This is a genomic window from Azospirillum soli (assembly GCF_017876165.1).
Classification (GTDB): domain Bacteria; phylum Pseudomonadota; class Alphaproteobacteria; order Azospirillales; family Azospirillaceae; genus Azospirillum; species Azospirillum soli.
Map to the genome: position 1 here is coordinate 1 of NZ_JAGINQ010000029.1, position 57671 is coordinate 57671.

Genomic DNA, 57671 nt, shown 5'->3' on the forward strand with positions numbered 1-57671 from the left:
GCTGGTGCCGTTGCGCCACAGGATGTCGGCCTTGCCGTCGCCGGTGAAGTCGGCCGCGCCCTCCACCTTCCAGGCTTGCGCCGGCGCCACGGCCGCCCCGTTCAGCTGCACCGTGTTGGCCGACGTCACCGTGGAACCGTTCATCGTCCACAGCAGCACCTGGTTGCTGGTGCTGTTGCGCCACAGGATGTCGGCCTTGCCGTCGCCGGTGAAGTCGGCCACGCTTTCGACCTTCCAAGCCAGCCCAGGCACCACGTTGGCGCCGTTGAGTTGAGGGCTGGCACTTCCAAGGACCATGTTTCCGTTCATTGCCCAGATGGACAGGGCACCGTTCGTGCTGTTCCGCCAGAGAATGTCCGTCTTGCCATCGCCGTCGAAATCGCCGAGCCCCCCGGAGTACCAGTTGCTGCTGACGGTGGCGCTGTCTTTCAATTCCACCTTGATGGCGGCATCGGAAATGCTGTTCCCTCCGTCCGTCGTCCAGAGCCTTACAGCACCAGTGCTGGCATTGCGCCACAAAATGTCCGCCTTGCCGTCACCGTTGACGTCGCCTTTGACCGACGTTTGCGACACGACCACGGCGCGGGTGGAGTTGTCTCCAGAGAATTGGAGCTGCTCCACATTGCTCAATTGCTTGGTCCCGTCCGCGCCGGTAACCGTGGTCAGCGCGCCGGATTGCGTTATGGTGTAGCTGCCCTGCGCACCCGCGAACTGGACGACGTCCGTACCGGCACCGCCATCGATGGTATCGTTGCCCGCGCCACCGATGAGCGTATCGTCTCCGTTACCGCCATACAGGAAGTCGCCGCCGCCGCCGCCATCAAGCGTATTGCCGGTGTCGTTGCCCCACAGCACATCGTCACCGGAGCCACTGAGGGCGTTTTCGATCGTGCAGTTATAGGCAATGGCCAAATTGCTGTTGGCGTCGGTGTTGATTCCCTGCCGTCCGACGCTGCTGAACGATCCCGGTGTGAGATTGATGATCGAACGGCGTGCCTGATTGGAGGCGTCGATCGTGTCAGTGCCGCCACCGTCCCAAATGGTGTTCACAAATTCCTGATTGGTCGTCCAGGAATAGGTGGTGTTGCCACCGCGCGTGCTGGTGTTGGCGCCATAAAGATATTGGATTGCGGCGATGTCGTAGAGCTGCAGTGTTTGCGGCCGGAGGTTCTGCGTCTGGTCGATGTAGTACGACATCACAGTATAACGCAGATTATCCGTCGATGACGGCAGATAGGGGCCGGAGGTCCCCCCTCCCCCCGCGTTGTAATTACCGGGGTGCTTCAAGCCCAATCCATGCCCGATTTCGTGCATGGCGGTTTGAAAGCCATAGCTTCCCTTGCTCATGTCGGAAAAACCGGCAAGCCGGTTGAACCAGACGTCACCACTGACATTGCCTTGGTTCGGGTAGTAGGCCCACGCTCCGACGGAACTCGGCAGATTGGCCAGACCGAATCGCATTTGCCCGCCGCCCCCGGCGTCGGACACCTCTGTGAAGGTCAGGTTGGCAACTTCCGAGTAGTATGACAGTGCATCGCGCACGGCCTGCTTCTGAGTCGTGCCCAACGCCAGGAAACCCTGCCGCTCCCAAGCACCGCTGCTGTAATAGGAGGGTGTTGTCGCACAAAAGCTGTAGGTAATCGAAGCCGCCGTTCCCATGGCGCTGCCGTAGTTCCAGCGGTATTCGGAGCCGGCCAACAGCGCGTCGATGTTGCTTGAGCCCGAGTTGACGGCGGTGGAAGCCGGAACGACGACCGCCTCCGTCCCGGCCGGATCGGTGCTGGCGCTTGCCTGGCACATCGGGCAACCACAGGCGATCATGAACGACATCGCTTACCCTCCTCTCCCCAACCGACTCCAAGGCGATTCTTCATCCGCGAACCAAACCCTGGGAGGATCGGATACGGTCACCACCTCAAGAGGGCCTACGCCCCTTTCGCGTTGCTCGCGAAGCGATTCTTCGCATTTTTTGCAAAGACCATCGCCAGCCGGCAACCTGAAAGCTGCTTCAATTCAACCATACCGGCACCAGTCACGCAGTGATTGCGATCACACTGAATAGCCGTCTGCGATTTTCCGCCATCGTTCACATCGATGCAAGCCAGGAAGGCCCAGGAAGGATGATTCCAGGTAGCATCGCCACCCCTACCCCTCCACAGCGTCGAAGGCAGCCAGGGTCCGCTCACGCGCAAAGGGATGCGCTTGCGCTTCCCACTCGCTTTTCAATATTTCAAAAACAAAAACGTCGTGGTAGCGACCATATTTAAACACATGCTCCTTGAGCACACCCACTTCACGGCACTTGAGAATGCGTTGGATTTTGATGACGTTGTCATTCCCTTCCATGAAATAATTAACCATTTTATTCATCCCCAATGCATAAAAACAGTAATCCATGATGAAACTGTGCAGGAAGCCCGCCACGGTTCGTCGAGCATCGGCATCGACGATGTAGGACCCGGATGAGCAGCGCCGGTGAACCCAGTTAATATCTGAATAAGACAGGTACCCGATCGGACATCCCTGAGTTTCGATGACGAAGTGTCGGAAATCTTGGCGCTTCTCCATGGCTTGTATCCATGCGCGCTGGCGCGATGCGTCGGGATTGTCGATGTCGGTGAACATGAACCGGGTGATCGCCGGTTCGGTCCGCCAAGCAAGCAACATCTCGGCGTCATCGACGGTCGGGCTACGGAAGCGAAACGGCATGGAATAACTCCGGAATTCTAAAGCGGATTTCGATCTGCCCAAAACCGCGACGGCCGTCCCGGACGCGTGTGCATCCAAACCCCGGCCTATCGCGGGAACGAAGTTCCCGCTGGCGGCAGGCGGATGCCGAAGGCATCCGCTGAGAGCCGGCATGTGAGGCCATTTAAATCCAAAGCGGACAGAAATTCTTATTCAGCGACTGTTGATGGGTGCGGTCATTGTGCCAAGTAGCCTCCATCCACCGGCAGCGACACACCATTGATCCAGCGGCTTGCGTCGGACAGCAGAAAGGCGATGGCCGAGGCCACGTCCTCGGGTCGACCGAAGCCCATGGGATGAGCGGCACGAATTGCCTCGAACTGGTCCGTCGTCGTCGTCTGGCGGAATCGCTCCATCATATCCGTTTCGACCATGGCGGGGGCAACGCAGTTCACACGAATGCCGTCGCGCAAGAACTCCATGGCGAGACCGCGCGATGCCGACACCAAACCACCCTTGCTGGCCGCGTAAACGACATTGCCGGGCTGGCCGATTTCGGCGGCCACCGATGACACCAACACCAACGCCCCCCGCCCGGTGTTGCACCCCTTCTGCCGAAAGCCGCGAGCAAGCGCCAGCGCGCTGAGAAGATTGGCGTGCAGGATATGGTCGAAGAACGCCCGGTCCACGCTGCGCACCGGCTTTCCAACCTGCACTCCGGCGCAGTGGGCAAGCCCATCGAACGGCCCTGCCGTTTCGGCCTGCGCCTTCATCCAACGGGGGATCGCGTCGGTGTCGGCAAGGTCGAAAGGAGCCGCCCGGTGTCCGTCCCCCTGAAGCAGGCCAAGGGTTTCCTCCAGCCGGGCGACGCTTCGGCCATTGACGGTGACGCGCGCGCCGAGTTGGGCCAGCAGGACAGCCGTCGCCCGCCCAATCCCCGTGGATGCGCCGGTCACCAGCGCATGGCGCCCATTGAGGTCGAAGGGGGAAGATGCCTCACCCGTCATCGTTCTGCCCCCATGCGCTTTAGATAGGCCCCGTGAAAGGCGAACAGGCGGTCCTCCGCCAAGCCGGGGACGGCTGGCTTTCCCCCAACCTGTTTGCTGCCCCGGTGCGTGCTCTCCGACACCCGACGGTCCTCGCTCAGCACCTGTGCGTTGAAAGCCTGTACGGTCCCGGACAGCATCGTCCAAGCGGCGCCGTCGCGCAGTGCGGTTTTTCGGCCCGGTACCGTCAACAGCCGAAAACGCAAGCGGAGCACCTCCGCATCCACGGGGTCGTAAGTCTGAACACTGAGAAGCGCGCCGTGGGTCACCGCGATGGACAGATTCGGGAAGATGAAATAGTGGTCATAGTCGCAATACCGCTCATCCCGTTGCAGGCCGAGAGCACGCGCCACACCGTTCCACCATTTTGTGCTGTGGTCGGACATGCGGGTCAGGCAGCGGGAATGTTCACGTTCCGTCGAGTTTTCCCACTGCTTGCGAATGAAGGTCTTGAAGGTCTCGGGGTGCGTGGCGTCAACGTGATAGGGCTCCAGGACGCTTTCGACACCAATCTTCCAATTGGCTTGCCAAACCTGGGTCTCATCGGACATCAGGTTCGTAAAGGCGGAAAGATCATCGAGCAGGGGCCCATACGCTCCCAGAAAATCGTCGAGGCTTTCTCCGCCCGCCTCCAGCCGCACAAAGACGAAACGCCCGCGCACCGCCACCTCGAACCGGGGAAGCGCCAGCTTTTCCTTGGCGGCGCGGTCGAAGCCAAAGAACTTTTCGTTGCCCGGAATGCCGACAGGCACGCCCTCGCGGTTGAAGAGCCAACCATGGTAGGGGCATTCCAGCCGCCGGTTGCCGCAGGGTTCCTGCTGAATCACCGAATACCGATGGGTACAGACATTGTGAAAGGCCGCGAGCGCGCCGTCAAAGTTCTGGACGACCACAGAAGTACCGGCGATGTCGGCCGTGACGAAGTCGTTAGGCTGAGCCAACTGCTCAGCGAAGCCGATGAAAATCCAAGAACGGCGGAAAATCCGCTTCCTCTCTTCCTCGAAGACCGTCGGATCGGAATAGCGCGCGGTGGAAATGACGGTGGCCGAAGGCGGCTCCACTCTCCGCTTCGGGGAGGCGTCAGACATGACGGTATCCTTTTATACCTTCCTTAATCGTTTTGAAATTAGCGTCGGCCAGTTAAAGTTTCCCGAATTGCCATCCAGTTGGGCTTCGGCCCCGATGAATCCAGCCAACGAGAGCGGAAGCGGAACGCCATGGTCAAGGCCGTCATCGAGGATGTTCGGATCGCCGGCATGAGGGCGGTGGTGCCCCGTCAGCGCCACTCCTTCATGGAGGACCACAGCCTTTTTTCGGCGGAAGAGGCCGAGAAGCTTTACGCCACGACCGGTGTGCGGGAGCGCCGCATCGCCCCGCCGCACATCTGCGCCTCCGACCTGTGCGTCGCGGCGGGAGAAGGGCTGCTGCGCCAGCTTGACTGGGACCCGCAGACCGTCGATGTGCTGATCTTCGTCTCACAAGATGCCGACTACAACGTGCCGGCCACCGCCTGCATCATGCAAAAGCGGTTGGGGCTGGGCAACGGAGCGGCCTGCTTCGACGTGAATCTGGGCTGCTCGGGCTTCGTGTACGGTCTGTGGTTGGCGGGGCGCCTGCTCGGCGGATCGACCGGACGGCGCGCTCTGGTGCTGTGCGGCGACATATCGTCCCGCCACCTCGTGCCGGGTGATCGCTCCACGCGTCCGTTGTTCGGCGATGCCGGCGGTGCAGCGGCACTGGAAGTCGTGCCGGGTGCGGCACCCATGCATGTTGTGGTCGGAACCGACGGAGCGGGAGCCAAGAACATCTGGGTCAAGGCCGGGGGCCGGCGCAACGCGCTGACTCCGGGACTCGTGGAGCGTACACCCGAAGAGCAGGCACAGTTGTTCAACGACTCACGCCTATCCTTAAACGGAGCGGAGGTCTTCGCCTTCACATTGCGCGCCGTGCCTCCCTTGGTCCGCGAAGTGTTGGAGTTCGCTCAAACAACGGTGGACGCTCTGGACCATTGCGTGATGCACCAAGCCAACGCCTTCATGCTGGAACACCTGCGCAAGAAGGTGAAAATCCCGGACGAAAAATTCCTCACGGACATGCACGATTTCGGGAACACCAGTTCGGCCTCCATTCCATTGGCGATCAGCCACCGGCTGGGCGAATCACTGGCGACCGGCACGCGCCGGATGCTGCTCGCCGGTTTCGGAGTGGGCTGGTCCTGGGGTGCCCTGATCGGAGATGTCGGCCCCATTCCGCCTCCGGAAGTCGCCGAGTTGCCGGACGATTTTTCAGTGCTGACGCCGTAATCCGGTCATGCGCAATCCACTCGACCTCACGGGGCGGCGCGTCCTCGTGACCGGCGCGTCCGCTGACAGCGACATCGGCCTGGAGGTGTGCCGCACACTGGCCGAACTTGGCGCTCGCCTTGTGCTGGTGGGCCGCCGGACCGAAGCCCTGGAAGCGACGCGGGCTCTGCTGACCGAACCGACGCGGCACGAATGCGCCTCGTTCGACCTGACCGATATGGACGCAATTCCCGCTTGGATGAAGAAGCAGGCGGAGTCCAGCGGGCCGTTCCACGGGCTGGTCCACTCCGCATCCGAGCAGGGATATACGGTGCTGAGGCAGGTCAACCGGGTTCAGTTCGAGCGCTACTTCACCCTGAATGTCGGGGCGGCGTTGATGCTGGCACGCGGATTTCAGCAGAAGGGTGTCTTCGCCGACGGTGGCGCGATTGTATACGTCGGTTCGGTCGCCGGGCTTAAAGGGCAAAAGGGGCGCGCGCTCTACGCCGCATCCAAAGCGGCGCTGGTGTCGGTCGCCCAATCCCTGGCCTTGGAACTGGCCGACCGACGCATCCGCGTCAATGTCGTGGCGCCGGCCGTGGTTCTCGGCGCCAAGGCTAGGAAGCAGTTCGCCATGCTGCCGGCCGAGCAGAACGCTGCGCTGGCGGCGTCCCACCCGCTGGGGTATGGCATGCCCCAGGATGTGGCCGAGGCGGTGGCCTATCTGCTGGCGGACAGCGGGCGATGGATCACCGGCACGACGCTGACCATCGATGGAGGCTTTACCGCGCAGTGATCGCCGCGCAGAGCGCGTCCGCGATCCGCACCGCCCCCATGCCATCGACCACCGTGCCCAAACGCTCCGCCATGGCGGTCCGCCGGTCGGCGTCCGCCCACAGGCGCAAGGCGGTTTCAACGATGTGATCGGCGGCGTCCGGCTCCCGGCCGTCGATGACCGTGCACAAGCCGACTTGCGCCGACTGACGAGCGCCTTCCTCCTGATTGTCGGCGACGACGACAAGAATGGCCGGTGTTCCCATGGCGGCCAATTCCCCGGTCGTGGTTCCCGCCGCGGCGACCGCCAGCCCCGCCTCCGCCATCCGGGCTGCCATCGCCCGGCAATTGACATGAAGTTCGACACGACCGCCGAACCGCTCCGCAGCCAGACGAATTCCGTCAAGCTTCGGGTCGCTTCCACCCACCGCCACGGAGAGGGACACGCCTTCGGGAAGGCGTGGCGCGAGCGTCTCCATGACCGGCGTAGTCAGGCCCAGCGGGTCCGCTCCTCCGAACGTCACGAACAGCCGGCTGCGTGCGGGCAGAGGCTCTTTGACGTCCTGCGCCACGACCCGGAATTCGCGCCGCAACGGTGCAAAGGCAGGCCCCAGCAGGTGGACCGCATCGGAGGCGATTCGCCGATAAGGTAAGGCGGACGCCTGAAGCGCCGCGTTGACGACAATGTTCGCGTGCAGTTGCGGCGCGGTTGCCAAATCGTCGAAAACCAGGACGGGCACCCGCCCGTGGCGGCAGATTTCGGCCAGTCCGGCCCACCATCCCTCATCGAAATGATAGCCATCGACGACAACCCCGGCGGCGTCCAGAGCGTCGATGATTCCCGCGGTGGCCCCGAGGTCTTCGGCTCCGCCGGGCGGGACCGCCAGCGCGTGCAGCGCAATTCCCGCCTCCCGAATGCGATCCGCCAAGGTTGACGGCAGGTTCACCGACGCCAGATGGACATGCACCCCCCGATCCTGGAGCGCTTCGGCAACCGCAAAGCAGCGCATGACATGACCGGCCCCCATGACCGGCCCGGCGTCGGCGCGCATCAGGATGCAGGACATTGAAGGGGTGCTCCATGGCGAACGGGCGCGGTGCCGCCCCGTGGAGATTGACCCAACAATGCCACCCTGTACAGTCTCGCCAAAGGGGACGGTTCCCCGAGACGCGGCGTCAGCCGCACAACGGAAAGAGACTTATGCGCATTCTTGTTTCCGGAGCGGGCAGCGGATTAGGACGGCATGTCGCCGCCGCCCTTGGCGGCGTGCCGTTCCTCCGCGGCGATGCGGTCGAAGCGTTCGCGCGGGAGTCCATGGAGCCATTCGACGCCATCGTTCACTGCGCGTTTAACGCGATGCGCTCCGTCCCCTGGGACAGGCTGGTCGATTACATGAGCGACAACGCGTTGCTCACCGCGCGGCTCCAGCAGATTCCGCATCGCATGTTCATCTATGTTTCCACGGTCGATCTTTATCCCCGAGACGGCAAAATCCACGACGAAGCGAGCGACATCCGGGCCGAAAACCTGCACGGCGCATACGCTGTAACGAAATTTTACGGGGAAGCGCTGGTCCGCGCCGGGGCCGCGCCTTGGGTTATCCTCCGTCCGACCAGCCTGCTTGGACCGTACGCACGGCGGAGCACGCTGGCCCGCGTTCTGGAATCACCGGAATCGGTCGTCGGGCTGTCCGGCGATTCCCGATACAACGCCGTGCTGCACGAGGACGTCGCGCAATTCATCCAGTTGGCAATCGAACATAGGCTGAGCGGCGTCTACAACATCGCGTCGTCCGACGACATATCCCTTGACGAGATCGCCAAGGCCTTCGACCGCCGCGTAACCTTTGGCGACCACCACTACAGCGCGCCGCGCCTGGACAACAGCCGTGCCACCGCCGTGCTGCCGGCCTTCGGGCGGTCCACGCTGGACACATTGCGCCTCTACGCCCGCCGGTGCGGGCTTGAGAACAGTTAACAAAATTGCTTAAAGCGGATTTCGATCCGCTTTGGACCGCGACGGCGGGCCCGGACGCCCATGCGTCCGAAGCCCGGCTGGCGAATGAAGCCATGTGAATCTAAAGCGAACGGAAGTTCGCTTTAGGGCTGTTGAGGGGCGCCGCCGCCCCCTCTTCTTCCCGACCGCCTGTGGTCGCTCATCGAACCGCTGCTCCCCCGGTGGAGCCTGAGGGAAGCCGCGGGCGTCCGCGTTTTTGTGAATCGCCCTTATCTGAAGGCGACCGGCTGCGGGCCGGGGACGAACGCCTCAAAGTTCCGGTAAGCCGCGATCACGGCTTCGAGACTGTCGGCCGACAGCGCCCCCAGATCGCTGGCCATGGCGTTCTGGCGCGATTCCGCCGGTGTGGCGATTCCCGGGATCACCGTCGCGACTTCCGGCCAGGACAGGCAGAACCGGAGCGCCGCTTGAACCGCTTCCGGACCGGGAGCGGCGCCGGCTGCGTTCAGGGCCCGCTTCGCCCCCTCCTTCCAACGCTCCACCTGCTCCGCCGGCCAGCGGGATCGATGGTCGTCCGCCGCGAAAGCGGACACGTTCTCCAGCATGCCCGACAGGAATCCAGCGCACAACGGGGTACGTGCCACGATTCCCACATCGGCCTCCATCGCCGCCTTCAACAGGCCGAGATCGACGGCCCACATGTCGAGCATATTGAGATTGACCTCCAGCACATCCACGACGTCAACATCAAGCATGGCCAGCGCATCCTGCGGAGACCGGGCGGAGGCGCCGACGGCGCGGACGATGCCCTCGCTGACGAGATCCTTCAGGCATTGGGCCAACCTGCCGCCCGACGCCAGCAATTCCGGCGGTGGATTGTGCAGAAGCAGCAGATCGACGCAACCGCCACCCAACCGTTCGAGGCTTCCGGCCAGGGACTGGCGAATGGCTTCGGGGGAAAAGTCCGCAGGCTCGTCGTAGCGATGCATGCCGGCCTTGGTCGCAACGACGGTTCGGTCGCGCCGATGCCGGAGGGCTTCCCCGATCAGGCGCTCGCTCCGGCCATACCCATAGACCGGCGCGGTGTCGAAGAAGGTAATCCCGCTCTCCAATGCCGCATTCAGGGCTTCCAGGGAGACTGCGTCATCCGTTGCTCCATAAGATGTCGCGCCGGGCGTCTGTCCGCCGATCGACCACCCGCCGAAGCCGATCTCCGAAACCTCCAACCCCGTGCGTCCGAGTCTGCGGTAACGCATCCTGACTTCTCTTGAATGGTGCATCCGGTTGCAACGGCCAATGCCAAGCTACCCTTGGGAAAAGGCTTATGCTATAGCGTTACCGTTGATGGTTAACCCATTCCATATTGACGCGACGGAAAGCCAACCCATGCCGCTCGGGAGTTTTGCTTGTTTCCGTCAACCGATGCGGCGCTCCACTCATCCTGCCGATTTCGTGAACGGGTCGGGGACAGCCGCTCTTCCGCCTGACCTCACTCGCGGCCATCCGGCATAACTTTTGCTTTATCATTTTGGCCGTATTGTCTCCCGCGCCCCGGCAGCGAAGGCGGCACTGGTCCGCGGCTTTCCACGACCAACCTCGCAAGGTTTTCATGATGGATGCGCAAGACGACTTGGTTAATCTTTATCGGTCGCTATTCCTGATTCGTCGGGTTGAGGAACGGATTGCAGAGATTTACCACACAGACAAGATCAAGAGCCCAGTTCACCTTTCAATTGGGCAAGAATCTGTGTCGGTGGGGGTCTGTGCGGCGATGCGGCCGGACGACATTGCCTTCGGTACCTATCGCGGCCATGCGCTTTACTTGGCCAAAGGCGGCGATCTGAACGCCATGATTTCCGAGCTGTACGGGAAAGCCGCGGGATGCGCGCGAGGCAAGGCCGGCTCGATGCATCTGGTGGATATGGCGGTCGGCATGATGCCAACCTCCGCGATCGTCGCCACAACAATTCCTCAGGCTGTCGGGTACGCCATGGCCTTGAAGATGCGCGGCAGCAACCAGATGGTCGCCGTTTTCTTCGGTGACGGGTCGACGGAGGAAGGGGTTTTTTCCGAGAGCCTCAATTTCGCCGCGTTGAAGAAACTGCCGATCCTGTTCGTCTGCGAAAACAATCTATACGCAATCTATTCGAGCATGAAAGCCCGATGGCCCGCCGACAACTTGTGTGATCGCGTGGCCAGCTATGGCATCCCGGCGGCAAGAATCGCCGATGGCGACCTCGATGCCATTCGCACGGCGGCATCCGCTGCGGTCACGGCAATCCGCCGAGGGAATGGTCCGCAGTTCCTGGAATGCATGACATACCGATGGCACGACCATGTCGGCCCCGGCGAGGACCTGCACATCGGCTATCGGACTGCCGAGGAACTGGCCGCATGGAAGGCGAAGGATCAGGTCGCGCTCACCGGCGCGCGGCTTGCACCGGACGTGCGCGCCCGCGTGGAGCAGGCGGTGGAGGACGCCATTGATGCGGCGTTTGCCTTTGCCGAGCAGGACCTTTTCCCCGATGTCGCGGAGTTGCACGACCATGTCTTCCATCAGTGAAAATCGTGAAATCACTTACGCGGAGGCCCTGCACGAGGCCACCGTGCAGGAGATGGAGCGGGATTCGGGCGTCTTCGTTTTCGGCCTCGGGGTGGACGATCCCAAGGGGATGTACGGGTCTACCCGCGATCTGCACACCATGTTTTCGCCCGACCGCAACTTCGACACACCGCTGTCGGAGGACGCGATGACGGGTGTCGCCATCGGCGCCGCCATGGCCGGGATGCGGCCGATCCATGTGCACCAGCGCATGGATTTCCTGCTTCTTTGCATGAACCAGTTGGTCAACTGCGCCGCGAAGGCCAGCTATGTGACCGCCGGCGCCGTCGCCATGCCCATCGTCGTGCGCGGCATCATTGGCCGCAGCTGGGGACAGGGCGCCCAACACAGTCAAGCCGTGCATTCAATGTTCATGCATGTCCCAGGCCTGAAGGTTGTCGCCCCGACGACGCCCCATGATGCCAAAGGCTGCATGATCGCCGCCATCCGCGACAATAACCCGGTGATCTTCATGGAACACCGGATGCTGTACCAGTTGCGCGGCTTCGTTCCGACCGAAGCGTACGAGGTCCCATTCGGCAAGGCGCGAGTGCTGCGCAAGGGGCGGGACGTCACCATCGTCGGCATCAGCCATCCGATCCTGGATTGCCTGCGGGCAGCCAATAGCCTGGACGCCGTCGGGATCAGCGCAGAGGTCATCGACCCCGTATCGCTGGCACCGCTGGACATCGACACCATCGCGGATTCGGTAAGCAAAACCGGATCGTTGCTGGTCGTTGACACGAGCTGGACCAACTGTGGCGCTTCCGCCGAAATCGTCGCCCAGATCGCCGAGCGTTTTGCCGGCGACCGCGCTGTCCGCCTGCGTCGTCTCGGCTATGCACCGACCTCCTGCCCGACGACGAAGCCTTTGGAAAACGCCTTCTATCCCGATGCCGCCAGCATCGCGCAGGCGGCTTTTGGTCTGCTGCACAAGGGTGAGGAATGGCGCCCGCTGGCCACGGAGGCAAAGGAAATCACGGAATTCCGCGGACCGTTCTAAGTCGATCAAGACAACGGGATAGAGAGAACGCAACAATGACCGAGAACAAGCTCCAGGCCGTCCACGATGCGGTACGCGCCTACTGCGCCAAAGCTTTTGACTTTTCCTTCGATCCGGCGAATCCCATCGTACGCCTGCATGAGCCGACGTTCGAGGCCGAGGAAATCATTGCCGCGCTCGACTGCCTGCTGACAACGCGGGTCACCATGGGCCCCAAGGTCCTGGAATTCGAGAATGCCTTTGCCGCGGCCCACGGTTACCGCAACGCGGTGATGGTCAATTCGGGGTCCTCCGCTAATCTGCTGGCGATCGCCGCGCTGGTTAATCCCGCCCTGCCCGATGCTCTGAAGCCGGGGGACGAGGTCATCGTTCCCGCCCTGTCTTGGTCCACCACGGTCTGGCCACTGGTTCAGTTCGGTCTCGTTCCCGTGTTCGTCGATATGGACCCCGACACTCTCAACATGGATATGGCCGAGGTGGAGCGCGCCATTGGTCCACGCACCCGCGCGATCATGCCGGTCCATGTGTACGGCAATCCGTGCGACATGGACGCGCTTACCGATATCGTGAAACGGCACAATCTGGTGCTCGTCGAAGATTGCTGCGAGGCGCTAGGCGCGCGGTTCCGGGACCGTCCCGTCGGCACCTTCGGCCGAGTCGGAACCTTCAGCTTCTACTACTCCCACCACATCACCACCGTGGAAGGCGGGATGTGCGTGACGGACGACGATGAACTGGCCGAGCTGATGCGCATCCTGCGCGCCCACGGCTGGATTCGGGAGGTGAAGGACCGCGAACGCTGGCTGCGGCAGTACCCGGACATCGACCCGCGCTTCCTGTTCGTGAACGCCGGCTTCAACCTGCGCGCGTCGGAGCTTCAAGGCGCAATGGGTCTGATCCAGCTTCCCAAGCTGCCGGCCTTCGTTCAGGGGCGCCGCACGACGCACGCCTTCTTCACGGAAGCCCTGACCGGGTTCAGCGACAAGATCCGGGTTCAGAAGCAGACGCCGAACAGCTTCAGCAGCTGCTTCGGGTTCGCGGTCACGCTACGGGACAGTTCCGGGCTCAGCCGGCAAAAGATCACCGCTGCCCTCAACGCCGCTAACATCGAGACGCGCCCGATCATCTGCGGCAACATCGCCCGGCAGCCGGGCATGCAACTGTTCCAACACCGCACGGTGGGCGACCTGCCGCACGCGACCCATTCCATGCACCACAGCTTCTCCTTCGGCAACCACCAGTTCGTTGACGAGACCGCCTGCACTTACATCGTGAAGGTCCTGAGCGAGGCACTGCGATCCGGCGCGGCAATATGATCCGGCACAAACGCCGTCGTTGACGCATGAAGCCTGGACGCCCTTCACGGCACCGTCCGGACCGGCGCCTGCCCGCACCGTGCGCGGGTCGATGGCAAGCGGCTGGTCGGCGGGTCAGGACTCTTCCCCTCAATGAGATCGAGGAAACGGGATGACATCGAACTTCTACCGGGATCTGAACGTACTGGTCACCGGAGGCACCGGCCTGATCGGCCGGCCGCTCACCGAAATGCTCCTGGCCGCCGGTGCGCGGGTACGGATCGCGTCGCTCGACGACCCGACGCGAGCACCGGCGGGGGTCGAATTCCGTCGCGTCGATCTGCGCGATTTCAAGGAATGCCTTTCCGTCTGCGACGGCATGGACGTGGTCTTCAACCTCGTCGGCGTGAAAGGCTCGCCGGCCATGACCGCAAAGCGCCCGGCCAGCTTCTTCGTGCCGACCATCACCTTCTCCGTGAACATGATGGAGGCCGCGCGCCGCGCCGGTGTCGGACGCTACCTCTTCACCAGCAGCGTCGGAGTCTACGCGCCGGCCGAAGTGTTCCACGAGGATGACGTCTGGAGCACCTTTCCCTCGCCCAATGACCGGTTCGCCGGGTGGGCCAAGCGCATGGGCGAATTGCAGGCCGAAGCCTACAGGATCGAATACGGCTGGGATAAGATTTCCGTGGTGCGGCCAGCCAACGTCTACGGGGCGTTCGACAACTTCGATCCCGAGAACGCCATGGTCATACCGTCCCTCATCCGGCGGGCGATGGGCGGCGAACGCCCGCTGACCGTGTGGGGCGACGGGTCGCCGGTCCGCGACTTCATCCATGCGCGGGATGTCGCGCGGGGCATGATGCTGGTCGTTGAAAAAGGCTATAACCAGCCCGTCAATCTGGGCAGCGGCTCCGGCGTCACCATCCGCGAGGTTGCCGAAACCGTGGCCCGCCTGGTGCCCGGCGGCACGGAGATTGCCTGGGATCCGACCAAGCCTTCGGGCGACCGGGTGCGCATTCTCGACATGGCGCGCGCCAAATCGCTGGGGTTCGAGCCGGTGGTTTCCCTGGAGGAAGGCATTCGGGAAACCATCGAGTGGTATGCGGCCAATGGAATGAATGTGGCCAACCGCTACAATGCCTTTACCGATCAGGCCTATCTGCCGGCGCAATGAGGAGCCACAGCACCATGCGGAAGACCAAGGTACTCGTCTGCGGCGCGACCGGCTTCATCGGCCGCAACATCGCCGAAGCGCTTGCGCTACGCGACGATCTCGATGTTCACGCCGTCCGCTTCACCCGACCGGAATACGAATGCCCGGGGTTGACTTGGCATCAGGCCGACCTGCGTGACGCGTCGCAAGTCGGTGAACTGATCGCGGGTGTGGATGTCGTGGTCCAAGCCGCCGCCACGACATCGGGTTCGAAGGACATCGTCACCCGCCCCTACATCCACGTCACCGACAACGCGGTGATGAACTCGCTGATTCTGCGGGCTTGCTACGACCACAAGGTCAAGCACTTCGTGTTCTTCAGCTGTTCGGTTATGTATCAGTCGTCGGAAACCCCTTGGCGTGAAGACGACTGGTCCATCGCCGATGAGCTCAATTCCCGTTATTTCGGGGTCGGTTGGACCAAGATCTACATCGAGAAGATGTGTCAGTTCTTCTCGAACCTGGGGGTCACCAAGCATACGGTAATCCGCCACAGCAACATCTACGGCCCACACGACAAGTTCGACCTTGAACGCAGCCACGTCTTCGGCGCGACGGTCACCAAGGTGATGACCAACACCTCCGGCACGGTCACCGTCTGGGGAACCGGGGAGGAGGCCCGCGACCTCCTCTATGTGGATGATCTCGTGAGGTTTATCGATCTGGCAATCACCCGGCAGGAATCCCCATACGAGCTTTTCCACGTGGGCTATGGCAGCGCCGTCACCATTAAGGAACTCGTCTCCCGCATCATCGCCGCATCGGGCCGGAATCTCCGGGTCGAGCATGATCTTTCGCAGCCAACCATCAAAACATCCCTGGCACTCGACTCCAGCCGAGCGACAGAGCTTTTGGGGTGGGAGCGTCAGGTGTCGCTCGACGAGGGCATTCGCCGCACTATCGCGTGGTGGAATGCCGCCCATGGCGGGCGCTTGGCCGAACCGAAGACGCCCTGATGAGCGACGACGGCTCGGTCCTGGGGAGGGGCGCGTTCCGCGGGAGATCCAACCGCCTTCGCGGTGTGCCCTTCCGCCGGATCCACGGAACCGGACCCGCTGTTGACCGCCGGGCCGGTGTTGGCTAAGAAGGCCGCTTTGGCTGGCGGGAAAACGATGAAGGAACCTGCCGTTACGGCGATCCCATCACCGAGGTTCATCGTGCGGGCAACCCCCAACTCCGTGGAGGCGCCACCTCTCCCGGATGCCTCCGCACTGCACGGTCTCATCGAGGCCAGGCGGTTCGAGGAATGCCTGTCCGTTGTCCGCGCGCTCATGCCCCGGTCGCCCGGGGCCGGAGCGGAGGCTGCCCGATTGCTGGGAGTCGAACGGCTTTGCCTCGCCCGGCAGGGGCGTTGGGCCGAGGCGGCGGAGGCCGGCGCCCGTCTTCTCGCGACCGGCAGGGGAACCGCCGACGACCGCTTTCGTCAGGCACAGATCCTCATGCGCCTGCACCGGCATGACGACGCGCTGCCCCTTGCCATCGCGGCGGTACAGGAGATCCCCGATGCCCCGCGCTTCATCGGGGCCGCCGTGGAAGCCGCTCTGGTGGTCGCGAACGGCCCGGCGCGGCTGTGCCGTGCGCTTGCGGGCATGGGCGACAATGGCGTTCCGGACCCGCCTTCTTCCAAGGGCGCGGTCCTGTTTCCGCAAGAACTGACCTTCGGCAACGGCCGTTTCGACCACCCCTCCATTGCCGGCATGTTCGCCGCCGTTCCCAACTTGGCAGTCCACAAGCCGACCCCGGCGCTGCACTGTATGCTGCGTCATCTCCCGGCGATCCTCGACAGGGCAGTTCGCTACCTCGCGGCATTGCTCGATGTGCATCCGTGCGTGGACCGTGCCACGGCGGCCTGCTTCGTGGCCACCCGCCTGCACGCCTGGACGGAACCTGACGACGGATGGCTTTTCGATTTCCTATCGCCGTTTCCGGCCAGCCTTGGCCAGCGCCCTTGGGTCTACTGCCACGATTTCATGCCAGCGCTGTTCATCCCGGTCCTTCCGGTCGATGAAGTTCAGGTCACGCCGGACACGGCGCTCTATTGGATACTGAAAGGGCATTTGGAGGCCAATTACTGCATCCAGATCCTGACCCACTGCCCACGAACCCTCGGCCATCTCGGGGATTTCTTCGACAGCCCGGCCATTGCCGGGAAGGTCGCGCACGTCAACACCTGGCACCGGCCGAACAAGCCCGTTCGCAAGAGCCCGCAAATGGCCCGGACTTGGCTGTTCACATCCAGCTTCTTCGAATCCGATGCATTCTTCTACATGCGCGGAGGCGTTGAAACGCTGAATGCCTTCCTTGTGCTGGCCGAGGAGTTTCCAGACATCCGGCTGATTCTGCGCGCCCGATTGCCGGAAGGGCTTTCTCCCCGCCTTCGGGAGGCGGTCGCCCACCATCCTCGGATCGACCATTACGATTCCCCTGTCGATGAGGCGGTGCTGGACGAGTTGTTCGCCGCAGCGGACCTGTACCTGATGCCTTGCCCCACGATTTTCCGAAATGGGCTCGCCGAAGCGCTTCAAGCCGGCCTTGTGCCCGTCGTGGCAGATACCATCGGGATTGGAGATTTCGTGCGAGACGACGAGAACGGAATTGTCGTCGGCGGTCTGGAAGCGATTTCGAAAATCAACCTCGACCCACCGGAGCTCACCTTCCGCACCGCCCACATGTGGTCGGACGATCGACCGGCCTGTCCGGATTTCTTTGAAGAATTGCTCGGTCGTCTCCGGCACCTCCACCGGACACCCGCCGAGTTCGCTCGCCTCGCGGCGCACAACCAAACCACCATGTCCGACGCGGTTTTCGGCGCCATGGACCAGACACGCTTCGCCGACGCCATGCGCGAGTCCGCGACGCGGGCATCGGACATTCGCCAACGCGGAGAACCGTTGCGTTTGCCTTCCTACCGGAGAGCGCCACGATGAAGCCGCAGATTGGCCGCCCGGATCGAGGCCCGCGCATCGCCGTCCTGATGGACCCGGAACGGTTCGACGATCTTGAAGCCCTGGCTCGGTTGCAAGCGGTGGCGGCGAAGGCCGGCGCAACTGTGGTCGCCACGTCCACCGGCGAGCCCCCGCCCCTTTGCCGGTTCGATGCGGCCCTGGCCCTGTCGATACGCGGCCCCAAACCTGCCGGCATCCCCACCTATGCCATCGTCGCGGCGGGAGCCGACTCCTTCACCGAACCCGCCCGATTTCGGGATCTGCTGACCTACGATGGCTACCTGACGCTTTCGGACACCGTGGCGTCTTGGTTGCGCAACGTCATGTTTGGAGCGCGCAAGCTCGACGCGCCCGTCGCAAGGTTCGGCGTCACCCCGCTCCTGAGCACCGAGGCCGGACCGAAGGGAACGGGAGGCCTTGCCTTCGTCGGTTCCCCCGACGTCGGCACGGAACGGGATGCGGTGCTCGGCAGTCTCGCGGATCGCCCGTACCTCCGTCTGCATGGGGAGGGATGGGATCGAATCGCTCCCTCGCAGGCGGCTAGGAAACTGGCGCCCGACGGCCATGCTGTCATCGACGCCTACCGGGCGGCGGGAGCCGGTCTTTGCCTGGACCCTGCCCCGTTGCGCGCCGAGCAGGGCATTACGCCCCGCCTCTTTGACATTACCGCCGCAGGAGTTCCCTGCCTCTGCGCGTGGGCACCGGACGTTGAAGAGCTGTTCGGCGATTGCCTGCTTTACATTGACCTGGATGCTCCGGCGGAGGCAATTGCCTGGCAGATCGATGACCACATGGACTGGCTAGCCCGCCACCCGGATGCCGCCGCCGCCAAGGCACGGAAGGCTCACACCCTATTTTTGGAACAATTCACGCTCGACGCGCTGTTCGACAACCTGCTGGCGTTCCTAGGCGAGGCGGCTCAACGTCAAAAGGACTGGCAGGCTGCGGCTGATGCGGAACTGATAAGCGTCGCCATTCTGGGCAAGGCCGGGCAGGAATCCGCAAAGCGCTTCGCCACGACCATCGCCTCTGTGGCGCGCCAGCAAGGGGGGCGCCCGGACATCTTCGCGGTGGCTTGGGGCGATGAAGCGGACGAGGCGCTCTCCGACGCACCGCCACCTGACGCCGGGGTGTCGGTGACATGGCGGTCGCTGCCCGACGGCAATCGTTGCGATGCGCTCTGGGCGGCGCTCGACTGGTTGCGCTCCCGTCCGGGCCATTTCTGCATTCTGGAGGCCGGGGATCAGCTTTATCCGGAACACCTGTCGTCCCTGCTCGCCGCCATGCGGAAAATCGATGGACGCTACTGGTACGGTCCCGTGCGATTGGCTTACAGCGGCGCGCGGTTGGAAGACGCCGTCGCCGATCAGCAATCGGTTCATTTCCAGTTTTTCTCGCCCAATCAGTTTGAAGATCCGCTGTCATGCGAGGCGGCACCAGGATTTTTGGCGCGGACGGACCTGATCGACGACGAGATTCTGCAAAACCCCAAACTGCCGGACGGAGAAGAACTGTATCTTTGGCTGCTCCTGGCCGAGCGGACGTTTTTCGCTTTTTCAGCCCGGATCACACTGACGGCACAGCCTCGCCCCGGTGTGGCGCGGACGGCTTCTCCGGATTCCGCTGAACGCTTCCTCATGCGCTTTCTCGGTCGCTCCACATTCGGCGCCACGCCCTATTCCCTGACGGCTCGCCAATCCGATGGGACGGCTTTCGAAGCCTTCATCGATCCAGCCCTCAAGATTCCGGCTTTCCGGCTGCAACGTGGCGGCCGGGCTGAAGCATCCGCCAACCTGCTGAGCGACGCCGACTTGACGGCATGGCCCATAAGCGTCGAGCGGCGGGAAGGACTGCCGCTGGGCATATTCCGCCTATCGGCATATTTTGCCCAGCACTGGGCAAATATTTCCCTGCTCGTCCAGTTTACGCCGCTGGACGGCGGTGCGGCGCGCAGCATTGCCGTTCCCGTCCGGCAACGCCTCTTCGGCAGCGGCATCCGCCTTGATGGAAACATCGAACTGCGGCAGGCAGAGGGGCCGGTTCGCGTGACCGTCCTCACCGAGGCACAGGATGCACCGCCGCCGCTGGGCATCGGACTGTGGAAACTTGACCGTCCGCTGACCTATCGCCTTGCCGATCTCGCCAGTTACGAGGCCGTCTGGCTCTTTGGCGCCGGCGGCGGCGGTCGCATCGTGCTGCGCCGGATGGCCGCCGCGGGATTGCCCAAACCAGCCGGCATTCTCGACAGCTTCCTGACTGGACAGTTGGAAGACATACCGATCCACAAGCTGGACGAGGTTCAAATGGCGCTGACCGACCGTACGGCGGTGGTTATCGCCAGCCAATATTGGGTCAACATCCATGCGTCGTTGAAGGCGGCGGGTGTCCGCAACGTATTCAGCGCCTTTCCGTTCAACCGCGACATCATCTACCGCTTGGACGACGCGCCATGACGCGGCAATCCGGGATGCATTCCGTGCGCGCGGCTCTGATTGCCCCGCCGGGGCTGAGCGACGAAGCCCTGGCCGAAGACCTGCATCGGCGCCTTGCCACCGCCGGGGTGGATGTTGCCCGCCGCGCCACATGCGATGACCTGGACGGTATCAATCCGTCCTTCGTGATGCTGATGTCACCGCAGCACGCTCGCCTTACGCGCTTCCCGACTTATGGTGTGCTGCGCGGCGAGCCGGAAGACTATCTATGGTCCACCCGTCTCGTCCGCAACGTACTGACCTGGGACAGTTGTCTGACCGAAACGCCCCGGCTCGGGCAATGGGTTGGCGATCTGTGTTTCGGCATCCGAAAGGCCGGTGTGGTTCCACTCGACCTCGGAGCGGACGGAGACACCATTCTGCGATGGCATGCAGATAACCTTGTGCGCAAAGGCTACCTGCCAGACCCGGACGAGCGGCCCGACGACGTGCCGTCGGTCGGAATCGTCGTGCGCACCGGGGGCGCGCGCCCCATGCACCTGCTTCGCCGGGCGTTGCGCAGCCTGGAAGCGCAGCATTGGCCCAATCTGGAAGTCGTTTTCGTCTGCTTCCGACCTTTTCCCGAACTGCCCGCCATTGCGGCGGAATTCCCCAGCCTGCGCTGGCAAATCGTCGATGATTTCGGCCGCAGGCGGTCCAGCGCCCTGCGCGCGGGCGTCGCCGCCATGCGGACCGACCTGTTCGGGATGCTGGACGACGACGACGAAATGTTTCCGCACCATATTCGCACGCTGGTGAACGCCCTGCGTCGGCGCAACAGGCTCAGTCTGCCGGCCGAGGTCGGCATGGTCCACACCGGAACGGTGATGGTGTCCGAGACGGAACCGCTGACGGAAAGCGAAATCTGGGAGGACGACGCCAGCCCGGACCTGCGGGAACGGCGGGTGATCGAACACTTCCAATGGTTCCGGCCAGAGCGTATGGCGCGGCATTGCAACATCTTCATGTCCAACAGCTTCCTGGCGCGCACCGACCTCGTGGATGCGGAGATGCTGTCGGACCCCGCCATCCATACGGGCGAGGACATGGATTTCCAGTTCCTGCTGGTGCAGAAAACGGGCGTGGCCTTCACGGCCGAAGTGACGGCAATCCATCATTTCCACGGGCACGGGCACTCGAACTACCAGGACGTCGACGGCACCTTTTCCGACACCCTGCGTATCGGGGATCGCATGTGCGCCCGCTTGCTTCCCGACCAACGGCCGTTCTTCGCGCGCAGGTTTATTTTCCCCAGGCGTCGCGATCCATTCCGGATCAGCTGATGCCGATCCAGGCCGCTTTGAACGAGACAATAGGCATGTCGGCACAGCGCCGCGAAGGAGCTTACATGGTCAAGCGCATCGCCATGCTTTTCCCGGTCGACAACGTCGCCGAGACCGAGACGATGATGCGGATCTCCATTGCCGCAGAGCGATTGGGGATCGAGGCGAAGCCATTCCGCACCAGCGAAGAGATCCTGCCCTTCGAGCCGGACTTCGTGCTCTCGCTGACCCACCAGGACCCGAAGCTGACCCCCTTTCCCACCTATGGGGTGGTCACCGCCCCATCGCGCTTTTACATGCAGACGGCTAGGTTCGTCCGCAACATCCTGTCCTATGATGCCTATTTTACCGTGTCCGACACGGTCGTGCGCTGGTTGAAGGATGTGCAGGCCGGCAGCGGAAAGACCAAGGCGCCGATCGGCTATTACGCCAACACCGTCCACGAGACCGGCTTCGTCGCACCGGACTTGACGAACCCACAACTCGCCTACTTCGGCACCAACTGGGACGGGCAGCGCCACGCCGATCTGTTCGACCATTTGTCGCGCCTTCCATTCATGCAGTTTTACGGTCCGGCGGAGGGTTGGCGCCACGTCGGCCCGGCCTACCGGGGACGGGTGCCGTTCGACGGCGTTTCCACCCTGGACGTCTACCGCCGCTGCGGCGTCGGTCTCTGCCTGTCGATGCGCGACTTCGAAGTGGAGGCCCTGCCGACCAACCGCATCTTCGAGGTGACCGCCGCCGGAGCCCTGCCGATTGCTTCGCGCAACCCGTTTATCGAACGGCATTTCGGCGACTCCGTTCTTTACATCGACCCGCTGGCCTCCGCGACCGAGATCGCCCGGCAGATCGAGACCCATATGACGTGGGTCGCCGACCATCCGGAAGAGGCGTTGGCCAAGGCCAAAAGCTGCTGGTCGATCTTCAACGGCTCCTTGAACCAGGAACGCATGCTCGAAACCGTGCTGACGGTGCATGAGGAGGTTCTGCGGACCCGTGGCTATCGGCCGATGCCGCAGACCACGGGGCTGACCGTTTCCTACATCGTCCGCACCGGCGGATGCGGTCCCGACGACCTGCGGCCAGCGTTGCGGTCGCTCGCCGACCAGAGCCACGCCGGCATCACAATCATCCTGGTGCTCGGTCAGTCGATGGACGTCGGAGCTCTTACCGAATCCTTCCCAGAACTGCGCTTCGTCACGGTGGAAGCCTTCGGCGCAGCGGCTTCGACCGCGCTCTCGGCCGGTTTGCGCCATGTGGAAACGGACCTTTTCGGAGTGCTGGACCCGAGTGCGCGGTTGCACCGCAACCATGTCCGGAGCCTCGTGACCGCGTTGGAGCGCGCCGAAACCGTGCAGCGCCGCGCGCCCGTCCTGCTGGCCTATGGCGCCAACGCCGAGGCGTCGGACTCGGAAATGCTGCACGAGCGGGAGGAATGGCGCGACGTCTGCATAATTCCCCGGCAGGAAAAGATACGGCTTGGCATCTTCCATCCGTTCGACCCTTCGTCGCTTGCGGCGAGCCGGTTGACGGTTCATCCCAACGCTTGGCTGGCCCGCCGCGCTCTGCTCGACCCCGAAACGCTCGATGATCCGGAGTTGGAAGCGGAGGATATCCGCTACCTTCTGCTGCAATTCGCCCAGCGCGCGGATTTCGTCTTTTCCTGCGAGGTGACGCTGACACACCGGCTCGACGGGCCGGAGAACTTTGCGCCTCCCGGCCAGCCGGCCCTGGAAGCGATCATGCGCCGCATCCACCTGCGCCATTGGTTCCGCTGCTTCCCCAGCACGCACCCATTCTCGGTTCCGGGTTACGATCCCCACAGCTTTCCGGGGTATGGAGTGTCAGCGCCCCCGAGGCAGGAACTGATGGATCTTTTGCCGTCCATGCTCCTGGATCGTGGCGCGACACGGTCTGGCGGCATTGTCACCGTCCCGGAAGGCGTGACGGGTGTGGTGCTCACGGGCACGAGCCGAAAACTGGATGCAAGACCGCACCGCCTTAGCCTCTACATGGCGACCGAAAACATTGAAGCCGCCGCCGGGAACCCGCTTGCCGAGGTCAATGTGCTGAGCGAAAGCGGCGCGGTCGTGGCGGCACCCTTCGCTGTTCATGCTGGAACCTTGCGCTCCGACGGGCTATCGACACGGCTTGACTGGCTATTCGATGTGCCGGGACCGCTGGCCGGGCAGCCCTGCCAAATCCGGATTTCAAGCGTGGGCGCGGCGCCTTTGACCGTATACAAGGTGACGCTCCGGCCAGTCTGACGGACACGCGGATGTTGTCCCTCATGGGCTTGCAAAGCCTTCCTCGATGGGCATTATAGTCCTTTCGAGGGAGGCCGCCGGACTTGGCGCATTTCTTGAATAAAAATCACCGCGTCACTTGGCGCGGCACCCCATTGGAGCACGATGTGCATGCGTGATGACGCCAACGACGCCCCCCAAACCGTCACTGGGTCACCGATGTACGAATTCGACCCGAACGAGACCTATAAGGAAATCGTTTACCGCGACACCTGGAAGACGCATCGCCCCCCGGCCTATTTCGAATACCGGCAATTGTGGGATGAAGTTCCGCGTCTCAGGAAGGAGTTGGACTTTCCAATTCACCTGGACATCGAAACCACCAACATTTGCAACCTGAAATGCCCGATGTGCCCAAGGACGATGCTGATTGAGCGGGACGAGTTCTCGCCTCTTGGCATGATGACGCGCGACGAGTTCGCGTCGATCATTGACCAGGGCGTCGCCCATGGCGTCAAAAGCGTCAAGCTGAACTATCTGGGTGAACCCCTGGCCCACCAGGATGCGGTCTGGCAGGTGGCCTACGCCAAGCAAAAGGGCGTGTTGGATGTGATGATGAACACCAACGCCTCTCTGCTCCGCCCGGCCAAGGCGATTGAGCTTCTTGAGGCGGGACTGGACAATCTCTTCGTCTCCTTCGACGCAATTTCACCGGACTTGTTCGAGGATCGCCGCGTCGGGACGTCGATCGGCCGCGTCATCGACAATGTCTATGCCTTCGTCAAGGTTCGCAACGAACGCTTCCCCCATGTTCAGGTTCGCCTGTCCATGGTCATGTACGACGACCCGAAGTGGCGCGAGCAGTTCGAAGGCATGAAGATCATGTGGAAGCATCTGGTCGATGCCATCGGCTATGGCTTTTACACCGAGCGCGACCCAGACGCCCAAGGCGATTTCCCGGAGGTGCCCGGCTTCTGGTGTGCACAGCCGTTCCAACGCATGTTCCTGAAGTACAACGGCAATGTGACGATCTGCTGTGTCGATGACAAGGACGAGACCGTCGTCGGAAATTGGCGGGAACATCCCTTGGCGACGATCTGGAACGGTGACGCTTACCGCTCGATCCGGCGCCTGCACGCCGAAGGCCACTATTACGACATGCCCATGTGCCGCAAATGCTACCTGCCCGCCAACGGCTGACCTGATACCCGATCCCCAATCCGCAAGCCCTGCAACCGGTGACCGACACGATGAAAAAGACTTATGTAATCGCCGAGATGGCTTGGTCGCACGACGGCCAAGTCGGGCTCGCGTGCGATATCGTCCGCGGTGCGGCGGCGGCCGGCGCGAACGCCATCAGCATCCACATCACCCACCTGCCCGATTACATGGTGCGCCATTACCGCACCGGCCCTGGGCGCGTCTCTGCCGGGCACGATCAGAAGCCCATCTACACCTACCTTGAGGACATCAACCTCTCCTTCGACGATTGGCGGCAGGTTGCGGCGACCGCGCGCGAGGTGGGCATCGACCTTCTGGTGATGCCGAACGATGCCGCCAGCCTGGCGTTCGCCCGAGGCTTGGAACCGCAGGCCTACGTCCTGTCGGCTGCCGCCTTCGAGGAGCACGGCTTCATTCAGGAGATCGCCCGCGCCGGCAAGCCGATGTACCTGCGCATCGGCGGAGCCACCCTGGGGGAGATCGAGACTGTTGTCGGCCTCGTGCGCGGCGTTGTCGGGGACGAGGCCGCCATCACCCTGCTGTACGGGCATCAAGATTATCCGACGCGGGTCGAGGACAACAACGTGCGGGTCGTCGCCGCGTTGCGCGACACCTTTGGGCTTCCAGTCGGGCTTGCCGATCACCTCGATGCCGACGACCCCTTCGCGTTGGTCATGCCGCTTCTCGCCCTGCCGCTTGGCGCGACCTGCATCGAGAAACACATCACCCATGACCGCTCGCGGCGTGGCGAAGATTTCGAATCCGCCCTGTCCCCGGACGAATTCACCCGGTTCGTCGATCTGATCCGCAAGGCGGAACAGGCCCTGGGACAGGGAAGCCTGCTTGGCCTCGCCCAGCGCTCGGTCGCGTACCGCCAGAATTCCCGCAAGCGCCTCGTCGCCGCCCGCGACCTGCGTGCGGGCGAGTTGATCGACGAGACTGCGGTAATCGCCAAACGCTCGGACGAGGGCGCCTCCCCCGCGCATCAATCCTATTTCATCGGAGCCCACGCCCGTACCGACATCCGGTGCGACGAAGGGCTGACCTTCGATCTGGTCACGCGGAGCGCGCAATGAGGATCGGCACGATCCTCTCGGCCCGCAACAAGGCAAATCGCCTGCCCGGCAAGGCGCTGCTGCCCTACGCGGGGCAGCCACTGACCGGCTTCATGTTGCGGCGCCTGAGCTCGGTGCCGGGGACCGAAGGAGTGCTGCTGGCAACCTCCACGGACCCCCGTGATACGACCCTTTGCGATGTGGCCACCGAACTGGGGTTTCAGAGCTTTCGCGGCAGCCCCGACGACAAGCTGCTGCGCTACCGCGACGCCGCTCGCGCCCAGGGTTGGGACTATCTGATCGTCGTCGATGGCGACGACCCCTTTGTTTCGGTCCGGCATCTGGGCGAGCTTGCCGCCTTTGCCCGATCGGAGTGTCCCGACTTGGCGGTGGTCGAAGGCCTGCCGCTCGGCGCGACCGGATTTCTGGTGGCCCTGACCGCGCTGGAGGCTATCTGTCGGGATCGGCCCGAGGCCGACACCGAGGTCTGGGGCCATCTGTTCCGCCGTGATCCGGCATACCGCTGCATCGACCTGAACGAGTCGGACCCGCGCTGGCACCATCCGGATTGGCGGCTGACGCTCGACTATCCGGAGGATTACCAGCTGCATCAGAAGATCATGCACGGGCTTGAGGCGCGCGGGCTTTCCGCGGATTTCGAGAACGTCATGGCCTTCCTCGCCGACAACATGGCGCTTCTCGACATCAACCGGCATGTACAGGCCGCCTACGAAGCCGGCCTGGCGCGCGCGCGCGCGGCAGCGCTTTCTCCCGCCGCTGGAGGGCAATCGTGAAAATTCTCATCGTCGGCCTTGGCTCGATGGGCAAGCGGCGCATCCGGTGCCTGCACCGGCTGGGCATAACCACCGTGATCGGCTACGACCCCCGTCCCGACCGGAGGGCGGAGGTGGAAGCAACCTACAAAATCGAATGCCTGGACGATTGGGAGAAGGCGTCCGCGGTCGACGTCGGCGCCTGGATCATCTCCACGCCGCCGGACACCCACGTCGACTATGCCCTTCAGGCGGTGGATCGGGGGATTCCGTTTTTCACCGAAGCCAACGTCACCGATCCTCGGATGCCGGAACTGATCCGGCGGCTGGACGAAACCGGGTTGGTCGGCGTGCCTTCCTGCACCATGGTGCACTTCGCCGGCGTGAGGGAACTGCGCCGCTTGATTGGCGAGGGCGCCATCGGCCGGCCGTTGGCGTTCACCTATCAGAGCGGCCAATATCTTCCCGACTGGCACCCGTGGGAAAGCTACAAGGATTTCTACGTCTCCAAACGCGAGACGGGAGCGTGTCGCGAGATCGTTCCGTTCGAGCTGATCTGGTTGGTCGATCTGTTCGGCCCAGTTAATGCGGTGTCGTGCATGAAGGGGAAGTTGGGCGACCTGGACTGCGATATCGACGACGTCTATCAGCTGCTGCTGCGGTTCGGGACGGGGATGATCGGACACCTCATGATCGATGTGGTTGCCCGCCCGGCGGTGCGCCTGATCCGGATCAACGGCACCGAAGGCACCCTGGAATGGGACCACACCGCGAATACGGTGCGCCTCTTCCGGGCCGAGGCAGGCGCGTGGTCCGTCATCGACCTGGGGGCTGGCACGGTGGAGGACGGCTACATCCACCCGGAAGAGCCCTACATCCGGGAGATGGACGATTTCCTCGCCGCCATTCGCAGGGAGCGGCCGTGGCCCCATGGCTTCCGCGATGACGAAGCGGTGCTGGACCTTCTGGTCCGGGCGGAGGACAGCGACCGAAAGGGGCTGCCATGCTAGACGACGACGTCCACCCCACGCCCCACCTGCCCCAGGATGTCATTCCCGGCGGCGGCCACACCTACAGCAAGGGCGACGACCAGTTTCCCGCGAACGCCCCCAGGTTTTTGGAGCGGGGCGAAGGGGCGATCGTCTGGGACGACCAGGGCCGAAGCTATCTCGACTGGACCATGGGGCTCAGGACGATGTCGCTGGGCTATGGCAACGCGGATGTGATCGAGGCTGCCATCGAACAGATCCGTCTGGGATCGAATTTCGGCCGCCCGTCTCGCGTGGAATCCGACGCGGCAGCCGATCTGCTGAACCTTCTACCCCACGCCGAGATGGTGAAGTTCGCGAAGAACGGGTCCACCGCAACGACCGCCGCGGTGAAACTGGCCCGCGCCTACACCGGACGCGATCTGGTGGCCCTGTGCAGCGATCACCCGTTCTTTTCGTACGATGACTGGTTCATCGGCACGACCGCCTGCGATGCCGGCGTTCCAGAAGCGATCAAGCGCCTGTCGCTGACATTCCGCTACAACGACCTGGACAGTGTCCGTCGCCTTTTCGACGCCCATCCGGGACAGATCGCGGCGCTGATCATGGAGGCGGCGACCAGCGAGCCGCCGCGGGATGGGTTCCTGCAAGGAGTCCAGGATCTGTGCCGCCGCAACGGAACCGTGTTCATCCTGGATGAGATGATCACCGGCTTCCGCTGGCACTTGAACGGGGCGCAGGCTTATTACGGCCTCGCGCCGGACCTCAGCACCTTTGGAAAGGGAATTGCCAACGGCTTTTCGGTTTCGGCCCTCGTCGGCCGCCGGGACATCATGGAATTGGGTGGTCTGCGCAGCAGCCAGCCGCGCGTTTTTCTCGTCTCGACCACGCATGGCGCGGAAAATCACGCGCTGGCCGCCATGCGAGCCACACTCCGCGTGTTCAGCCGTGAGCCCGTCATCGAGCATCTCTGGAACATCGGTGGCGCGCTGATCGAAGGGTTGAACGCGGCTGCGGCGGATGTCGGCATCGCCGCACACTTCCAGGCGGCCGGTTACCCATGCAGTCCGGTGTATGCCTGCCGCGACAGCGAGGGTGCTGTTTCCCTGCCGTTGCGCACCTTGTTTTTGCAGGAGATGGCCCGTCGAGGAATTCTGTGCAATTACTTGGCGCCCAGTTACGCCCACACGGCAGCCGATGTCGTCCGGACCGTGGACGCCGCACGGGATGCTTTCATCATTCTCTCGCGCGCGCTCGACGCCGGTTGGCAAAGTCTGCTCGAAGGGGTACCCATCAAGCCCGTCTTCCGCCAATTCAACTGATCTCTGACTGGAGTTCCGCCATGTCGACCCAACCGCAGGACACGTCCGGAACCGATACGGCCGCCGTTATCGATTACGACGCGTGGCGGAAGCGCATCCGGGAGTCCACCTTTTCCAACTACCACAAGGAAATGGGACGGGCGATCCAGCGCGAGGGCAACCTGGAGGCGGCGGCGGCGGCGTACCGGCGGGCGCTGGAAATCAGCCCCGACTGCGCCGGCGCCGCCCACGGATTGATCAAGACGCTGAATGGGTTGGGAAAGGCGGCAGAAGCGGCTGCGGTGGATGCCGAGATGCGCGCCCGCAATCCCGCATACACCGCCGAGGCGCTGCTGGAAGAGGGCGAATCCCTGCTGGAGCGTCGTGAGATCGGTGCGGCCATCGAACTGTTCAATCAGGCATTGTCCGGCGATCCGCGCTTGGCCCACCGCGTCGCGGACGCCCTGCGAAGCGCGGCAAAGCTGGTGGTTGGAACACATGGCCAGCCGGAAGGGCTAAGCTTTATCCAGCGCGCGCTCGCGCTGTTGCCCACGTCCGGCGACTTGCAGGGGAGCCAGGCGGACCTTCTGATCGCGATGAAGCGTCTGCCCGAAGCCGAGGCGGCATGCAGCCGGACCGACCGTCTGGGTGTCGAGGACATCGCGAGCCAGGGCGGCAGATCGCTCAACTTCGCGGATCTGCTGATGAGGAACAACCGACTGACGGATGCGATCGGAGTTCTGGAGAAGGCTTGCGCGTTTCTGCCGAAAGACGCACCGCTTCACAATCGGCTCGGCTTCGCATACATGCTGCGGGGAGAATACGGAAAGGCCGAGGAGGCCCTTGCGAAGGCAATCGCCAGCAATCCGCAATTCTTCATCGCCAAAGCCAACCTTGCCACTTTGCACCTTGTCGCCGGCCGCGCGGTCGAGGCAATCGGAATCCAGCAGGATGTCTGCCGGAACAGCCCGAACGACGCCGCGCAGCTCTCCGTTCTGGGGCTCATGCAGCTTTCCGCCGGACAGCATGACCTCGCCCTCGACACGTTGCGCCGCGCGCTGGCGCTGGCGCCGCAGGATCAGTGGTGCATGACCAACGTCGGCCTTGCCCTTCAGGTGACCGGCGATGCGCTGGAGTCTGTCAGACTTCACAGCAGTGCGCTGGCAAAGGCCGAGGACAGCTGGACGGCCACGAATCTCGGCCTCGCTCTGGAGGCCCTGGGGCGGGAACAGGAAGCGGTCGAGGCTTTCCAGAGGGCTTCGCGGAACACGCCGACGCTGCTGCACTATCAGGCCAAGCTGCGCCCTTGGGCATACGAGCGCCTCGTCGCGCGCTTCACCGCCATCGGCGTCGATTTTTCACGATGATGGTGCGCGAGACCGAAGCCGCCGAGCGGAACGCCCGGACCATCGGGGACAGAATCGCGCGGCTTTACGCGGCTGATGCCGGCGGACCTTGGCTGACGCTTCTGTTCGGCAATCGGGCGACGGTTTCGCTGACCTATAGGGACTTCATCGACGGCGCGCAAGGCGTGGCCGGGCTGTTGTCGGGCCTCGGGGTCGGACGGGCCGACCGCGTGGTCGTCATCCTCGACCACACGGAAGAACTCTACACCGCCTATGCGGGCGCTTTGCTCATCGGGGCAGTCCCTTCCTTCTACGCTCCGCCCTCTCCCAAATTCTCCACGGCCAGGTTCCTTGAAACGGTCGGGGCTCTTATAGACATCGCGGCGCCGCGCGCCATCGTCACCACTCCGGAGATCGCGGAGCTTCTCAAGCCCCTATGCCGCGAAGACGTCCTGATCGTTTCCGCCCCGTCGCTCGTCGACGCGGGGGCGGTCCCCTTTAAAGGCGGGCCTGCGGGCATCGACCCGGACACCGCTTCATTTCTTCAGTTTTCGTCCGGCACCACGGGCCTGCGCAAGGGAATCGCGATTTCCCATCGGCAACTGCTTTGGCAGGTCGATGCTTACGCGGCGGAGATTGGCCTTGGGCCGGACGACCGCATCGCCAGCTGGTTGCCGCTCTATCACGACATGGGGCTGCTCACCGCATTCTTCATGCCGCTGCTGACCGGCTGTCCCGTCGTGGCGATGTCCCCTTTTGAATGGGTCCGCCACCCCTTCAGGCTGTTGCAGGCCATCGACGCCTGCCGATGCTCGCTCTGCTGGCTGCCAAACTTCGCCTATCATGTGCTGGCACGGGCCGCACAGGACGATCTTGTTTCGCAACTCGATCTGTCCTGTGTCCGGGGCCTCGTGAATTGCTCCGAGCCTGTGACCCAGAGCGCCCACGAGGCCCTCCTCGAGCGCTTGCGTCCGGCCGCCCTTGATGGCGGTGTCTTCGCAACCAGCTACGCGATGGCGGAAAACACCTTTGCGGTCACGTCCGGTGGGTTCGCCGGCGGCCTGTGCATCGAGCGGGTTGACCGCCAAGTCATCGCCACCCGTGGCCAAGCTCTGCCCGTCGATGAAACCGCCCCCAACGCGCGAGTCATCGTCGGATCGGGGCGCTCCCTGGCGAACACCGAAATCCGTATCCTCGACGAGACCGGGGGGACTCTTCCGGACCGCGTTGTCGGCGAGATCGCCTTGCGGTCCCCCTGCCTGTTCTCCGGCTATCTCGGCAAAGCAGAGGCTCCCGCCGCCCGCTTTGTGGATGGGTTTTACCGCACGGGCGACCAGGGCTACATGGTCGATGGGCAACTCTTCGTGATCGGCCGGATCAGCGACACGATCATTCTCAGGGGCAAAAACCTCTTTCCAGAAGACATTGAGGCAGCGGCCGGCAGCGTCCCGGAGGTCATTCCCGGACGTTGCGCCGCCTTCGGAGTCTTCGACGAGGCGACCGGCACTGACCGGCTGGTCGTCGTCGTGGAAAGCAACAGCCCGACACCTCAGCCGGTGATGCGTAAGGTGCATGCCGTGATCGGCGAGGTGCTCGACCTGACCCCCGACGAGGTGTGTGTGGTTCCGCCTGGATGGCTGCAAAAATCCACATCCGGCAAGCTCTCGCGCTCCGCAAACCGCCGGAAGTATCTGTCGGCCAGGACTCTTGACGCGCCCGCTCCCGCCGATGACGGGAAAAGCCCGACTTCCCACCCGAATGACACAAGTGGTGATCTGTTGTCGGTCACCCGCGCGTGCGTGCACAAGGTGGTTCGACAGCGGTCATGCTTCGCCGATGCGGTGATTGGCGACGACGAGCCGCTGATCGCGTCCGGCCTCCTTGATTCCTTCCAGCTTGCGATGCTGGTTGTTGAACTGGAAAAGCAATTCGGCATCCGAATTCCAACCGCCGCTTTGGCCGACCTGGAAAGCTTTTCCACCATCCGCGCGACGGCGGACCTGTGCCGGTTCCTTCCACATGCGGAAGCGAACGACAAGAGCGACGTCCGGCTGACGGACATTCACAGTTCAATCGCCCGCAATCTCGTGGCGAAGCTGAATACGCGCCGTTACGATCTCCTGCCGCAGATGCGGGATTATGACCGCGTCGGCATCGTCAACGGCCCAACGGGCCGGAGAGTTCAGGCGAACCTGCGCATGGACTGCGTTTCGACCGACGGGTCCGGATTCCGCACCGCCTTTTGGGGCGGAGCACGAAGGGGATTTCAGGACTTCCTCGGACACAATGGCGCGCGGGCGCTCATCGCCGGGAACAGCACCCCGTTCGGCGTTGGGGCCTCGTCGGACGAAGCGGCGGTGCACAACGTGTTGAACCGCGCCATCCCGGACGAGGGGCCGCGCTGGTACAACGTCAGCGTCCGGGCATCGCTGTTCCCGGATGAACAGGTTGTGGTCATGGAGGTGGCGCCGCGCGATCTGGACATCGTCGTGTTCGTCAGCGGGCTGAACGACGCATCCTATCTGGCGGCGGACGTGATCCGTGAAACCGGCCGCACGGGGGCTTTCCCTTATGAGGAATACGCCCCGCGGCATCAGGCGCGGGTGGACGGCATCCGACAGCAGATGCTCGACCTCCTCGCGCATTTCGGCGACCATCGGCCGCGAATCCTTTACGCCCTGCAGCCGAACGCCTTTTGGATCGACAAGCCATACGCGCCTGAGGAAAAGGAAATTCTCTCCCTCTACGCAGCGGATACCGATCTGCTCGCCAAGGTTCTTCGCTCAACCTTCTTCCGGAAGGTCCAGAACGACCATGCGCGCGCGCTGCGGGATGCCTGCCTTTCCATTGGCGTCGATTTCATCGACACGAACACCGAAGAGGAGTTCGCATCGCCGGATTGGCTGTTCGCCGACGCGGCTCATCTAACGGACAAAGGCCAGCAAGCCCTCGCCCGTGTGATCCTTCGTTGGCTGAACGGAGCCGCCGCAAACCACAGCGGCGTGCCGCAGCGCAGACGGGTTGCCGTCGCGTGAGCGGGAGTGGAAGCGGATTGATGCGGATCGTGATCTTCGGGGCCGGCGGCCACGCCAAAGTCGTTTGCGATGTCATCGAGGCGTTCGGCGGCTTTACCGTGGCCGGCTTCGTGACACCCGACCCCGAAGCGGCGACCTATCTGGGCTATCCTCTCCATCGCGAGGAGACCTTCCTGCGGACTGGGCCAGCCATCGACGCTGCGGCAATTGCCATCGGGGACAACGCGGTGCGTTGGCGCGTCGCCGCCCAGATCCGCACAGCCCTGCCGAAGATTGCATTCCCCGCCTTGGTTCATCCAACGGCGGTCATTTCCTCCCGTGCCATTCTCAGTGAGGGTTCGATCGTCATGGCCCGCGCCGTGGTGAACGCCGCAGCCTTGGTGGGCCGCTTTGCCATCGTCAACACCGGAGCGATTCTGGAGCATGACAGTCGATTGGGCGATGGCGCCCACCTGGCACCCGGTTCGGTCGTCGGGGGCGCGGGCCAGATCGGCGATGGCTGCCTCGTCGGCATCGGCGCCACTGTCCGTCCGGGTGTCCGCATGGCAGCCGGCAGCGTTCTTGGCGCGGGAGCGGTCGCGGTTTCGCATCTGGAAGAAATGGCTGTGTTTGTCGGTGTCCCCGCGGTTCGCATGAAACAACGGAACCAAACGCGCACGATTGCGCCCGAAGATTGACAGTTCAGAGCCTTCATCCGCCGCCAATGACAACCTCAAACAGACGGCTTGCACGCAATATGGCAACGCTCTCCGACAAAGCCGCCGCAACCGAAGACTCTCCCGGCGGCATGCCGCAAAGGTCACTGGAAACACCGGACTTCCTTCTCGCACCGTTTCAGGATGGAGACATCTCCGACGAATACGTGGCTTGGATGAACGACCCTGAAGTCGTCCAGTACACCGATTCCCGCTATGTTCAACAGACACGCGAAACCATTGGAGCTTTCCTGCGCTCCTTCGACGGCCGGAATGCCATGATTTGGCGCATCATCCACAAGCCGGACGGGGTGTACATCGGCAATTGCCTGCTGCGGGTGAACTGGCTGCACAAAGTGGCGGAACTCGGCGGTATGGTGGGAGACCGGCGGTATTGGGGAAAGCCGGTGATCGCCCAGACCTTCGAACGCCTGATCCGCCACGCCTTCCAGGACCTGGGAATGGAAAAGGTGACGGGAGGCACGCGCTCTTGCAACTACCCGGCTGTCTACAACCTGCATCGGATCGGCATGACTCTGGAAGCGGAATTGCGGCGCCATGCCGTTCAGGATGGACGTCGCGTGGACATTGCCCTGTTCGCGCTGTTCCGCGAGGATTGGGAAGCCCGCCAATCGGCGTAGCCGAACGCCCCGACGGTGCCGAACGTCACGCCTTGAAAGGACAAACAACGAAATGAAGACGAGAGTTATCGCGGTCGTCGCCAAAGTCATGGATGTTCCGCTGGACCAGTTGGACGAAACCTCGTCTCCCGACAGCGTGGAGAACTGGGATTCCGTAAAACACATGGCCCTGATCATGGCCATGGAGGAGGAGTTCGGGATTCAGATGACGGACTCGCAGATCATCAAGCTCTGGAACGTCGCCAGCATCTGTGAAGCCGTCGGCCAATCCCTCCCCCAGATGACGGATTGACGCGAAGCAACGGTATCAAGCGGTTGCCTCGACGATATCTACGCCATTCGGGAGCGTGCTCGATGTCCTTCAATCACACAGACGCATTCCTTTCGCACATCAAAAAGGAAGCGCCTGCCTTCGCCAAGCAGATCAGTGATACCGCGGATCGCAATCCGGGCCTGTTCGGGGAACTGGCGGAACCGATGCTGGCGTGGGCATGCAAGGCAATCGGTCCACAATGGCTTGAGACATTGACCCGAGGCTACACCACCTTCGTCGTCGGCGTTAACCGCAGCCAAGCCGAGTACGAACGCGACCGCCGCTACAAGCACTCGTCCTATGCCGAGGTGCATTCGCAAACCTACGCCGACCCCCGGTTCATGAACGACTATCACTGGGGCGTCTACGTCACGACCTTTGCGTGGGAACACCATCTTCACATCTACGAATTTTATCGCGACCAATTCCTCGGACGACTGCGCCGTTCCGCCTCGGCGGGAAAGATCATCGACCTTGGATGCGGTTCCGGCATTTGGTCCATGCTGGCGCTCGCACGATTGGAAAGCTGGAAATCAACCCTGGTCGATATCAGCCCGACAACGTTGGCCCTGACACGGCGCACCGTGCAATGCACCGGCCTCGCGGATCGGGTGGATGCGCATCAGGCCGACGCGATGAGCTTTCGGGACGGGGCACCATACGACGCCGGTATTTCATGCTTCCTGTTGGAGCACCTGGAATCTCCCGGCCAACTTCTCGCGAGCCTCGCCAAATCTTTGGGCGAACGTCGTTTTGCCTTCGTTACGGCGGCGCTCACCGCGGCGGAAATCGATCATATCTTCGAGTTCCGCCGGGAGAGCGAGGTCGTGGCTTTGGCCGAGCAGGCCGGTTTCCGGGTCGTGGCTATGTTCTCCAGCGCCCCCCGGTCCGTCGCACCATCGGCCACCTTCCTTCCGCGATCAATTGCGCTGGTGTTGGAGAAGCGCGTCGGAGAGTTCTGGTAGGCGATCAGGCCGCCGGCTGTGTCTCGATAACATGCACCGCGATGTGATCGGCCTTGGCGCCGGCCATTGGACCGAGGCGGTGGCGGTACCGGCGTTCGGTGCCGTCGCCGGCGGCCTCGGGCGTCATTCCCAGCCGGTCGAAGAAGTCTTGGACTTGGACGTTCTTCGCGGTTGGCCGGTAAACGGCCGTCAGGTCAAGACAGCCCCTGGCTTTCGCCTCGTCGATGACAACCGGCCAAAGCGCGAACTCAATGCCGCGCCCGATCACGCGGCAACTCATGAAGAAGCTCTCGACGTCCGCGACAGCATCCGTGTAACGGATGACCGCAACGCCGGTCAGACCATAGTCGCCATGCCGGTCGGTCACCCGGAACACATACACGTCGCTATCGCCCGCTTCCATGAGCGCTGCGATCTCTCCATGTGTGTAGCGGCGCGTCGTCACGTTGAACTGGTTGGATTTCTGAGACAGGTCGGCAGCCCGGAGCGCGGTGGCCGGATCGTTGCGGCTGACGGTCACGGCGATGCCAAGCGACGCCAGATAGTCGTCGTGGCTGGCAAACCGCTGCCGTTCCACTTCGGATTTGGCAAGTAGCCTGTACTGGGCGGTCTTATCCGCGCTCTCGTCCCCGACGCCGCCCGCAATGAAAAGGTTTTTCAGCTGTGCGGCGACCATTGGATACTGATAGGTCTCGGCCGGGACCTGGATTGTCTTTACCATGGGCAGTCGAGCCGCGACTTCCTCACACTCGACCGCCGAATCGTCCAGAAAGACAAAACTGTCGAGCCCGAGGTTCAGTGCCTCCGCGAGATCCCGCAAATTATCGACTTTCGAACTCCAGTTCACGGCCTTGCGGATGATATGTTCATCGCGCAGCACCTGGTTTGGGTGATGGCTTAGAACGGCGTCCACGTCAGCGGGATTGTTCTTGGAGCACAGGCACAAAAGCACACCGGAACGCCCAAGCGCCAGAAAGGCATGCTGCATCGCCCAGAACACGTTTCCAGGATAGTCATGCGGGTCCAGTTTTATGCCGTCGATACCATCCTCGCCGACAATCCCGCCCCAAAGCGTGTTGTCGCAGTCCAGAACGAGGACTTTCCGGTAATAACTCCCGCCCCCACGGCTGCACAGCAGCACCTGCTCCGCCAGACGATCCAGAAAAGCGGCTTTGTACGGCGCTTTGGAACGATAATAGAAGCGCGGATCGAAAGCGTTTTTCCAACCGAATTCCTCGACGATGGCGCCGGGAGACAGCAGCGTCACGTTGGCAAACCGCGCGGCTATCTCGGACAGCCCGTCGTTGAACCGCGCCAGCACGCGATCGAGCGACCGGTTCACATGCGCAATTCCAGGCGGGCCAAGCCGGTGCAGGGTCGGTAGAAAGACCCTCCTCATCGGGCGGGCGGCGTCCAGCACCAGGCACAATTCATCAAGGAAACGCTGACGCACCTCCTCCAGAGCATCAGGCTCCAGCGTGGGAACCCGCGCCTCCAGCGACGGCATCAGGTTGTCGAACAGGAAAAGCGCCAGCAGATGTTCGACGCCGGCGTCCAAAAACCGCCGCACGTCGGCCACGGGCGTTGCATAGTCGCCCATGACAACGCGTGGCACCAGACCATGCAGATAAACATGCTTTTTCAGCATCGGCGCCAGCAGATCGACCGACGCGTTTGCCGAAACGCCGATGGAGAACACGTCGCCCACCGCCTTGGCGCCGCCACCGAACTGGCGATCCAGCCGGTTGACCAGTTGGATCAGTTCGGCCAATCCCAGATCAGCCGTGCGCAGACGGGCCAGGGTGTCAGCCTGGAGGTCGTCGCTGGTGGCGGCATCGCTCATGGTCATGCGTCCAAACGTCCTCAATGGGTCACGGCGCCCTTCTACACCGGGGCGGTCAGGGGATGCGGAAGCTTTCTTCGGTCACCGGATTGATGGCCCGGTTGCGCAACGTGTCAGGGTGAATGGCGACCACCAGATTGCGCCGCATCCCGTTGCGCACGACCGTGCCACGGTGAACCGTCAGAGTGTCGAAGAACACGACGTCACCTGGCTTGCCGACACCGGAAAAAGCCCGATCGCCATAGCGCTCCATCACCGCCTGAGTGGCGTAGGTCTCGGGCTCCCCACCCTTGAGCCAAGCGTGGAAGGTGTCCGTGAGAAGGTCTTCCATCATGTGGCTGCCGGGGACGATACCGATCGGGCCGGATTCCGGAGTGACGTCGTTCAACAGCACCATCACCTTGAACTGGTCCCGGATCGCGTCGACGTGCCACTGCTGGTCCGCCTCGCCCGGCTCCAACCCTTCGGCCAGCGTGTAGAGCGACCGCACATTGGAACGGTAATAACGGGCTGCGACTTCTAGAAACAGGGGGTTGGTCATCACCGAATCGATTTCCTCGATCCCTGTCGAGCGCCCCTCGTAGTCGAAATAGATCCGCCGACGCCCATTGTAATTCACCGATCCGCCCCGGAACTCGGAACCGGAAACAGGCCCAGGCAACCGCAAGGTGCCGGCCGGCGCGCCGGCAAAGGCATCCTGGTGCGCGACCACCAGATCATCGACCAGAGCCTGGGCACGGGACAGAAAAGGCTGACCGGCCATCAGGCCCGGCCACACGGCGAAACCATCCCTTCGCAGGTCGTTCACCGTGCGGTCGATCAGAAGCGTCGGTGCCATTGACGGGTCCAGATAGGTCTGCTCCCGCTTCGTCCGCTCGCGGCTGACCACGCTGGACACCATGAAATAGGCCTCGAACAAGGCCACGTCCTCGCAAAGAAGCCGGCGAACCTCCCGTCGCAGATCCACCGGCAGCCCTTGCAGCACCGCCCACAACAGGAACTTGGCTCCGAGAACGCGGTCGCCCGCCAGCGCAAGGTGGCGACCGTAGGCAAAGCAGGCATCGGCCGCTCCACCGGTGGCTGCCAAGCGCTCGTACAGGGCAGCCCCCTCCGCGTCGCGGGGGCGAAGGGCGGCATCATCGAGCGAGCCATCGAGGGGGGGCAAGCGCATGGGGCTGCCCGGCCGCAGCAGGAACTGCCGCATGTCGCCGGCCCGCATTTCCGCCAGTTCGCGGCGCAGAAGATCGGCCTCATCAGCCCTAGCCTCAGCCGCCCGGCATCGGTGGACCAGCCGCTCGAAGGAGAGGTTTTCCAGCGTGTCGGAGCGGTATTTTGGCACGTCCGTATCGGCGGTGGCGATGATCCGGTCGAACAGCCGCTCCGCATCGTCAAGCGGGCGGAAGAAATCTGGACCGACGCCCTGCTCGCGGAATCGGTGCAGCGCCTCTGTCAACCAAGGCACCAGGAAGGTGCCATCGTAAAGGCGGTCCGCTGGAATGTAGTAGTGAGTCAGAAGCCAGTGCAGAAGCGCATCCTTGCGCTCGTCCCACGGTTGCCGCGCGACGGCATCGAGGTCATCCACCGACTGAGTGTCCGCGATCGCAGTCAGGTGGCTGTCACCGATGGCGCAGACTTTCTTCCGCCAGAGCAGCGCCAGAAGCGCCGCGCCGGTGTTGGCCGCGATGATCCCATCGGCAATGTCAAACAGGAAATGGGTCGAACAGGAAACGTTCCAAGCGGACGGGATATGGATGAAGTTTGGATAGTGCTGCTGAAAATACTCAACCAACTCGTCGGTCATGATCGGCGAAGCACGCGGATGCTCCGTGACGATGATGCCGATCTTGGAATCAACCCGATCCAGAATACGGACCAAGTGATCGAAGAAGGCGCGATAGCGCAACTTACTGTCGAAGCTGTAGGCGTGTTCGGAGTGGGTCGGCACAATCCAGACGCTGTCGAAGCGGGACCGAATGTCCGACTTCAACGACGCGAAGGGGGACTTCGGGATCAGAATCTCGTCCAGGAAGAACCGGCGCAGCTTGGCGATTCCGGCCGATGCGGCTTCGGTCAACGGGCGGTCCAGCAACGTCGCGACGAACCGGCGCGGAAAGGAGTGCCGCATCACCCCGCAAGGGTCGAGGTAAAGATTGCAGGGGAAGGGAGCCTGGGCGAACATCCCGACTTCCTTGTGCAGCACCAATGCACCGGGAAAAGCCCTGGCAAGGAACGGAGCGGGAGAAAAGGTGAAGATCACCTCCGGCTCGAAACCGTCGAGGCTGGACCGGACGGCATTCGCCATGGTCTCAAGTTCCGCTTCGGTGTAGGCACCGTCGTACCACCGGGCGCTGGTGGTGCGGGCGTCCGCATCGAATGGCGTGCGCAACGTATCGCGATCAATCACGCGGAGCATGTCCGTCGGCAGCCGCACCGGCGCGGTGCCGAATTCCGGCAACTCCACCACCAGCAACTCCACCACCAAGCCGGCCTGGGCCTTTGCCGCGAGATGGTCGTTCGTCAACAGGCGGAATCGGTTCGGCCAAGCCGAGCGGTCCGGCTCGAGCGCCTGCATCAACGCGATGGAGGACATAACCCACCAGTGCCGCAGATTCGGCATTCCCCATTCGATCAGAGGCTCGACATACATCAGCGCCCGCATCTTACGCGATCCTTCCATCGTGAACTCGCAGCCAGTTCCGCCGGCCCGTCACCAAACCTCACGCATCAAGGAGAAAGCCTCCGCATACCCCACCCCTGCCTGGGCTCCACGGTACCGGGCAAGGGCTCGAATGGCGCTCTCCTCACGAGGGAAGGGGAACGGCTGCATTTCGCCTGTGTAGATCGACATCAATTCCACCTTGCGGTCGATCTCCGCCGAGATATCGACAAAGGTGGTCGGCTGAAACGGCAAAGAGACACCTAAGGCAGGTGCCTGTTCGGTCTCGGAAAGAGTTTCATAAGTCAGGACGCGGTGGACGGGCCGGCGCAGCCGAAACGTCTTCAACGCCGCCATGCAGGCCTGGAAAGCGACCCGATGATCGGAATGGGCGTCGCCGCCGTGGTTCATGTAGATCACATCCGGAGACAGGTCGGCAACGGCACCGGCGACGCCGCGAATCAGGTCGCCTTCGGGCACCCGGTCGAGAGCCGCGGCGGGAAACCCCAGCCGCACCACGCGGGCAAAGCCGAACGCCTCCTCGATCCGCTTCATCTGCGCGGCCCGGATCGCTGACATTTCGGCGGTGACCAGCGGTTCCCCGGCCTGGGTCACGATCAACCAAAACAATGTGTCCCCATTCTTCCGGTGGCGCAGCAGGGTTCCACCGCAACCCAAGCTCTCATCGTCGGGGTGAGTGGCGATGCAAAGGACGTTCATCGCAGGCTCCGGCCAAGGCAGGCGCCCGCTTCCGGCGCGGACGACTGGTCCCAATCCTGGTCCCAATCCCAATCGAGGATCCCCAAGGCACCATCCCCCGTGCGCACGAGCAGCCGCCCCCCATCGACGGACAGAATGGTTCCCGGCGCTTCGCTTCCAACCGCCAGACAAGAGGCCGGCGCCGCCTTCCACACACGCAGCAGGCGGTCGTCCAGCCATGTGTGCGCACCGACATAAGGGCGCGTCAGGGCACGAATAAGGTTGTGGCAGGTCCGGCTTGGTGCATCCCACCGGATTTCGCCGTCCTCCTTCGTCCGGCGGCGCCAGACGGTTGCGCGCGTGTGGTCCTGCGGCCGGTAGCGCACGGTTCCATCGGCGAAGCGGGGCACCAGTTCGGTGATGGCTTTGGCCGCCAGCGCCTCGATCCGTGCATAAAGAACGGCCGCGTCGTCGTCATCACCCACAGGAAACGCCTGCTGCCAGACGATGTCGCCGGTGTCCGTTCCTTCGTCGATCCGGAAGAAGGTCAGCCCCCCTTCCTTCAGCCCTTCCACCAGCGTCCAAATCAGTGGGTGCCGCCCACGACCGTGCGGCAGAAGGGACGGATGCGTTCCAATAACCCCAAGCGGCGGAATGGCCAACAACTCCGCCGGCAGCAGTTGTGACAGGCCGCAGACGAACACGACATCCGGTTTCAGCGCCGCGACGGCGTCCAACGTTTCGGGAGCGCGAACGCTGTCGAAAGGAATGCCATGGAGCCCCCGTATCCGTGCCTCCGCCGGCATGTCGACATAGTCGCTGTTGATCGTCGCGGCCGAGGGGCGAGGCCCAGCCACACCGACCACATTGGCCCCCACCGCCAGCATGCTGTCCAAGCAGTGGCGGGTAAAGGCGACCGCGCCGATCAGGACGATTCTCATCCGCATGCCTCCAGGTCATGGAACCGTTTCATCACCAGTTCCTGGCCCAGGGACACGGAACGCAAAACCTCGACGATGCGCGGGGCGGCCGTCCCCCTCCCATATGGGTTGACCTGATCCGCCAGAGATTCGCGGAACTCAGGCGACAATGCCTTTCGGATCGCTTCGCGGATGGTCTCGGCGTCCGCCGGGACGTGGATCACGTTGCCGCCCGCCACGCGGCCCCGCTGCCGATCGCCGATGTTCACCACCGGCAGGCGGAAGCTCGCCGCTTCGATGATTCCACTTGAGGAATTGCCGACCATGGCCCCGGCGATCGCCATGACCGAGAAATAAGCCTGGCTTCCCAGGCTTTCGGTGAAGACGACATTCGCCCGGCCGGCGGCGAATCGCCCTATCCGTTCGATGATGCGGCTCGCCCTCGTGTCGGCATTGGGATAGGTGATGATGATGGGCTGGTCGAACGTTTCCAGCGCGTCGAGCAGAACACCGACTTCCGCGTCGGCCTGCTCGGCGGCGAGCGTCAGCGGATGGTGCGTGACCAGCAACGGCGGCGTATCGAGCGATATCCCCAGACGCGCGGACAAAGCCGCCCGGTCCAGGCGTTCCAACTGCGACATGAGGTCGATCGCCGGCGCACCAACGGTGAAGACACGGTCGGGCGCCTCGCCCAACTGGATCACCCGGCGCCGGTATTCCTCCGTCGCGACGAAGTGCAGATGGCACATCTTCGTGAGGGAATGACGAATTGCATCGTCGATCAACCCTTCCGTCAGTTCACCGCCGTGAATGTGCGCCAGCGGCATGGCGTAGGGCAGCGCGGCGATGGCCGCCGCGAACATTTCGTAACGATCACCCAACAGCAGGAGGATGTCGGGGCGGACCCTGCCGAATTCTTCGGAAAAGGCCGTGACTCCCTGCCCCATGGACTTGCCGATGCCTTCCGGCGAATCGTCGTCGCACAGCGTCGGCAGACGAGCCGCGATGGTAAATCCATCCGCTTCGATGTCCCGAACCGTCAATCCATAGGCGGGCGAGAGGTGCATGCCGCAGACAATCAGCCGGAGCTGCAAATCCGGGCTGGACAGGATATGACGCAGAACCGGCCGGTAGATCCCGTAGTCGGCACGCGATCCCGTGACGACGCCGATTGTTTTCATGCGAGATCGTCCTCGGTAAAGGGCATGCCCTCGGCCACGTCGCGGCGCAACGCCTTTCCAACCGTGCGGCCCGCGAGTGCGGGCGCAAGGCCCGTCCCCGGCCGCCGCACCACGATGTCGCCCGGTTCCAGGCGGTGGCCGGCGGGAAGATCCCGCGATGCCGCCAGACTTTTGCGGACGGCGGCGCGGTTGCGCAGCTCCGCTTCGGCCGGCCTTTTGATGCCATCGCCCAGCGCCGCCTCGACAGTCCGAATCCCCCGCACCAAGGCAGCCAGAGCCTTGGGCTCCAGCGAGGCGGCGTGGTCCGGACCGGGCAGGCCGCAGTCCAGGGTCACATGTTTTTCGATCACCACCGCACCCAAGGCTACGGCCGCCAAGGCGCACTCGATCCCCAGCGTGTGGTCCGAAAAGCCGACCGGCACGCCGAAGGCCGATGCCATGCTTGCCATGGCGCGGAGATTGGCGTCCTCGGGACGGGCCGGGTAATCCGTGGTGCATTGAAGGACGGTGAGGTCGCTCGTCCCCGCCCGCCGCACCGTGTTCACGGCCTCGGCAACCTCCTCCAGGTCGGCCATGCCGGTAGACAACAGCATGGGCAATCCGGTGCGCGCCAGATGCTCAAGAAACGGCAGGTTGACGACCTCGCCGGATGGGACCTTGATGCGCCGGATTCCAATGGACAGGAGGAAGTCGGCGCTTTCCTCATCGAACGGTGTCGAAAGGAACTCGATGCCCCGGTGGGCGCAGTGCGCCTGAAGGGCCAGATGCGCCTCCGCCGTCAGTTCCAGCCTGCGCAGCATGTCGCGTTGGCTTTCCGCACCGTCGGTTGTCGCCCGCTGGTAGTCGGCCTTGGGAGCGGACCCGCTGGCCAGCCGATCCGCACGAAAGGTCTGGAACTTGACGATGTCGGCTCCGGCATCGGCTGCAACATCGACCAGCCGGTGCGCCAACTCCAGGTCGCCGTTGTGGTTCACGCCAGCTTCAGCGATGACAAGCACGAATGACGTCACGGCATTTCCCCCAGGGCCTTTGCCGTCAGCAATTGCGGACTGCTTGGGATGTTGACGATGCGCGGCCCCAGCCGCACCGCCTCAGGCACGCCGCGCGCCGCCATGGGGGCATTCCGATACATGTTCAACTGAGGCAGAAGTCTCCAACAGGGCCTGCACTGGAAGCCGCGGGCGTTCCCGAGTTCCAGCATCGCATCGCGGTCGGCAAGCTTCTCGAACAGCAGCGCGTTCAGCCAATAATTGCTGCGCGTGCCGGGTGGTTCATGCAAAAGGCTGACGCCGGCGATGCCGTCCAGGGCTTCGGCGTAGAGCTGGTGCAGATGCCGCTTGCGGCGGATGCGTTCGTCGAGCCCTTCGACCTGAGCCAGCCCCAATGCGGCGTTCAGGTTGGGAAGGCGATAGTTGAAGCCAACCTCGTCGTGGTCGAATTCCCACCCCGCCGAGACCCGAGCGGTCGTCGTGAGGTGCTTGAGGCGGGTGGCCAGTTCGCGGTCGGTGGTAACCACCATTCCGCCTCCGCCGCTGGTCACCGTCTTGTTGCCGTTGAAGCTGAATGTTGCGGCGCGCGCCAGGGTGCCACAGGGCTGCCCATGATGGACACTGCCCAGGGCCTCCGCCGCGTCCTCGATAAGGTCCAATCCATGACGGACGCAGAGCGCGGCAAGGCGGTCCATGGCCGCCGGGCTGCCGAAGATGTGCACGGCGACCACGCCGGCGATCCTGGCGCCGGTTTCCTTATGGACGAGGCGATTGCCTTCCGGACGGCAATCCTTTTCCAGGAAATCAGCCAGGGCGTCCGGGCAAAGCCCCAGGCTTTGGGGCTCGACATCGAGAAAGACGGGCTGCGCCCCGGCATGCGCGACGGCGTTGGCCGTAGCGACGAAGCTGATGGCGGGGCAAACAACGACGTCTCCCGGCCCGACCCCCAGCGCGTGCAGCAGCACATGAAGCGCACAGGTGCCATTCACCACGGCAATGGCGTGCGCGCCCGCGCACCGTCGCTCCATTTCCCGCTCGAAGCGCTCGACGTAGGGACCGGCCGTGGAAACCCAGCCGCTATCAAGGCAATCAAGCACGTAGGAGTGCTCGTTCCCGTCGAAGGAGGGCTCATGCAACGCGATCGGCCCATCGTGACCGAGCCGCTCTCGCAGCACGCACTCCAACGCGGAGAGCACAGCCTCCACGCAGGTTCCTGCCGTCGCATCAAATGGCTGAAGTGAACGTGCCATCGCTGTAATCGCTGCAAGCTTGCCGATATTGATCGTGCGTGCCGATGTCGGCCCAATACTCATGGATGGGGAAGTGCCCGACGCGCACGCCCGCAGCCAGTTGCCGCGTGATGAGTTCGGGCATGTCGAGGCGTGTGCTCAACGCGATGCTGTCCAGGACTTGCGGAGACAACATGTATGCGCCGGTGCTGATCGTATAGCTGAAACGCGGCTTTTCCCGCAGGGCGATGACCCGGCCGTCGCCGACCTCCACGACCCCGAAAGGAATTTCGACGTCCTCGCGCCGGCTTGCCAGGGTGATCGAGTTTCCCTCGACGGCATGATACCGGGCGAATTCGGCCAGCGACATGTTGGTCAGCAGGTCGGCATTCATGACAAGGAAGGAGTCCGACGGCCGCTCCGGCAACAGCCCCAGCGCCCCCGCCGTGCCCAGAGGTTGTTCTTCCAGGAGAAAGTCTACCGCATCGCGGTAATGCGGCACCTTTTCCACGGCGCTGATGATATCGACCGGGCGGTAGAACAGGCTGATGTAAACGCGGTTGAATCCCTCGTTGAGGATCTGGTCCAGCACGATGAACAGAATCGAACGTCCACCGACCTCCAGAAGAGGCTTTGGCCGATTGTTGGTAAGCGGACGCAACCGGCTGCCAAGGCCACCCGCCATCACGACGGCGACCCGATCCCTATGGGGCACCTCGCGGACGAACTCCTTGAGGAACCGGATTGCCGTGACTCGCCCCCGCGCATCGAGCAGGGGGAGGGCATGGCAACTTTTCCCCCGCATGATCCCAAGGATCTCGTCCTCGTCCAGCGTATCGGGCGCGGTGATCGGCGAACGGACCATGATCGAACCAATCGGTTCGTCAAAGGAGATGCGCCGCAAAATGGCCGAACGGATGTCGTAGTCGGTCACCACTCCAAGCAAGCGCTTGTCGGCATCGGTGACCAGCAGGATCTTCTCCGCCGTTCGCGTCATGGCGTCTATGGCCGCGAACAGCGCCATGTCCGCTCCGACGCAAAGGCTGGCGACCAGAGCGGAGTTATGGGGGGCGGAGTTGTAGGGGACGGTGCCGTGGATCACGTCACGTATCGGTCGGCCTGCCGCGCCAGCCCGCCCGCCTCCTTGACAAACCAGTTGACCGTTTCCCGCAACCCGCGGCGAAACCCGTTCAGTTCCCCATATTGCGGCACCCATCCTGTCGAGCGGCGAATGCGATCCGTATCGGCGTACAGCCGCTCCACTTCGCTCGCCGCTGGGCGGACACGCGCGCTCGTCGTTTCAATATTCACGTCCACGTTCATGACGTTGGCGATTTCACGGGCGACGTCGCCGATTGAGATCTCGAAGCCGCTGCCGGCGTTCACGACGTCGCCGACCGTATGCGGGCTTTCCGCGACGGCGGCGAACGCTGCGGCGGTGTCCGTCACGAACGTGAAGTCGCGCGTCGGATGCAGCGCGCCCAACCGGATGCTCCGGTGTCCGGCCATGATCTGCGAGATGATGGTTGGGATCACCGCGCGCGCCGACTGCCGTGGCCCGAATGTGTTGAACGGCCGGATGACGGACACGGCCAAGCCGGTGCTGCGGGCGTAGGCCAATGCCATTTGATCGGCCGCAATCTTTGACGCGGCATAGGGCGACTGCGCATTGAGCGGATGCTCTTCCGTCATGGGGACGAACCGCGCGGTGCCGTAGACCTCACTCGTCGAGGTCTGCACGACACGCTTCACGCCGCAAGCCCGCGCCGCCTGCAGGACGTTCAACGTCCCGGTCACGTTCGTGTCGATGTAAGACTGAGGTGCCTGATAGGAGTAAGGAATGCCGATCAGCGCGGCCAAATGGAAAATGGTGTCGCAGTCGCGCACCGCCTCTGAAACGCAATTCAAATCGCGGACGTCGCCGAGCACACATTCGACGTTGCCGCGCACATCCGGGGCAAGCTCATCAAGCCATCCGAAGGAACCGCGCGAATTGTAATGGCAAAGCGCCCGAACCGTCCGTCCGGACCGGGCCAAATGCTCGACAAGGTGCGATCCGACGAAGCCGCCGGCTCCGGTTACAAGCACGGGCGCTTGAGCCGTCATTTCAGCTTCCATGCCGGACCCTGCTCCATCGGCGAAGCGGCCATACCATCTCGCCCCGAAAGCGCCTGCTCGCTTCCCCCCTCCTCACCGGACAAATCCACCCAATCGGCTGCGGAGAATTGGCGAAAGTCACGCCGCTGCAATGACTCGGGAAGGAAGGCGGGTTGGCTGTAGAAGATGATCTGCGATCCACTGCGGTCGAAGATGACGGGCACCTCTATCAGCTCATTCAAGGCCTTGCGAACGGCCGCCTGTCCACCCTCGGGCGTGAAGAACAGCATGAAACCGCCACCGCCAGCGCCAAGGAGCTTGCCTCCAATGGCGCCCGCGGCACGGGCGCGTGCGTAGATCTCGTCCACGAAGGGAGGTGCGACGGCAGAACTCAAGCTGCGCTTCAGCATCCAGGATTCGTGGAGCAAACGACCGAAATCATCGAGGTTTCCGTTGCCGGTGAGAATTGCCGTGCCCTCGTCCACAAAGCTCCGCAGGCCGGTCATCTCCTGCACTTTGTTGGGAATGGCCTTGATTTTCGAATCCGCCACCGCCGAGGCATAACGGACAATTCCTGTGAAGAACAGCAGCAGCCGTCCTTCAAGCGCCTTCAGCCGATCCCGGCTGATGGGAAGCGGGACGACGTTGAACGTTCCGTTTTGCTGAATGTCGATCCGGTTGAAGCCGCCGAACGCCGTCTGGATCTGATCCTGGACGCCGACGCTTTCACCAAGGAGTTCCTGCTCGACGAAGATTGCCTCCTCGGCCAGCCGTTCGCGCGTGACAAGGCGTTCTTGCAGTGAGTGCAGCACATGCAAGATGCCGACCGTGAACGCCGAACTGGAGCCGAGGCCGGAGCGCGCAGGCAAATCCCCCGCGTGATGGATCTCGATCCCTTTCGAAATGCCAAGAAATTCCAGCACGGCTCGCACGACGGGGTGGTTGATCTCCCCGTTGTTCATCACTTGTTCAATTTGCGACCACACGACCCGCGAACGATGTTCGAAGAAAGGGGGCAGAAACCGTCCGGTGATGTAGCAGTAATGCTGGATCGACGTGGAAAGGACCGCGCCACCATGTTCCCGGAACCAGACCGGATAATCGGTCCCGCCTCCAAAAAAGGAAATTCGGTATGGTGTGCGGCTGATGATCATCGGCTTCCGTCCTTGACTTGCCCCTCGGCGGGCCACCTGAAACACCTAGCAAGTTCCGCGCCAGACTCCGGGGCCACGTCAAGGACAGTGGCCCCAAAGCCGCCGCTTCAGCGGATCAGATGGCAACTGCCGTTGGTGGCCACTCGGTCGCGCCAATAATCAAGCAAGTCCCGCATGGTCTTTTCGAAGCTGATCTCCGGTTGCCACCCCGTGTGCTCCCGGAATCGGGTGGTGTCCGGCACTTGAAGATCAGCATCGATTGGGCGCAAGCGGCTCGGATCGACTTCCACTTTGATGCGATCACGAGCGGGCGACATGCCGATGAGCGCGTCCAATATCTCTCCCACAGTACAGCTGTGGGTCCCGCCGATGTTGTACACGGAACCCGCGATCGGATTGACCGTGACCAGCATATAATATGCACGCACGGCGTCGCGGACGTCGGCAATGGTGCGCAGGGACTTCAGATTGCCGACCTTCACGACCGGATCGGCATGGCCGGCTTCGATGAGCGCGATCTGTTTGGCGAAGCTGGACTCCGCGAAGACATCGCCCCGTCGTGGCCCGGTGTGGGTGAACATGCGGGTGGTCAGCACCGTCATGCCGTAAGCCTCGGCAAAGAAGCGGCCGACCAAGTCCGTCCCGACCTTCGAAATCGCGTAGGGCGATGCCGGGTGGAACGTGCAATCTTCGTTGATCGGCAGCTTTTCCTTGGAAACCCGTCCAAAAACCTCCGACGACGAACAGACGTGCACGACGGCATTGGGCGCGTGATCGCGCAAGGCATTCAGCAACCTTTGCGTGCCGAGGATATTGACGTCCAGGGTATCTACCGGAGCGTGAAAGCTCGTTTTCGGAAAGCTCTGCGCCGCAAGGTGGAAGACATAGTCGGGCCGCGCTTCCTGTACCGCCCGCCTCAGGGATGCCTCATCCCGCAGGTCACCATCCACGAGCCTGACGCGGTCACCGCGGTTGATCCTTGGAATAAGCGACGCGATGTTGTCCAGAGGACTGCGCCAACGCGCAAGGCCAGCAATCTCCCAATCCGTTCGCTCAATCAGAAACTCGGCAAGGTGGGAACCAACCATGCCGGTTATTCCGGTAATCAACGCACATGGACGGGTCATTGAAGCACTTTGCAAAGCGAGAGAAACGGGACGAGAGCAAGAACAAAAGGCCCCCGAGTGGCACGCAACGATTAAACAGAGGAATATCTGTATTCACCTTGGAACACAACGATAAATCAATAGATTAACCCCGTGCCTCGACAGTTGCCTTAGAAAGCATATCGCACAACTCACCGAACAGCCATTACGGCCGCCAACCAATGGCAGCAGAAAATCACACCAACGGCATGAGCTTATTCATGAAAAATTGTTAACGCACAGCGGTTAACAATTCATGAATTCGGGTCTGATGGCAGACAGGGCCGATTCAAATGAACAGATTGAACGAACCCAGTAGCTTCTGCGTGCCGGTCTGCCCAGTGGGAATGGACTTCATACTGGCCGCCGCTTGGTTCAAACCATCGAGCATCGCCTGCTGTCCGGCCGACAACGCAAAGGGACTGTCGCCCTTCCGGGGCGCCTTGGCCACCGTGTCGTAGTCTTGGGTATAGCTGCCCATGCTGAATTGGATGGCGTAGTTTTTTGTCTCTTTCGCCGATTCGCCCTTATCGCGGCTGATGCGCACGGAATAATCGCCGCGATCAAGCGTAAGCTCACCTTGCATCAGGCTTTTGAAATTATCGTAGGTCTTACCGGCCTTCTGGTCGCTGTCCGCAATGACCGTGCCGTGCTTGGACATCAACTGGACATGCACGCCCTTGTCGCCAATCTGCCCCATCGTCGCCTCACCCTTGCTGGTGACGCGGAATTTGTAAAAATCGACGTTGTCATTCGCGTTCAGCGAGCCGATAACGTTGAGGCGAGTCGTGTTTTTGGCAAGGATGCCAATGTCGGTCGCGAACGCCCGGCTGTCGGAGGAGGACTTGCGGACGTCCTTGCGGAATTCCTGGACGTTGGCGGCGGCGGCGGCCTGCGCCTCCCTTTCCGCTTTCACGCGTTCAATGGCAGAGTTGATGGACTTGTTAAGGTCCGAGACCATTTGGCTGACGCCGGCCATTCCGTCCGACATGGCACTCTCTCCTTCAAAGACGCGGAGCGACCTCCTCAACACTACGCTACGTCGAACACTGTTAATCGACAATTAATTTTTGAGGGGGCGCACTGCGGCCCAAACGCGCAATCGACTGTGCCGCCCGAAGCAGCGCATCGTCAAGACCACCTCCCGGTTCGGGGGAGATCAACCGCATGGCGGGAAACCACGGCCGGACGCCGACGCCCAACCGTGACCAGTCGTCCTGCCCGCCGATCCGCCACACCGGCGTGCCGAGCGCGCCCGCCAGCTCGCCCACCGACGTGGGAGCGGCGAGCACAAGGTCGAGACCTGCGATCAACGCGGCCAGCCCCTCCAGATCGTTTTTCAGATCGAGGTCCGCCCAGCGGTGAATGACCACGCCGAAGCGTCGCTCCGCCTCCGCGATCTCAGCCGCGCAGTCGCCGTATTGCAGGTTGACGAACCGCAGGCCTGGGACGGCGAAGACCGGCCCCCACTGGTCCAGCCGGGTGTAGGCCCCCGCCCGCTCCGCCGTGACAAGGCCGCTGCGCCATCCGATTCCGACGGTCAAGCCAGGACCGAGCACCGACAGCCGCTCGCGCCACCGCGCGGCCAAGCCGGCCTCGGGGGTCAGATAAGACGCACGCACCGGAAAATCGCTCCGCCGGCTCCGCAGCCGGCTCGCCACCGTCCCCATCGGGACGTGCAGATCGCAATCGGACGGAAATTCCGTCGCGGCGCGCACCTCGGCACCGGAAAGAGCGCGGGCGAACAGCGGAACGAGCCGCGGATCGCATTCCACGATCAAGCGCCCACCAAACGTCTGCAGGTCCGGCAGGGTGGAGCCGAACATGATCTCGTCGCCGAGGCCCTGCTCCGCCCACACCAGAAGGGTTTTGCCGGCGAGGTCTTCGCCATGCCATTCAGGAACGGGAAACACGCGTTGCGGCCCGGCTTCACCCCCCGCGAAACGCTGCCCATAGTCCGCCCAGCCTTGCTCCAGATCGCCCCGCGCCAGCAACAGCAGCGCGCGGTTCACCCGTGCCTTCGATTGTGACGGATTCACGATCAACGCGCGCTCCGCCAAGCGCTCGGCCAGGACCGCACGCCCCCGCACCTGCTCGGCGTGGCCGAGATTAAGATACGCGTCGGCGAAGTCCGGTGCCAAGGACAGCGCCAGGTACTGCACGGCGATGGCGTCGTCCCAACGCGCCTCTCCCGCCAGCGCAGTGCCCAGGTTCGACCAGGCCTTGGCGTGGGTGGGGGCAACGCGCAACGCACGGCGGTGGTTCCGGATCGCCTCCCCAAAGCGGCGGAGCGCCTTCAACGCCGCGCCGCGCGTGGTCCAGGCGCCGGCAAGGTCCGGCTTCAGCAGCAACGCCGTACCGCAGGCTGCGACCGTCCCGTCATGCCGCCTCAGGCGCAGCAGGGCAGCACCCAAGTTGCCCCAAGTCTCCGCCAGCGTCGGACGCAGCCGCGCGGCACGGCGATGACAGACGACGGCTTCCCTGACGGCACTGCTGTTCTGCAAGCTGACGCCCAGGTTGTTGAGCGTCTCCGCGCCGGCCGGAGCGAGGGCCAGCGCCCGGCGGTAGCACTCGTCCGCTTGTGCGAAACACCCCTGCGCGCTGAGCGCCAATCCCAGATTCGTGTGTGCGCTGGACCGCGTCGGTTCGGCCCGGAGGGCAAGGCGGTGCCAGCGTTCCGCGCCGGCCGGATCGCCGTTCAGGCGCCGTGCGGCCCCCAGAAGGTCGAGCGTCGCCGCCCGCCGACCACCCAATTCGACAGTGCGTTCCAAGCTTGCCGCCGCTTCGGCGTAACGCCCGCGCTGGAACAGAATCTTGCCAAGGCCGGCGTGCGCCTCCGGGTCGGACGACGCCAACGCCACCGCCTCGCGGTACTGCTCCTCCGCCTTTGCAAGTCGGCCCAGGTCGGAGAGCAGGGCGCCCAGGCCCATGCGCGCGTCGGGCGAACCCCGATCGCGGGCAACCGCTTCGACAAGGCAGGCAAGCGCCTCGTCGAACCGCCCCTGCGCGTGGAGAACGGTGCCAAGATTGCCAAGCGCTTCCGGGAAGTCCGGCCGTTGGGCCAAGGCAGCGCGGTAACGGGCTTCCGCTTCGGTAAGCCGGTTAAGCTCCTGCAACGCGCTGCCCAGACCGTTGAGCGCGTCGGGATAGTCGGGCCGCAGGGTCAGCGCGCGCTCGTAGTGGATCACAGCTTCGTCGGGGCGGTCGAGCGCCTGGAGCACGGAACCAAGGTTGCCGTGATACTCCGCCACGTCACGCTGGGCCAGGGCGCGGCCGATCAGCTCCGCCGCCGCGTCGTGCCGGCCGATCTGATGCGCCAGCACGCCCATGAGATGCAACGCGTCGGGATGCTGCTGGTCCCGGTCGAGGACACGGCGGTAGAAGCGCTCGGCGGTCGGAAGGTCGCCAGCTCGGTGATGCCGAAGCCCCTGCGCCAGCAAGTGCTCCGCTTCCCGTCCGTCGATGGAATCAGGGCAAGAGGGGGTGGGGAGCGTGGTGGGGGCGAGCGCCTGCGCCATCTGCGCCAGCACGTCGCCCAACGCCTCCCCCGCACGCGGTTGGAACAGCCTTTGGGTCGGGAACCATGGACGCGCGCCGGTGCCGAGCTGCGTCCAGTCCCGACCGCCGAAGCGCCACACCGGGACGCCCAGCGCCCCAGCCAGTTCGCCCACGGACATGGCCGGCGAAATCACCAGATCGAGAGCCGCGATCAGGCCCGCCGTACCGTCGAAATCATCCTTCAGATCGAGATCGGCCCAGCGGTGAATGCGCACGCCGAACCGCCCCTCGACGGCGGCGAGTTCCCCCTCGCAGTCGCCGTACTGCAAATTCACGAACACCACGCCTGGCAGGGTGAACAATGGTTCCCACTGGTCCAGCGCGACGTAGGCGCTCCGCCGTTCTTCGGTGATGAACTGACTGCGCCAGCCGATGCCCACCTTCAGCCCCGGTCCCAGAGACGCCAAGCGGTCGCGCCACAAGGTCGCCTGCACGGGATCGAAAACCAGCCAGCCCGGCCGTGCCGGAAAGTTCGCCAACGCTGGACGGAACACCCGCGCCAGCGACCCCATGGGAACGTGTAGATCGCAGTCGCGCAAAACAGTCGGCTCGCGCACCGACGCCTTCGGGAAGGATCGCGCGAACAGCGGTACCAACCGCCTGTCCACCTCGATCACCACGGCGCGGGCACGGACGATGACATCCTCAAGCATGGAAGCGAACAGGATGGTGTCGCCAACCCCCTGCTCCCCCCAGACCAGCAGGCGCTTGCCGGTCAAATCCTCGCCGCGCCACGCAGACATCGCGGGCTGCCGCCCTGCCCCCACCTGCCCAGAAGCGAAACGCCAGCCATAGCCGGGCCAACCCTCGGTCAGGTCGCCTTGCTCCAGACGGAGCAGCGCGCGGTTGAAATGGGCCAGCGCCAGTTCGGGCTGAAGGGCCAGCGCTCGACCATAGGCCGTTTCGGCCGCCACCCGGTCGCCGAGCCGTTGGAGCGCCAGCCCCAGGTTGCTCAGCGCCTCGGCATAGGCGGGGTTGAGGGCCAGCGCACGGCGGAACCAGCGCGCCGCCTCCGCGTGGTGGAGCTGCCCCTGCAGCGCATGGCCGTAGTTGTTGTTGGCCGCGGCTTGACTCGGCATCAGCAGCAGGGCTCGGCGGTGACAGCGTTCGGCTTCGGCGAAGCGTTCCCGCTGGCGCAGGCCGTTGCCCAGGTTGGAGTAAACCTCCGCCCGGCCAGGCTCCAGCGTCACCGCCATCCGCCAGCAGGCCAGCGCCGCGTCCAAGCGGCCGTGCGCCTTGATGGCGTTGCCAAGGTTGTTCCAGGCGGCGGCCATGTCGCCCCGATAGGCCAGCGCCGCGCGATGGCAGGCTTCCGCTTCAATCGTCCGGCCCTGCGCGGCCTTCAGCGAACCCAGATTGTCGTAGGCTTCGGCGTAGTCCGGCTTCAGGGCGAAGGCCGCTTCGAAGCAGGTGACGGCATCCTCGGGCTGGCCGATATCGCGCAGCAGAAGGCCGAAGTTGTTGAGCAGCAACGGGTTCTGCCCGTCGAGGCGCAGGGCTTCCGCGTAAGCGTCCGCCGCCTCGATCAGGCGCCCCTCGGCGTGCAGCGCGCCTGCCAACGCCATCAACGAACCGGCGTCGGCGGCTCCCCCGCGCGCCATTGCCTGCCGCAGGGCCTCGTCGGCCTCCGCCGACTGGCCGAGCTGGCGCATGGTCACCGCCATGTTGCTCCAGGGCCTGGGATCGCCGGGCAGCAGCTCCGCCGCGCGGGCATGGGCCGCCAGCGCCTCTTCGGGGCGGCCGAGATCCTGAAGAGCCGCGCCCAGATTCAAGTGCGCATCGGCGAAGTCGGGGCGCAGGCGCGCGGCCTCGGCGTAATGGGCGACGGCCTCCGAAACCCGACCCAAGGCAACCAGCACCAGGCCGAGGTTGAAGTGGGCTTCTACATAGTCGGCGCGCAAAGCCAGCGCCCGTCGGTGGCACGCCGCGGATTCATCCAGTCGTCCCAACGCGGCCAGAACGAGGCCGAGATTGCTGTGATAGTCCGGGATGCCGCTTTCGATCCGGATCGCCTCGACGATCAACGAGGCCGCCTCCTCGTGCCGGCCCCGCTGGTGGATCAGCACGCCCAGCAGGTGCCGCGCGTCGGCATGGCCGGGGACCATGTCCAGAAGACGGCGGTAGAGTGGTTCCGCCGCGTCCAGCCGCCCTTCCCGATGGTGCCGGAGGGCAGCGGTCAAAATCTCGCCCGGCGGCTGATTGTTCTGGCTCACGCGGCTCCTCGCGCGAGTTCGCGGGCGACCTGCGCCAGAGCATGGTCGATGCCCTGCCCGGCTTGCGGCTGAAACAGGCGCATGGTCGGGAACCAGGGGCGCACGCCCGCGCCGAGTTGGGTCCAGTCCCGCCCGCCGACCCGCCACACCGGCACGCCAAGCGCGCCCGCGGTCTCGCCCACCGACGATGCCACCGTCACGACGAGGTCAAGCGCGCCGGTCAGCGCCGCCGAACCGTCCAGGTCATTGTAAAGGTCGATGTCGGGCCAGCGGTGCAGGCGCACACCGAACCGGGACTCGGCGGCGGTGATCTCGTCCTCGCGGCCATCGTATTGCAGGTTCACGAACCGGACACCCGGCGTGGCCAGCACCGGCGCCCATTGGTCCAGACGCGTGTAGGCGGCGCGGCGCGCGGCGTCGGCGCGGCGGCTGGTCCAGGCAATTCCGACCTTCAATCCGGGGCCGAGCGCCGCCAGTCGCTCCCCCAGCAGCGCAGCCCGCAACGGGTCGGGCCGCAGCCATCCGGGTTGTGGCGGAAAGTCCGCCAAGCGGCCACGGAGCAGCCGGGGCAGCGTGCCCATGGGAATATGCAGGTCCACGTCGCGCGGGTTTGCGGTCGGGGCGCGCACCGCCGCCGTGGGGAAGGACCGCTGGAGCAGAGCGATCAGCCGGGGATCGCATTCGATCACCACGCCCCCGGCGCGGGCAATTAGGTCGGGCAGGACAGAGCCGAACATCAGCGTGTCGCCAAGGCCCTGTTCGGCCCACACCAGGATGCGGCGGCCCGAAATATCCTCGCCCTGCCATTCGGGCATCGAAAGCCGTCTTGCCGTTCCCAGGGCGGGCGAGGCGAAGCGGTGGGCGTAGTCGGCCCAGCCCTGCGCCAACCGACCCTGACGCAGGCGCAGGATGGCACGGTTGAACCGGGCGACCGCCTCACCCCGGTCGAAGTCCAGGGCGCGGGTGAAGCTGGCCTCGGCCGCCGCCTCGTCTCCCCGATCCTGAAACACCAGAGCGATGTTGGCGTGCGCCGCCGCGTAGTCCGGCCGCAGGTCCAGTGCCCGGCCATGCAACTTTGCCGCTTCGTCCAGCCGGCCTTGCAGGCGCCGGACGTTGCCGAGATTGGTCAGCGCCTCGGGCATTAGCGGAGAGAGGCGAGAGGAGCGAGCGTAGGCGTAGGCCGCCTCGTCGATGCAGTCGGCGGCCTGGAGGAGCAGGCCGTAGCCGTTCCATGCACCGGCGTCGGCTGGCTCCACCACCATGTAGCGGCGGTAATAGGGAGCGGCGTCCGCGTCGCGTCCGGCGCGCTGGTAGGCGCCGGCCAACGCCAGCAGGGCAGGTCCGTGCGCCGGTTTCCGCGCCAGCGCGTCCTGCAAGGTCGCGACGCCCTCCGCGATGCGGTTGAGGTCCAGCAGGGCAAGGCCAAGAGCGGCGCGCGCCTCGACAAGGTTCGGGTTGCGCGAGAGGGCCGCCCGAAGGAGAGGTTCCGCCTCGGAGGAACGGTCGAGTGTACGCAGCACGGCACCCAGATTACCCTGCGCCTCCGCATAGTCGGGCCGGCCGGTCAAGGCCTCGCGGTAGGCCGCCGCGGCTTCCTCAAACCGTTTCTGCGCGCCCAGCGCGTTGCCCAACGTGTTGGCCGCCTCCGGAAAGGAACCGCGCAGGCGGAGCGCCTTGCGGGCGGCCTCCTCTGCCTCCGTTGCGCGGCCCAGGGCCTGGAGCGCGAAAGCAAAATTGGCGTGATAGTCGGGGGCCGAACCGTTGCCCGCCACCGCCTGCCCGATAAGCTCCACAGCCCTGTCGAAGCGGCCGGTCTGACAGGCGATCATGCCCAGCAGGTGCAAC

The 57671-nt window shown here is 63.7% G+C and carries 43 protein-coding genes (1 of these 43 running past the window's edge); 23 read left to right on the forward strand and 20 right to left on the reverse strand.

Going from position 1 to position 57671, the window contains the following annotated elements; translation table 11 throughout:
* The 4 genes from J2852_RS32155 to J2852_RS27630 form a co-directional block, all read right to left on the reverse strand.
* On the reverse strand, positions 1–1830 hold a 1830-nt coding region (locus J2852_RS32155), incomplete at its 3' end, for an FG-GAP-like repeat-containing protein (protein WP_209881908.1).
* Positions 1831–2145: 315 nt separating this feature from the next.
* Entirely contained in the window at positions 2146–2709 is a 564-nt protein-coding gene (locus J2852_RS27620; protein ID WP_209881910.1) for a GNAT family N-acetyltransferase, read from the reverse strand.
* 215 nt (positions 2710–2924) lie between these two features.
* Positions 2925–3695, reverse strand: a complete 771-nt coding sequence (locus J2852_RS27625; protein WP_209881912.1) for an SDR family NAD(P)-dependent oxidoreductase — start codon at positions 3693–3695, stop codon at positions 2925–2927.
* Complete coding sequence (locus J2852_RS27630; RefSeq protein WP_209881914.1) at positions 3692–4822, reverse strand: aromatic ring-hydroxylating oxygenase subunit alpha; 1131 nt, start codon at positions 4820–4822, stop codon at positions 3692–3694. The genes J2852_RS27625 and J2852_RS27630 overlap by 4 nt, the downstream gene beginning before the upstream one ends.
* A gap of 129 nt (positions 4823–4951) precedes the next feature.
* Between J2852_RS27630 and J2852_RS27635 the strand changes: the two genes are divergently transcribed.
* Positions 4952–6037, forward strand: coding sequence for a 3-oxoacyl-ACP synthase III family protein (locus J2852_RS27635; RefSeq protein WP_209881916.1), 1086 nt, complete (start codon positions 4952–4954; stop codon positions 6035–6037).
* A 7-nt stretch (positions 6038–6044) separates the two neighbouring features.
* Entirely contained in the window at positions 6045–6812 is a 768-nt protein-coding gene (locus J2852_RS27640; protein WP_209881919.1) for an SDR family NAD(P)-dependent oxidoreductase, read from the forward strand.
* On the opposite strand, the gene pseG is transcribed toward J2852_RS27640, so the two are convergent.
* On the reverse strand, positions 6799–7842 hold the full coding sequence (gene pseG / locus J2852_RS27645) for a UDP-2,4-diacetamido-2,4,6-trideoxy-beta-L-altropyranose hydrolase (RefSeq protein WP_246500033.1): 1044 nt from the start codon (positions 7840–7842) through the stop codon (positions 6799–6801). The two genes, J2852_RS27640 and pseG, sit on opposite strands and share 14 nt — an antisense overlap.
* 149 nt (positions 7843–7991) lie before the next feature.
* Here pseG and J2852_RS27650 point away from each other — a divergent pair, with 149 nt between their 5' ends.
* On the forward strand, positions 7992–8768 hold the full coding sequence (locus J2852_RS27650; RefSeq protein ID WP_209881923.1) for an NAD-dependent epimerase/dehydratase family protein: 777 nt from the start codon (positions 7992–7994) through the stop codon (positions 8766–8768).
* 248 nt (positions 8769–9016) lie between these two features.
* On the opposite strand, the gene J2852_RS27655 is transcribed toward J2852_RS27650, so the two are convergent.
* On the reverse strand, positions 9017–10003 hold the full coding sequence (locus tag J2852_RS27655) for an aldo/keto reductase (RefSeq protein WP_209881925.1): 987 nt from the start codon (positions 10001–10003) through the stop codon (positions 9017–9019).
* A 353-nt stretch (positions 10004–10356) separates the two neighbouring features.
* Here J2852_RS27655 and J2852_RS27660 point away from each other — a divergent pair, with 353 nt between their 5' ends.
* The 20 genes from J2852_RS27660 to J2852_RS27755 all read left to right on the forward strand — a co-directional run bounded on the left by J2852_RS27660 (position 10357) and on the right by J2852_RS27755 (position 36142).
* A complete protein-coding gene (locus J2852_RS27660; protein ID WP_246500034.1) occupies positions 10357–11310 on the forward strand; it encodes a thiamine pyrophosphate-dependent dehydrogenase E1 component subunit alpha in 954 nt (317 codons plus the stop codon).
* The gene (locus J2852_RS27665; protein WP_209881927.1) at positions 11294–12352 is read left to right on the forward strand and encodes an alpha-ketoacid dehydrogenase subunit beta; all 1059 of its coding nucleotides are present in this window, start codon (positions 11294–11296) and stop codon (positions 12350–12352) included. The genes J2852_RS27660 and J2852_RS27665 overlap by 17 nt, the downstream gene beginning before the upstream one ends.
* 35 nt (positions 12353–12387) lie before the next feature.
* Positions 12388–13668 (forward strand): DegT/DnrJ/EryC1/StrS family aminotransferase, encoded by a 1281-nt coding sequence (locus J2852_RS27670; protein WP_209881929.1) that lies wholly within the window; start codon positions 12388–12390, stop codon positions 13666–13668.
* Positions 13669–13819: 151 nt separating this feature from the next.
* Entirely contained in the window at positions 13820–14824 is a 1005-nt protein-coding gene (locus tag J2852_RS27675; protein ID WP_209881931.1) for an NAD-dependent epimerase/dehydratase family protein, read from the forward strand.
* A 14-nt stretch (positions 14825–14838) separates the two neighbouring features.
* Complete coding sequence (locus J2852_RS27680) at positions 14839–15819, forward strand: NAD-dependent epimerase/dehydratase family protein (protein ID WP_209881933.1); 981 nt, start codon at positions 14839–14841, stop codon at positions 15817–15819.
* Positions 15820–15921: 102 nt separating this feature from the next.
* The gene (locus J2852_RS27685; protein WP_209881935.1) at positions 15922–17790 is read left to right on the forward strand and encodes a glycosyltransferase; all 1869 of its coding nucleotides are present in this window, start codon (positions 15922–15924) and stop codon (positions 17788–17790) included.
* Positions 17787–20261 (forward strand): glycosyltransferase, encoded by a 2475-nt coding sequence (locus J2852_RS27690; protein WP_209881938.1) that lies wholly within the window; start codon positions 17787–17789, stop codon positions 20259–20261. Before J2852_RS27685 ends, J2852_RS27690 begins: the two co-directional genes overlap by 4 nt.
* A complete protein-coding gene (locus J2852_RS27695; RefSeq protein WP_209881940.1) occupies positions 20258–21562 on the forward strand; it encodes a glycosyltransferase family A protein in 1305 nt (434 codons plus the stop codon). Before J2852_RS27690 ends, J2852_RS27695 begins: the two co-directional genes overlap by 4 nt.
* Positions 21562–23829 (forward strand): glycosyltransferase family protein, encoded by a 2268-nt coding sequence (locus tag J2852_RS27700; protein ID WP_209881942.1) that lies wholly within the window; start codon positions 21562–21564, stop codon positions 23827–23829. The genes J2852_RS27695 and J2852_RS27700 overlap by 1 nt, the downstream gene beginning before the upstream one ends.
* A 150-nt stretch (positions 23830–23979) precedes the next feature.
* On the forward strand, positions 23980–25008 hold the full coding sequence (locus J2852_RS27705) for a radical SAM/SPASM domain-containing protein (RefSeq protein ID WP_209881944.1): 1029 nt from the start codon (positions 23980–23982) through the stop codon (positions 25006–25008).
* 50 nt (positions 25009–25058) lie between these two features.
* The gene (locus J2852_RS27710; protein ID WP_209881946.1) at positions 25059–26105 is read left to right on the forward strand and encodes an N-acetylneuraminate synthase family protein; all 1047 of its coding nucleotides are present in this window, start codon (positions 25059–25061) and stop codon (positions 26103–26105) included.
* Positions 26102–26878, forward strand: a complete 777-nt coding sequence (locus J2852_RS27715; RefSeq protein WP_209881948.1) for a cytidylyltransferase domain-containing protein — start codon at positions 26102–26104, stop codon at positions 26876–26878. The genes J2852_RS27710 and J2852_RS27715 overlap by 4 nt, the downstream gene beginning before the upstream one ends.
* Positions 26875–27867 carry a Gfo/Idh/MocA family protein gene (locus J2852_RS27720; RefSeq protein WP_209881950.1) on the forward strand — a complete coding sequence of 331 codons (993 nt, stop codon included), beginning with the start codon at positions 26875–26877 and terminating at the stop codon, positions 27865–27867. Before J2852_RS27715 ends, J2852_RS27720 begins: the two co-directional genes overlap by 4 nt.
* Positions 27861–29168 carry a glutamate-1-semialdehyde 2,1-aminomutase gene (locus tag J2852_RS27725; protein WP_209881952.1) on the forward strand — a complete coding sequence of 436 codons (1308 nt, stop codon included), beginning with the start codon at positions 27861–27863 and terminating at the stop codon, positions 29166–29168. Before J2852_RS27720 ends, J2852_RS27725 begins: the two co-directional genes overlap by 7 nt.
* Before the next feature lie 20 nt (positions 29169–29188).
* The gene (locus tag J2852_RS27730; RefSeq protein ID WP_209881954.1) at positions 29189–30514 is read left to right on the forward strand and encodes a tetratricopeptide repeat protein; all 1326 of its coding nucleotides are present in this window, start codon (positions 29189–29191) and stop codon (positions 30512–30514) included.
* Positions 30511–33528, forward strand: a complete 3018-nt coding sequence (locus tag J2852_RS27735; protein WP_209881956.1) for a non-ribosomal peptide synthetase — start codon at positions 30511–30513, stop codon at positions 33526–33528. Before J2852_RS27730 ends, J2852_RS27735 begins: the two co-directional genes overlap by 4 nt.
* 20 nt (positions 33529–33548) lie before the next feature.
* Positions 33549–34205: an acetyltransferase gene (locus J2852_RS27740; RefSeq protein WP_209881958.1), complete on the forward strand. Its 657-nt coding sequence runs from the start codon at positions 33549–33551 to the stop codon at positions 34203–34205.
* Between the two features lie 59 nt (positions 34206–34264).
* Positions 34265–34864 (forward strand): GNAT family N-acetyltransferase, encoded by a 600-nt coding sequence (locus tag J2852_RS27745; RefSeq protein ID WP_209881960.1) that lies wholly within the window; start codon positions 34265–34267, stop codon positions 34862–34864.
* Between the two features lie 52 nt (positions 34865–34916).
* Positions 34917–35156 carry an acyl carrier protein gene (locus tag J2852_RS27750; RefSeq protein ID WP_209881962.1) on the forward strand — a complete coding sequence of 80 codons (240 nt, stop codon included), beginning with the start codon at positions 34917–34919 and terminating at the stop codon, positions 35154–35156.
* A gap of 62 nt (positions 35157–35218) precedes the next feature.
* Positions 35219–36142 (forward strand): class I SAM-dependent methyltransferase, encoded by a 924-nt coding sequence (locus tag J2852_RS27755; RefSeq protein WP_209881964.1) that lies wholly within the window; start codon positions 35219–35221, stop codon positions 36140–36142.
* 4 nt (positions 36143–36146) lie between these two features.
* On the opposite strand, the gene J2852_RS27760 is transcribed toward J2852_RS27755, so the two are convergent.
* From J2852_RS27760 to J2852_RS27825, 14 genes are all read right to left on the reverse strand, one after another.
* On the reverse strand, positions 36147–37991 hold the full coding sequence (locus J2852_RS27760) for an HAD-IIIC family phosphatase (RefSeq protein ID WP_209881966.1): 1845 nt from the start codon (positions 37989–37991) through the stop codon (positions 36147–36149).
* Between the two features lie 49 nt (positions 37992–38040).
* Positions 38041–40644, reverse strand: a complete 2604-nt coding sequence (locus J2852_RS27765; protein ID WP_209881968.1) for a phytanoyl-CoA dioxygenase family protein — start codon at positions 40642–40644, stop codon at positions 38041–38043.
* Positions 40645–40692: 48 nt separating this feature from the next.
* Positions 40693–41361, reverse strand: a complete 669-nt coding sequence (locus tag J2852_RS27770; protein WP_209881970.1) for a PIG-L deacetylase family protein — start codon at positions 41359–41361, stop codon at positions 40693–40695.
* Positions 41358–42281, reverse strand: a complete 924-nt coding sequence (locus tag J2852_RS27775; protein WP_209881971.1) for a methionyl-tRNA formyltransferase — start codon at positions 42279–42281, stop codon at positions 41358–41360. Before J2852_RS27775 ends, J2852_RS27770 begins: the two co-directional genes overlap by 4 nt.
* Positions 42278–43441 (reverse strand): UDP-N-acetylglucosamine 2-epimerase, encoded by a 1164-nt coding sequence (gene neuC / locus J2852_RS27780; protein WP_209881973.1) that lies wholly within the window; start codon positions 43439–43441, stop codon positions 42278–42280. Before neuC ends, J2852_RS27775 begins: the two co-directional genes overlap by 4 nt.
* On the reverse strand, positions 43438–44451 hold the full coding sequence (gene neuB, locus J2852_RS27785; RefSeq protein ID WP_343206836.1) for an N-acetylneuraminate synthase: 1014 nt from the start codon (positions 44449–44451) through the stop codon (positions 43438–43440). Before neuB ends, neuC begins: the two co-directional genes overlap by 4 nt.
* Positions 44448–45680 carry a LegC family aminotransferase gene (locus tag J2852_RS27790; RefSeq protein WP_209881975.1) on the reverse strand — a complete coding sequence of 411 codons (1233 nt, stop codon included), beginning with the start codon at positions 45678–45680 and terminating at the stop codon, positions 44448–44450. Before J2852_RS27790 ends, neuB begins: the two co-directional genes overlap by 4 nt.
* Positions 45655–46875 (reverse strand): sugar phosphate nucleotidyltransferase, encoded by a 1221-nt coding sequence (locus tag J2852_RS27795; RefSeq protein WP_281418491.1) that lies wholly within the window; start codon positions 46873–46875, stop codon positions 45655–45657. Before J2852_RS27795 ends, J2852_RS27790 begins: the two co-directional genes overlap by 26 nt.
* A complete protein-coding gene (locus J2852_RS27800) occupies positions 46758–47777 on the reverse strand; it encodes an NAD-dependent 4,6-dehydratase LegB (RefSeq protein ID WP_246500035.1) in 1020 nt (339 codons plus the stop codon). The genes J2852_RS27795 and J2852_RS27800 overlap by 118 nt, the downstream gene beginning before the upstream one ends.
* Positions 47762–48910 carry a GHMP family kinase ATP-binding protein gene (locus J2852_RS27805; protein WP_209881978.1) on the reverse strand — a complete coding sequence of 383 codons (1149 nt, stop codon included), beginning with the start codon at positions 48908–48910 and terminating at the stop codon, positions 47762–47764. The genes J2852_RS27800 and J2852_RS27805 overlap by 16 nt, the downstream gene beginning before the upstream one ends.
* Before the next feature lie 107 nt (positions 48911–49017).
* Positions 49018–50037, reverse strand: coding sequence for a GDP-mannose 4,6-dehydratase (locus J2852_RS27810; protein ID WP_209881980.1), 1020 nt, complete (start codon positions 50035–50037; stop codon positions 49018–49020).
* Positions 50038–50344: 307 nt separating this feature from the next.
* Positions 50345–51046, reverse strand: a complete 702-nt coding sequence (locus J2852_RS27815) for a hypothetical protein (RefSeq protein ID WP_209881982.1) — start codon at positions 51044–51046, stop codon at positions 50345–50347.
* A 61-nt stretch (positions 51047–51107) separates the two neighbouring features.
* Complete coding sequence (locus tag J2852_RS27820; RefSeq protein ID WP_209881984.1) at positions 51108–55826, reverse strand: tetratricopeptide repeat protein; 4719 nt, start codon at positions 55824–55826, stop codon at positions 51108–51110.
* Positions 55823–57671, reverse strand: the 3' portion of a protein-coding gene (locus tag J2852_RS27825) for a tetratricopeptide repeat protein (RefSeq protein ID WP_343206837.1). 98 nt of this gene lie beyond the right edge of the window; the window shows 1849 of its 1947 coding nt (coding positions 99–1947); its start codon lies off the right edge, out of view; its stop codon occupies positions 55823–55825. The genes J2852_RS27820 and J2852_RS27825 overlap by 4 nt, the downstream gene beginning before the upstream one ends.

Bases quoted from the DNA above. Each gene is read 5' to 3' on its own strand.
- J2852_RS27620 (WP_209881910.1), bottom strand. From the start codon at position 2,709: ATGCCGTTTCGCTTCCGTAGCCCGACCGTCGATGACGCCGAGATGTTG.
- J2852_RS27625 (WP_209881912.1), bottom strand. From the start codon at position 3,695: ATGACGGGTGAGGCATCTTCCCCCTTCGACCTCAATGGGCGCCATGCG.
- J2852_RS27630 (WP_209881914.1), bottom strand. From the start codon at position 4,822: ATGTCTGACGCCTCCCCGAAGCGGAGAGTGGAGCCGCCTTCGGCCACC.
- J2852_RS27635 (WP_209881916.1), top strand. From the start codon at position 4,952: ATGGTCAAGGCCGTCATCGAGGATGTTCGGATCGCCGGCATGAGGGCG.
- J2852_RS27640 (WP_209881919.1), top strand. From the start codon at position 6,045: ATGCGCAATCCACTCGACCTCACGGGGCGGCGCGTCCTCGTGACCGGC.
- pseG (WP_246500033.1), bottom strand. From the start codon at position 7,842: ATGCGCGCCGACGCCGGGCCGGTCATGGGGGCCGGTCATGTCATGCGC.
- J2852_RS27650 (WP_209881923.1), top strand. From the start codon at position 7,992: ATGCGCATTCTTGTTTCCGGAGCGGGCAGCGGATTAGGACGGCATGTC.
- J2852_RS27655 (WP_209881925.1), bottom strand. From the start codon at position 10,003: ATGCGTTACCGCAGACTCGGACGCACGGGGTTGGAGGTTTCGGAGATC.
- J2852_RS27660 (WP_246500034.1), top strand. From the start codon at position 10,357: ATGATGGATGCGCAAGACGACTTGGTTAATCTTTATCGGTCGCTATTC.
- J2852_RS27665 (WP_209881927.1), top strand. From the start codon at position 11,294: ATGTCTTCCATCAGTGAAAATCGTGAAATCACTTACGCGGAGGCCCTG.
- J2852_RS27670 (WP_209881929.1), top strand. From the start codon at position 12,388: ATGACCGAGAACAAGCTCCAGGCCGTCCACGATGCGGTACGCGCCTAC.
- J2852_RS27675 (WP_209881931.1), top strand. From the start codon at position 13,820: ATGACATCGAACTTCTACCGGGATCTGAACGTACTGGTCACCGGAGGC.
- J2852_RS27680 (WP_209881933.1), top strand. From the start codon at position 14,839: ATGCGGAAGACCAAGGTACTCGTCTGCGGCGCGACCGGCTTCATCGGC.
- J2852_RS27690 (WP_209881938.1), top strand. From the start codon at position 17,787: ATGAAGCCGCAGATTGGCCGCCCGGATCGAGGCCCGCGCATCGCCGTC.
- J2852_RS27695 (WP_209881940.1), top strand. From the start codon at position 20,258: ATGACGCGGCAATCCGGGATGCATTCCGTGCGCGCGGCTCTGATTGCC.
- J2852_RS27700 (WP_209881942.1), top strand. From the start codon at position 21,562: ATGCCGATCCAGGCCGCTTTGAACGAGACAATAGGCATGTCGGCACAG.
- J2852_RS27705 (WP_209881944.1), top strand. From the start codon at position 23,980: ATGCGTGATGACGCCAACGACGCCCCCCAAACCGTCACTGGGTCACCG.
- J2852_RS27710 (WP_209881946.1), top strand. From the start codon at position 25,059: ATGAAAAAGACTTATGTAATCGCCGAGATGGCTTGGTCGCACGACGGC.
- J2852_RS27715 (WP_209881948.1), top strand. From the start codon at position 26,102: ATGAGGATCGGCACGATCCTCTCGGCCCGCAACAAGGCAAATCGCCTG.
- J2852_RS27725 (WP_209881952.1), top strand. From the start codon at position 27,861: ATGCTAGACGACGACGTCCACCCCACGCCCCACCTGCCCCAGGATGTC.
- J2852_RS27730 (WP_209881954.1), top strand. From the start codon at position 29,189: ATGTCGACCCAACCGCAGGACACGTCCGGAACCGATACGGCCGCCGTT.
- J2852_RS27735 (WP_209881956.1), top strand. From the start codon at position 30,511: ATGATGGTGCGCGAGACCGAAGCCGCCGAGCGGAACGCCCGGACCATC.
- J2852_RS27740 (WP_209881958.1), top strand. From the start codon at position 33,549: ATGCGGATCGTGATCTTCGGGGCCGGCGGCCACGCCAAAGTCGTTTGC.
- J2852_RS27745 (WP_209881960.1), top strand. From the start codon at position 34,265: ATGGCAACGCTCTCCGACAAAGCCGCCGCAACCGAAGACTCTCCCGGC.
- J2852_RS27750 (WP_209881962.1), top strand. From the start codon at position 34,917: ATGAAGACGAGAGTTATCGCGGTCGTCGCCAAAGTCATGGATGTTCCG.
- J2852_RS27755 (WP_209881964.1), top strand. From the start codon at position 35,219: ATGTCCTTCAATCACACAGACGCATTCCTTTCGCACATCAAAAAGGAA.
- J2852_RS27760 (WP_209881966.1), bottom strand. From the start codon at position 37,991: ATGACCATGAGCGATGCCGCCACCAGCGACGACCTCCAGGCTGACACC.
- J2852_RS27765 (WP_209881968.1), bottom strand. From the start codon at position 40,644: ATGCGGGCGCTGATGTATGTCGAGCCTCTGATCGAATGGGGAATGCCG.
- J2852_RS27770 (WP_209881970.1), bottom strand. From the start codon at position 41,361: ATGAACGTCCTTTGCATCGCCACTCACCCCGACGATGAGAGCTTGGGT.
- J2852_RS27775 (WP_209881971.1), bottom strand. From the start codon at position 42,281: ATGAGAATCGTCCTGATCGGCGCGGTCGCCTTTACCCGCCACTGCTTG.
- neuC (WP_209881973.1), bottom strand. From the start codon at position 43,441: ATGAAAACAATCGGCGTCGTCACGGGATCGCGTGCCGACTACGGGATC.
- J2852_RS27790 (WP_209881975.1), bottom strand. From the start codon at position 45,680: ATGGCACGTTCACTTCAGCCATTTGATGCGACGGCAGGAACCTGCGTG.
- J2852_RS27795 (WP_281418491.1), bottom strand. From the start codon at position 46,875: ATGGGTGCCGCAATATGGGGAACTGAACGGGTTTCGCCGCGGGTTGCG.
- J2852_RS27800 (WP_246500035.1), bottom strand. From the start codon at position 47,777: ATGGAAGCTGAAATGACGGCTCAAGCGCCCGTGCTTGTAACCGGAGCC.
- J2852_RS27805 (WP_209881978.1), bottom strand. From the start codon at position 48,910: ATGATCATCAGCCGCACACCATACCGAATTTCCTTTTTTGGAGGCGGG.
- J2852_RS27810 (WP_209881980.1), bottom strand. From the start codon at position 50,037: ATGACCCGTCCATGTGCGTTGATTACCGGAATAACCGGCATGGTTGGT.
- J2852_RS27815 (WP_209881982.1), bottom strand. From the start codon at position 51,046: ATGTCGGACGGAATGGCCGGCGTCAGCCAAATGGTCTCGGACCTTAAC.